Source organism: Marinomonas maritima, from assembly GCF_024435075.2.
Taxonomy (GTDB): domain Bacteria; phylum Pseudomonadota; class Gammaproteobacteria; order Pseudomonadales; family Marinomonadaceae; genus Marinomonas; species Marinomonas maritima.
This window is the reverse complement of sequence record NZ_JAMZEG020000001.1, coordinates 287,067-344,737: the sequence shown is the minus strand read 5'-3', so window position 1 is coordinate 344,737 and position 57,671 is coordinate 287,067. Positions and strand designations below refer to the sequence as shown.

The following is a 57,671-nucleotide window of genomic DNA, read 5'->3' as shown; positions in this document are numbered from 1 at the left end:
AATGAACACGCCGCGGTGCTGCATTATGAACACAAAGCCATCGAAAAAATGGCGAACGCTCGCACCTTATTGATCGATGCTGGCGCCAACGAACACGGCTATGCCAGTGACATCACTCGGACTTTTGTACGTCATGATGACGACTTTAGCGCCTTGGTGAATGACCTTGATACAATGGAACAAAAGCTTTGTCGCAGTGCGATGGCTGGTGTGTCTTTTCGAGACCTACATAAAGACACCTTAGCAGGCATTGCAACCCTACTTCACGATCATAAAATTTGTACTTTAAGCGTGGAAGAACAGTTAGCCAAACGTATCCCTCAGGTGTTCTTTCCTCATGGTTTGGGTCATTTGCTTGGCTTGCAGGTTCACGATGTGGGCGGCCATCAAGTTGATCAATCCGGTACACTAAGCTTACCAAACGACGATGCGCCTTTCTTAAGACTCACCAAAACCTTAGAAAAAGACATGGTGATCACGATTGAACCGGGGCTGTATTTCATTCCTATGTTGCTTGATAAAATGCAGGCCAACATAAAAGGTCACGGCTGCGATATGACGCGCATTCAACAATTCATGCCCTATGGTGGAATACGAATTGAAGACAATGTGGTCGTCAAAAACGATTTACCGGAAAATTTAACCCGCGACGCGTTTACCAACATAAGCTAAAACGGTTCACATTTTGATCACCCAGATTAAATAGCAGTGATGCTTACATTCGCGCCAATATTGACTCAAATGTAAGCAAAAAAATACCGAGCGGCCTATTTGTTAAATAGATCCTCGGTATTTTTTTATCTATCAATATAAAAGCGAAAATTACGCTTTTACTTTGTGCACCAAACCTTGAATACCCAATACATAACCTTGTACGCCCATGCCCACGACAATACCAGCAGCGGCAGAAGATATATAAGAATGATGACGAAACGACTCTCGCGCATGGACATTAGAAATATGAACTTCGATCACGGGCACCTCTGCGCCTTTAATCGCATCATGTAAAGCAATCGATGTATGAGTATAAGCGCCTGGATTAAAGACAACGCCCAGTACCTCCCCGGTTTTTATTCGACGACCCGCTTCATGAATTAAATCTATCAACACGCCTTCGTGATTCGATTGATGGCATTCCACATCATGACCTAACGACACCGCTGCTTCACGGCACATTACCTCCACATCCGCCAAAGTCTCGTAACCATAGGTTGCTGGCTCACGTGTCCCCAGTAAATTTAAATTCGGACCGTTTAACACCATAATGGTAGACATACACACTCCTAAATTGATCAAACTAAATATGTTATTCACGACGCCCTAAGCTATAAAACGCGGCAATAATCCTAATGTCAGAAACGATATCATAATTGTGACCAATAACGTGCTGGTACAAACACAAACACCGCATTTGTCACCTTCATCACAAACAGTGAGATAAGTACTGAACATTATCATGGCGAAAAACATCATTACCTCGTGTTTAACTCACCAATAGATCTGGGTCATTACCAATGCCTTCCATTTGAAAAATAGAAGGCATAATTTCTTAAACAACACTAAACATAGTGTTTTATAGACCTCATATCATAGGTAACAAAGAGTCCGCGTTTTATTTTTATTTATTCAGTATTCATTTTTGATATAGTTGAAAAAAACAGGAGGTCTTATGGAAATTGCTATTCCAAATTTACGGCATTTGCGTGTATTTCTTGCCGTTGCGGAGTTAAAGAGTATTACCCGCGCTTCCGAGAACATTTTTTTATCGCAGCCGGCCATCACTCAAGCCATTGCTAAACTAGAAGGGTTACTTGGCGCCCCTCTCTTTGAGCGTCATTCAGACGGCATGTATCCCACTCCATCGGGTGAGGTATGGCAAAGACGGGTGAGCAGAGCGATAGATTACATTCAGACCGCGACTCAAGAAATAGTAAAAGACAACACACAAAAAGAGCGCATTCCGAAAAATCTGGTGGCCTTGATCAGTACAACGCAGTTAAGAGCGTTTGTCGCTGTGAGCGAAGTACAAAACTTTAGTATTGCAAGCCGAAACCTAGCCGTTTCTCAGTCTGCAGTGCATCGTGCTGCGCGGGACTTAGAAAGGTTGCTAGGGGTGATGCTGTTCGAGAAAAGCAGCCTAGGCACCCGCGCAACAAAAGCGGCTCAAACGCTATCAAAGGCAACCAAGCTTGCTTTCAGCGAATTACGCCAAGGTGTTTATGAAATCAACGCCTTACAGTTTAAAGACGTCAGTACTATTACCATTGGTAGCATGCCCCTGGCTCGTATGACCATTTTGCCTAAATCCATTTTGCAGTTTAACGAGCGCCATCCTGATGTAAATATCAATGTCACCGAAGGCCCTTACGCCGATTTACTTCATCATCTTCGCCAAGGAGATATCGATATTATCTTAGGCGCGCTACGTCACCCTTCTCCTGCTGATGACGTAGTCCAAGAAGAGTTATGGGCGCCACCACTGTCCGTTGTGGCTCGTAAAGACCATCCATTAATGGCAAAAAGTGTTATTAGTGCACAAGATCTCGCCGAGTTTGCTTGGGTGGTACCGGCCACAGGTACGCCAACTCGGCGGGCTTTTGAAAGCATTTTTAACGACGCTGATGTTTCTCAGCCAACACGATTGGTTGAATCCAGCTCACAAATACTGATTCGTGAACTGTTGATAGAAAGTGACCGACTGACATTGATTTCAGCGCACCAAGTAGAGCGTGAAATCAATATTGAATTATTAACGGTTCTCCACTTTCCATTAGAGCACACACGTCGCCCAATCGGCCTTTGTGTGCGAAAAAGCTGGCTTCCAACCGTGACTCAATCCCATTTCCTTAGTCTATTAAGAGAGATTTCTGAGCGTTTCCGGTGACATATCAACATACTCTATTGCAAAAAATGAATGGCTAATGCGGTTTATGGATTATCCTCACGCTATTGTGAATGTTAGATTTGCGATCACTATAAAACTAGAAGGCACATAAGCCCTCTTACAATAAACACTCGCACTTCTAGGAGTAGATCAATGAGAATTTGTATTGCTGGTGCATCTGGCGCTTTCGGCATGAAACACATGGACGCCATTGCGGCTATTGAAGGCGCCAAGGTTGTTTCTGTCGTCGGCACTAAAATCGACGCTATTAAAGCCTTTGCTGAAGACCGAGGCGTTCTTCACTACACAACTGACCTCGCTGAAAGTCTTGCCCGTGACGATGTGGATGCGGTGATCTTAGCCACTCCGACTCAAATGCACGCGGCACAAACGATCCAATGCCTTGAAGCGGGTAAACATGTCATGTCTGAAATCCCCATGGCAGACAACATTGAAGACGCTCGTAAAGTGGTTGAAGTACAGAAGAAAACGGGTCTAGTTGCCATGGCGGGTCACACTCGCCGTTTCAACCCGTCTCATCAGTGGATTCATAACAAGATCGAAGCCGGTGAATTGACCGTTCAACAAATGGACGTACAAACGTATTTTTTCCGTCGTTCAAACAAAAACGCTCTTGGCAAAGCGCGCTCTTGGACTGACCATTTACTATGGCACCATGCTTGTCACACTGTGGACTTATTCCAGTACCAAACAGGCGAAACGGCGAGTAAAGTACAAGCATTACAAGGTCCAATTCATCCAGATCTTGGTATTGCATTAGACATGAGTATTGGCATGAAAGTGCCTAATGGTGCGATTTGCACGCTGTCTCTGTCGTTTAACAACGACGGTCCATTCGGAACCTTCTTCCGTTATATTTGCGACAATGGAACCTATACCGCACGTTATGATGATTTATATGATGGCAACGAAAATAAAATCGATCTAACGGGTGTTGCGGTTTCAAACAACGGTATTGAACTGCAAGATAGAGAGTTTATTGCAGCGATCCAAGAAGGCCGTGCGCCAAACTCTTGCGTAACTCAAGCCATTGAAGCGATGGAAACTTTACATCGCTTAGAGGAATGCCTAGAGGCATAATCTGAGTACAATAAAATTCAAACAGGGAGCCGAGGCTCCCTGTTTTCGTTACACTGTTTTGTTACGGTATCAAGCTAGTTAGATTAAATAACAAGGAGCCTTTTTTATGTCAAAACATTCACATTTAGCCAATCCAAATATCGGCCTAGGCTGCATGAATTTATCCCATGCTTATGGTTCACCCGTTGCCGAAGAACAAGCTATCAAAGCGCTTCATGCCGCCTTCGAAATTGGCTATCGTCATTTTGATACAGCCACTTTATATGGTGGTGGTAATAATGAACTCTTAGTAGGCAAAGCACTAAAAGGTCGCCGAGATGAGTTTTTCCTTGCCAGCAAATGCGGCATGGCGATGGTTAATGGAAAAAAAGAAATTAACGGTCGACCAGAAAACATTCGCCAACAATGCGAAGACAGTCTAAAACGTCTGCAAACAGACCACATCGATTTATATTATTTGCATCGCTTAGACTTCAATGTGGCAATCGAGGAAAGCGCTGGCGCGCTAGGCGAATTAGTGAAAGAAGGCAAAATTGGTGCGGTGGGGTTATCAGAAATTTCTGCTGAAACGCTAACTCGTGCGCACAAAGAATTCCCTATTACCGCGATTCAGTCCGAGTATTCTTTATGGACGCGCAACCCAGAGATTGCCGTGTTAGAAGTTTGCAAACAATTGGACATCACCTTTGTTGCTTTCAGTCCATTAGCCCGTGGATTCTTAACAGGCACATTAAAAGACATTGCCGATTTAGAAGCAAAAGACATTCGCAACAACATGCCACGCTTCAATGCGGAGCATTACCCTAACAATCTCGCCTTGTTGAATGACTATTTTTCCCTAGCAAAAGACATTGGCTGTACGCCCGCTCAACTCGCTTTGGCTTGGCTAAAAGCAAAAGATGATAATATTGTCTCTATTCCGGGCACTCGCTCAGTTAATCATATGAGAGACAATTTTGAATCAGCACAATTATCGTTGGATGCAAAACAAGTCAGCTTACTAGACGAGATGATTAATCAAAACAACGTTCATGGCACACGTTACACAGCCGCACAACAAGCGGAAATAGACACTGAAGAATTCTAACAATATTACCCTTTGTTCTAACAAAGGGTAATATTACTGCCATATAAACAGGGTATAATAGACATCTAAATAAATGAGCCCCCCTTTTTTACTCACTTAAGCTTACATTTCATTACTTTTTAAAAACACTTCAGAAACATCAAATTCTTTTTAAATGAACTAATATCTTACACATAATGTAGGAAATCCCTTACAAAATAACAATACCTTTCCTCACAAAAACACCAGAGAAAACCGAGAGCAATATATGTTTTTTACTAGAAAACCTAAGAATACAAAAAATGAACAACCAAACGTATCTGAAAGTGATGCCTTGGTTAATGCTATGAGTAATTTTTGTGCAACTATTTACTTTCTACCCGATGGCACGATTACTGATGCAAACCCGCTGTTTCTTAGCACTGTCGGTTATTCGTTAGAGGAACTTAAAGGGCAACATCACTCAATGTTATGCCCTCATGAAATTGCCTCCAGTGAAGAATATAAAAAATTCTGGCCAAAACTTGCCTCTAATCAATGCCAACAAGGCACCTTTTTACGTAAGAAAAAAGACGGAGGCGACCTTTGGCTAGAAGCCACCTATTTCCCAATAAAAGTAGATGGTGAAGTCGTAAAAATCATGAAAATCGCTTCTGATATCACCACAGTAAAACAACTTGCCGACAATCAAGAGGCGGTTTATAACGCAATAAATCGCTCCAATGCAATGATTGAATTCCAACCTGATGGCACTGTAATAACAGCCAATGACAATTTTCTATCTGCAATGAACTTTAACTCCATCAAGGAGGTTGCAGGCCAACACCATAGGAAATTTTGTAAGGATCAATTTTATGAAGATCATCCGCATTTCTGGGCTGAACTTGCTCAAGGTGAATTCAAAACAGGCCAATTTGAACGCATAAATAAACAAGGGAAAACTATTTGGTTAGAGGCCAGCTACAACCCTATTTTTAATCACGCAGGTAAAGTCGTTAAGATCATTAAGGTGGCATCAGACATTACCGATCAAGTAAACGAGCAACAAGCCATTCAGCACGCTGCCGAAGTCGCTCACTCTACTTCTGTTGAAACCGCTCAAGTGTCAGAAAATGGTTCGAAAATACTGCGTCAAACGGTAGAAACGTCCAATAAAATTGTTTCTGATATTGAAGTGTCCACCAATTTAATCGAACAGTTGAATAAACAATCTGAAAACATAGCTAAGATAGTAACGACCATCGGCTCTATTGCCGATCAGACAAACCTACTGGCGCTAAACGCCGCTATAGAAGCCGCCCGAGCAGGTGAACATGGCCGAGGCTTTGCGGTGGTTGCCGATGAAGTCAGAACGCTCGCCGCCAGAACAAGCACTTCAACCATTGAAATCGAAGAAATGGTTGCACAAAACAGCAATCTAACTCGTCAAGCAAAAGCAAGTATGATTCAAGTAAGCGAACGTTCTGGGGAAAATGCGATACTGATAGAAGAAGCATCTGGCATCATAGATGAAATATTGACGGGTGCAGACCATGTCGCCAACACCGTAAATAAACTACTGAACATCGACAAAAAATAGCTTTTATTGATAGCCATTAAAAATCCGATGTCTGATTACAGGCATCGGATTTTTTATGAGCGTTTACAAGCAAGTTTGAAAAGAACTTATTCCGCTTTCGGCATTTCATGCTCTAACAGTAAAAGCCCTGCACCGGTATTGGAGATGGGCGCGTGATAATTGCGGTGTAACTCCGTGACTTTTCCACGTAAAACCCCACGCATGGCGATCCACATATTCAGTTCAACCGTTTGTGCGCCGCCTATTTTAACCAAATCCAAATTGCTGTATTTGGTTAATTCTTCTGGGCATTCAACCAGTTTGTCCATGCATTCAAGATCAAATTTTCGGTTAAGTGTTCCTGCACCTTCGCCGTCTAGCTGATGAGATAATCCACCCGTTCCAAAGATAGCCACTTTCATATCGGAGTCATAAGACTCGATCGCTTTACCAATCGCTCGGCCTAATGCATAACAGCGCTTTGGTTGAGGCATTGGATACTGCTCGCAGTTTATGCAAACAGGAATCACTTTAACGTGACTATAATTATTACCCGGCCACATCAAGCTAAGCGGCACTGTTAAACCATGATCCACTTTCATTTCTTGGCAAATGGTCATATCAAAGCCGTCGTCAACCAGACTGTTCGCAATATGCCAAGACAATTCAGACTCTCCTGTCACAGGAGGAATAGTCGCAATTCCCCAACCTTCATCCGAATTGTGGTATTCGTCTGCGACGCCAATAGCGAAAGTCGGCTTTTTATCAATAAAAAACTCTAAACCATGGTCATTATAAAACAAGACAATGACGTCTGGTTTCTTTTCATTTAACCACTGACGAACAGGAGGATAGCCATCAAAAAAAGGTTTCCAATACGGTGTTTCTTCCGCTTTGTTTGCCATTGCGTTAGCAATTGCCGGAATATGAGACGTTGTGACTGCACCAATAATATTCGCCATTACACTTCTCCTGAGCCACGTCTAACCAGCATGGCTTTAAATTCTTCAAGGCTTTGGCCACTTTGAATGGCACCGATATCTTGCATATTCAATTTAAGAAGACCCGCAAACTTCGCCACGTAATAAATACTGCCACCTTGCTGTAATAAGCCAATAATATCGCGTTCATGAATGGCTTTAATCTGCATGTCTGTTAAGCCATATTTTGTGCAATACGCATCGGGATCTTTATTAAACTCGTCCCGGGCAGATTGCTCATTGAAAGAAAAACACATTTTATTCAGCCCGTAGCCTTTCTTGGCCATCTTACCATCGAACAAGTAAACGCCGGGTATTGGCTGGGTTGGGTCATTGGTTGTCATGAGTAATACCTCTTAGATTTGATGTCTATTGCACCACAGATTATAAAATCATGACCAATAGAGACGCATTGGGTTGTCCACCAACAATGCTTGTTGCAGCGCATCAGTAGGCGCAATCATCGGAATGACATCCACTAGATGACCATCATCAGGCACATGAGTTTTCATGTTTGGATGTGGCCAATCTGTTCCCCACAAAACACGATTCGGAAACTGCTCAACCAAGGTACGTGCAAAGGGCACAACATCAGAATAATCCGGTGCTTGCAGCGTTAAACGCTCTGGACAACTGACCTTACACCAGACATTGTCGTTGTCTGCCATGAAGTTAACAAAGCGTTTAAAATCGGGATGATCCACGCCATTGGCAACGCTTGGCGTTCCCATGTGATCCACAACGATAGTGGTATTTAATTCCTTTAAGAAAGGAATCAATTCTTCAAGTTCAGCCGCTTCAAAATACACCACAATGTGCCAACCAAACGGTCTGATCTTTTCAGCAATCGAGAAAAACACTTCTTTTGGCGTGCTGTCCACAAGACGTTTTACAAAGTTAAAACGCACACCTCGAATACCCGCCGCGTGCATTTTTTCAAGTTCAGCATGGGTAATGCTGTCATCGACAAATGCCACACCTCGAGCCAAATCCCCTGCGGTTTCTAACGCATCGATCAAAGCCGCATTATCCGTACTATGGCAGGACGCCTGAACAATCACATTACGCGAAAAACCTAAATGATCACGCAAGGCGAACAGCTGCTCTTTCGACGCATCGCAAGGCGTGTATTTACGTTTCGGATGATAAGGAAATTTATCCGCTGGGCCAAAAACGTGACAATGTGCATCCACCGCACCCGCTGGTGCCTTGTACTTTGGCTGACTTGGGGCGGGATGAAATGGGAGATAATCTTTGTCCATCATGTTCAAATACCTATTTAATAATTCGTTATGTCGTCAAGTAAGAGAACTCGTATCAAAGACCATTACTGTGAGCAAAGACCTGCCCATCAAATAACTTCCTCGCGGTACGTAAAATCGCGGCTGAGCCTATCTCGCCACTGTCTTCTTGATCCAAAATTACGGTCATAGCACCAATTGGATGTTCAACATCCAACGTCATGCGTGAATCAGACTTAAACTTAGCCACTTCATTGGCAGGTGAACCTTTTAATACCGCCGCCGTTGCGACACTCACCGCAGCCAAAACACCGATCGATGCATGACAACGATGAGGAATGAACGTACGTGTCGAAATCGCACCGCCATGGGTTGCCGCGCTCACCATGGTCATTTTAGGCACTGATTTGTCTTTCACATCGCCCAAATTCATCATCGGGCCGACTTGCAAACGGATCGACTCTAACTTTGCACGCAAGGTATCGTTGGCTTCCAACTCTTCACGAGACTCTTGCCCTGTGATGCCCATGTCAACCGCTCGCAGGATAACCACAGGCATGCCGTTATCAATACAAGTCACTTCAATACCATCAACCACATCGATCACGTTACCGGTCGGCAACAAAGCACCACAAGTTGACCCGGCTGTATCTTGAAACACAATCGGCACCGCCGCCGAAAAACCCGGCACACCATCAATACGGGCGTCGCCTTCATACTGCACTTCGCCGTCTTTAACCAAGACACGGGCGACCGCAATTTGACCGGTATTTTCCATGAAAATACGAACCGAGGTTTCACCTTCAAGACCGTTTACCAAACCACGCTCAATCGCAAACGGGGCAATGCCTGCTAAAATATTGCCGCAGTTTTGTGCGTCGGTAACAATGGCTTGATCAACAAACACCTGCAGAAACAAGTAGTCGACATCGGCATCGTCGCGGGCAGATTTTTTCACCACAGCCACTTTAGAAGTAAGAGGATCTGCGCCGCCGAGGCCATCAATTTGGCGTTCATCCGGCGAGCCCATTACGCGCAATAAAAACCGCGCGCGCGCTTCGATATCCGTCGGCAAATCCGATGCCAAAAAATAAGCCCCTTTTGAGGTGCCACCGCGCATCCACATGCACGGCGCACTTTTTAGGACGTCTGATGCGTTAGACATACTTAAGGCCTTTTTCTTTCAAACGTGGACGCATGTCATAAATGTCCAAGCCCAATTCGCCATTTGCCATGCGAATGCGTTTTGCCTCTTCATTCGCCATACGTTTACGCGCCAGTTCTAGCACTTCTGCTGCGTTTTCACGACGTACGACCACAACACCGTCATCGTCTGCGACAATCACGTCACCAGGGTTCACCAAAGCATCCGCGCACACCATCGGCACGTTGACCGAGCCAACGGTTTCTTTAATCGTACCTTCAGAAAACACAGCTTTTGACCAAACCGGAAAATTCATTTGACGAAGGTCGCGCGTATCACGAACGCCGCCGTCGATGATCAGACCCACCACACCGCGAGACTGCGCAGACGTTGCTAACAAATCACCGAAAAAACCGTGGTTAGAAGGCGATGTTGGTGCGAACACCATCACGTCACCCGCTTTACATTGCTCAATCGCCACGTGCATCATCCAGTTATCGCCCGCGGCACCAGAAATGGTGATCGCCGAACCGGCAATGGTTTTGTCCATTTGGATCGGTCGTAAGTAATGCGCAAGCAAGCCAATACGACCCTGAGATTCGTGGATCGTCGCCACGCCGCATTCTGCCAAACCATCGATTACCACTTGGTCGGCACGTTCTATATTTTGTACTACTACATTATTTCGCATGATTCTTTCCTTCCCTTTTAATTGAGAGCCTTATGCTTTCAATCGTGAAAAAACACGACGTGCATTGCCTTCAAAGATGGCTTGTTTCTGCTCAGCGGATAACACAGTGTTGTTATCTATATAACGTTTCGTATCATCAAAATAGTGACCCGTTTCTGGGTCAATACCACGTACGGCACCAATCATTTCAGACGCGAATAGGATGTTTTTCGTTGGAATAATATCCAATAACAAATCAATGCCACGCTGATGGTACACACAGGTATCAAAATAAATGTTGTTCAATACACGTTCCGCAAGATCAAAGCCTTGGTCTAGTGCCATACCGCGGAAACGTCCCCAATGGTAAGGCACCGCGCCGCCACCATGTGGAATGATGATTTTCAATTCAGGGAAGTCTTTAAACACATCCGACATCATCAATTGCTGGAAGCCAGTCGTGTCGGCACCCAGATAATGCGAACCGGTTGTGTGGAAACAGTCATTACAAGCGGCACTTACGTGAATCATTGCAGGAATGTCGTATTCACACATTTTTTCGTAGATAGGGTAAAAAGAACGATCGCCCAAAGACTTATCTTGCCAATAACCGCCGCTTGGATCTGGGTTCAAGTTGATGCCAAGGAACCCCATTTCTTCAATGGTACGGACTATTTCACCGACAGACTTAGCAGGATCAACACCAGGAGATTGAGGCAGTTGCGCAACAGGCGCAAAGTTTTCTGGGAATAAGTCACACACGCGACGAATTAAATCGTTTTGATGCTCCGTCCAATATTGGCTCGTGTATTCATTGCCAATGTGGTGTCCCATCCAACTCGCACGCGGGGAAAAGATAGTTAGGTCCGTGCCACGTTCTTGCTGTAAACGAAGCTGGTTATTGATGATGCTGTCGCGAATCTCGTCATCCGACACAATGACTTTGCCTTTTTCGCCAACAAAATAAGGGTCTTTAGCAACCTGCGCTTTTTGTTGATCGCGGTACTCACCAACACCGGGCGGTGTTGTCGTGTAATGTCCATGGCAATCTATAATCATGTGACTACTCTCTATTCTTATTTAAAGTAACAAACTGCTGTGCAATGGAATTGAGTGAAGCCATTCCATCACAATGTGTGAAGAGTATTCTTTTATGAGGACAATTTGGCTATTTCAATTTAGCCGAAAGGGTATTAAATTTTGAGATAGACAGTTTTATTTCATGTGATAATAATATTTTTTGTAGCCCTCAAAATAGAACGAGCTTTGGTTCACTAATAAATACCAAACACAAAAAAACGACGCACATGGCGTCGTTTCGTTTTTTTTGTGTCGGAATATCTACAGTTGAGATAATACGTATTCAGCAGAGCTGACTTTGTATTCGCCTGGCTCATCTAGCCATAACTGTTGCACTATGCCATTTGACACTAACATGGCGTAACGACGACTACGAATCCCCATTTTTGCCGCCGAGATATCTAATTCCATACCCATAGAGCACGTCAGCTCAGCCAGACCGTCAGAGGCCATAATAAGGTTTTCTGCGTTATTCGCTTGACCCCAGGCATGCATCACAAAGACGTCATTGACGGAAAGGCAGATAATATCGTCAATTCCTTTTTCTTTTAGGTCATCAGAATGCACAACAAAACCAGGTAAATGACTGGCACTACACGTTGGCGTGAAAGCACCCGGTACGGCAAACATCAATACAGTTTTTCCTGAGAAAAACTCAGTCACATCTATCGTTTCAGGGCCTTCTTCTCCCATAACTTGAAACGTACCATGAGGCAACATATCACCAACAAGAATCGACATAGACTTTATCTCCCGAGAATTAAGTTACACTAATACTAACGCAATCTATCTTAGAAAAACCATCAAACAATCTTAAACTGGCGAAGTAGATGTTTCTGATGAGCCGCTAACTTTGACAAGCCTTCACTGTCACTCTCGCTTTGATCCGAACCCAATGCCGCTTGTTCAGACATCTCAGATATCTCAAGCACATTCAGCTTAACTTCTTGCGAAACCGCAGACTGTTCTTCAGCCGCTGCCGCTATTTGCGTACTCAAATCACGTATCTCTGCCATGCTGCTTTGCAATTCAGCTAACGACAATCCAACTGTACGAGCCTCTTCAACACTGGCATTAGCACTCTTACGGCTTTCTTCCATACTGCCAACCGTTTTCGTCACGCCTTGTTGTAATTGAACGATAACGCGTTGTATTTCTTCGGTAGAACTGTGTGTGCGAGTTGCTAGAGTACGAACCTCATCTGCCACCACAGAAAACCCTCGACCTTGCTCACCAGCACGCGCCGCTTCGATGGCCGCATTTAATGCCAATAGATTCGTTTGCTCTGCAATGGCTTGAATCACATCCAAGATACGATCGATGTTCTTGGAATGCTCATCAAGCTGATTAACAACTTCTGTAGACTCTTCAATTTTTGCAAGAAGGAGCTCTATTTTTTGAATATTTGCATCCATCAAAGCACGATTATGATTGGCTCTTTGGTCAACCGACTGAATTTGGTGCAAAATAACCTCTGAACTTTTCGCCACTTGATCTACTGCAGAAACCATTTCAGACATAGATGATGCCACTTCCGTCGTTTTGTCATTCTGCGCTTTCATCAATCGTTTAGAGTTCGCTGCTAAGCGAACATTACTGACGGCAGATTCGGCGACATTATTAGAAACTTGATCTATTTCAGCCATCACGCTTTGTAATTTGGCAACCAGTCCATTGACCCAACCCGATAGCTCGCCAAACTCATCTTTGGTTTGGACGTTACTACGCTGAGTGAAATCACCATCTGATATTTTACCCAAGACAGTCATCACTTCTTTTAACGGTAGTCGAATACTTCGGCTAACCCACAAAGCCACCAGCACAGCAATCACAATCGATACCACAAGCACGATTCCGATAATAAGCGTCGATAACGTCGCTGCATCGCTCGCTTCAGCTTTTGCTTCCTCACCCATTTGTTTTGTCGCGGACAATAATTCCTGTACTGATGTATTCACGATCTCCATGCTGTCTGACAACTGCTTAGCCAAGGTTTCAGACTCTTGAAGTAAACGAGCACTTTCATATTGTTTCGCTACCACACCTTCATCTGATGCAACACCTATCTCAATCTCACTAACCAGATCATTGATGTTGTCATCATTTAAATACGACTCTTTATCCTTCAAGCTCGTAATGATAGATGCCATTTCATCGCGAAATGACCGCATATTTTCTAAACTACGGACATCAAAATAATCGTTTACTGACACTTGCAGGCTTTGTATTTGGCTTTGCATATAGGACGCAGCAAATTGAACTTCTGACGTATCACCATCCGTCTCTAACATGCCCAAATCTTCAGACGTAAAATTGATCGCATCTTTCAAATCCAGTTTTTCATCTGGCACTACAGCTTGTAGCTCTAGCATTTTCTTGTGATTAGAAAAGGCGATATCGGTATAACCAAAGAAACGTTCAACTTCTGCGTTGATATTTTCCAACGCCTGATTCATATCAGGAAGGCCTTGAAGCTGAACAGACAGTTGATTAGATACCTCACTAAACTCTTGTTTATGCAGTGAAAAGCGCCCAGATAAATTTTCTAACGAATCGGGTTTTTTACTCAGTAAATACTGTAACACGGCGGCATTTGCTAAGCTCAACTCGTCTTTTAAGGCATTACTCGTAGACGAAATGGTGGCCACTTTTCCCGTAACTATGTTCAGTCGATCCTCGATTTTATTAATGCCTACAAAACCCGATGCAGCAATCATCAATAAAAGCAGTAGTAGAATACTAAAACCAAATAAAATCCTTTGAATAACGGACAACGACATAATCGACCTCTAAATTAATCTCTACTCTAAGCTCTCTATGTCCCCATTCAACTGAAAGACACTCACATTTACTAAAAACTAACCAATCATACAGGAAAACCATAACACTTTATTTACAAACAATGACGCATCATCAACGTCAAATAACATGCGACGTGAATCTATAAACGTCACCTTGCTGATCCGCATAGATTTCTTTCAATCCACCAATCTGGTAGATTGACCCTCTCTTTAATGAATTCGAATTGCGCTTTATGGATTGCCCCTTATACGAAAAAATCGCCAACCAAATTGAACACCAAGTTCATGAAGGTATTTTCTTACCAGGCGCAAAAATCCCATCAGTTCGAAAGTCCAGTAAACAAATGGAAGTCAGTGTTGCCACTGTGCTACAAGCCTATAGTTTACTAGAAGACAGAGGCGTCATTAAAGCACGACCGCAAAAAGGCTATTTCGTCCAAGAAAATCAACTACAGCCAATCGAGTCAGCAAAAATTGAACCTACTCAAAATGATGGCACCATTCATGCACTTTTAAGGCGCTTACTGCACGCGTCACAAGACGACAATATCATTCAATTTGGTGCAGCCATTCCAAAAAGCCAATTCTTGCCGATACGACAACTACAGCGCTCTGTTGGTCGACTTATGCGTTTAGAGCCAGAAATCTGTGCGGCCTACGAGTTTACACCCGGTTCATTAAGCTTGCGCCGTCAGATAGCCATCCGAATGCTAGACAGCGGCTGTCAACTACAACCCGATGACATCACCATCACACTAGGCTGCCAAAATGCCTTAATGCTGTCATTACAAGCCGTTGCCAAGGCTGGCGACACTATCGCCATAGAAAGCCCTGCTTATCATGGTGTCTTACAAGCCATCGAAATACTCAACTTAAAAGCCATTGAAATTCCCTGCTCGGCTGAGGACGGAATAGATTTAGATTTATTAGAACAAGCCGCCGCAAAGTGGGGTATTAAAGCCTGCATTGTCACACCAAATAATCAAAACCCGATTGGTGCCACACTCAGCCACCAAGCAAGACAACGTATTATCGACCAATCCGTACAACATAACTTCACGCTCATTGAAGATGACGTGTATGGCGAACTCAGCTACAAGGACAAGCGCGAGCGATCTCTCAAAGCAGACGACAAGCTTAACACTGTTATTTATTGCAGCTCTTTTTCTAAAAGCATCGCACCTGGGTTTCGCGTAGGTTGGATTGTCGGCGGACGATTTCAAACACAGATTGAACATTATGCGTATGTGCAATCTTTAGCGATTCCGACCTTAACACAAACCGCCATCGCCAATTTTTTAGAAAACGGGGCATACGATCGTCATCTACGAAAAACTCGATTGGCGTACCAAGATAACTTAGCCCGCTGCCAAGCACTAATTTTAGAGCACTTTCCAACAGGCACACAAACCTCGACCCCAAAAGGGGGATTTTTACTGTGGGTCACTTTACCAAACACGGTCGATGCCATGACGCTTCATTCCCAAGCACTAGAGAGCAATATTGGCTTACTTCCAGGATTAGCGTTCAGTTTAACCGCGCAGTTTAGTCATCATTTCAGACTGAATTACGCACTAAATTGGGACAATAAAACCGATGCAGCCCTAAGAGAATTGGGCAGACTTTGTCAGCAACAGACAAACTGATCTAAGCTAATTTAATACACTAAGCAACAATGAGCGCAAAGCGAGACACAGCGCCCTTCTCCATATAAGTAGAAGTTATGATTTAGGGCTTAGACATCTTAAAATTGATCTGTACAGACAGGGTAAAAAGCGTACAATTCGCATTCTTTTTTAAACACTCTGCCTCCTTGGCCGATAACATGAATATCTGAAATAGTAGCTGGCTTGTTGCGATGGAATTTGTTTTACATCCGAGAGACCTTCCGTTAGACATTACGCTAATAGAAGATCAGCCCTTTCCTCCAATTAATGAAGGAAGAGCTGGGTTTGTCGGTATAACCTATGTTGCCCTCCGCCCATTTGACAATGGACGCTCGGTAAGGATTACACTGGAAGAAATAGACCCGAATTTCTGCGTTTCTGGCCGTGTGGTTTGGTGCAACAAAGAAAAAGACGGCTATCGTATCGCCATTGAATTCCCCACCAATGAAGAATGCTATTGTGTTCGCATGATCGAGCAACTCTCTCAGATAGAGCATTATCGACGCCAAGCAAAAATTCAGGGGCGAAGACTTAACTACAATGAAGCTGCTGCCGAATGGATACAAAAATTTGCCGCAAGCTTTCCAGCATTCAGCATTTAATAAGACCCTACAATGACAAAAAAACTTTCTCAGCGTGATATCGACATCATCACAGCACAGCTCAAACGCACACCTAACGGAATCAATTCAGTTGCTCATTATTCACCTAATGGAACACCGCAAGTCTTAGAAATGGAAACCTGGGTATTTGATCAACCCTTTCCTACGCTTTACTGGCTTTCTAGCAAAGCCATAGACAAAGCATTGGCTAAAATAGAAAGCAGTGGCGTCGTAAAAGAATTGGAACAGCGCATTAAAGAAGATGAAGAGCTAAGAGAAGCGCATCATGCCTCCCATCGCGATTACATTGCAAGACGCTGGGAAGTCATGAGTGATGAACACAAAGCCATCATTGAGGCAAAAGGCTTTACACACCTCTTTGATAAATTAGGCATTGGCGGTATAGCAAACTGGGATCAAGTGCGATGCCTACACATGCAATACGCCCACCACCTTGCTGGCAATAATGTTATTGGTCGTATCCTCGACGAAGAATATGGCGTTAGAGCCATTGCAGACGCAGAATAACATAAAAAAGGGCAACTCAATGTTGCCCTTTTTAATTACTGTTAACCGAATTTTTTATTTCAAACCCTTCAACAATACTCTCAATTCATCCGGTGATGTCGCCTTTGGCAGCACCTCACGAATTCGATTAAACGCGGCTTGTGCAACAGTTGGACGTTGCGCGTAAGTCGTTAACGCACCACCAGTCCAACCGGCCAGCTTCACCATTTCATTTTTGAAATTGTTACCACCTACACCGTGTCCACCTAACGTCATTAGCGCATCTTCAATGGCTAAGTAGCTTGGGCGTTCACCACCAAACTTCATAAAGTCGTCTTCTTGTACTTCAGTAAACTGCTTTGACATTCTCTAAACCTTTTTAAAAACGTTTACTCTTAAAGTTAGACATAATTGCCTTATCGTACAAGCTATGACATGTATCAAATCGTAAAGATTTAGTTTCGCGTGCGAACACGGTCTACTGCTTTTTGCCAACCTTGATACAATTTATCTCCTGTACCTTTTTCCATTGTCGGCTCAAAGCTTTTATCCGCTTTCCACAATCCAACAACATCATCTAAAGATTGATAAAGACCAACATGCAAACCGGCCAGAAATGCTGCCCCAAGTGCGGTTGTTTCCGTTACGCAAGGGCGCTCTACCGTAATTTCTAATAAATCACTTAAGAATTGCACCATCACATCATTTATTACCATTCCGCCATCAACACGTAAAGAACTAAATGTCGCGCCATCTTGCGCCATCGCACCAACAAGGTCTCTCGTTTGATAACACACAGAGCGCAAACCCGCACTCACAATGTCTTCGACACTTGTGTCACGAGTAAGCCCTATCATGGCGCCACGTGCATCTGGGTCCCAATACGGCGCACCCAGACCAGTAAAGGCAGGCACAAGATAAACCGAATCATCATTCAACGCTTTCTTTGCTAAGCTCTGTGTTTCTTTCGCATCGGCAAAAAGCTTCAGCCCATCACGCAACCATTGAATAGCGGCGCCAGCCACAAAAATACTGCCTTCTAATGCATAAGTGACTTTGCCATTTAAACGATAGCCAACCGTTGTCAGCAGCTTATGTTCTGATCGAATAGCCTTATCGCCCGTGTTCAGAATCAAGAAGCAGCCAGTACCATAGGTGCTTTTTACCATGCCGGGTGTAAAACACGCTTGTCCAACCAACGCCGCCTGTTGATCACCAGCAATACCATTCACCGAAATTTCAGCACCTAACCAAGAAGCATCAATAACACCAAAATCAGCACTGCAATCCATCACTTCAGGGAAAATAACATCCCCTATACCGAGAATCTGAATCAGTTCGTCATCCCACTCTTGCGTATGAATATTAAACGCCATCGTACGCGCAGCATTTGTCGCGTCGGTTTTATGAGACTTACCCTTGGTTAATCGCCACAACAAAAAGCTGTCAACCGTACCAAAAGCCAAACGACCCGCCTGCGCTTTTTCTCGAGCCCCTTCAACGTTATCTAAAATCCAACGAATTTTTGTGGCTGAGAAATAAGGATCGATTAAAAGACCTGTTTTCTCTTGAACCTTTTCACCCAACCCCTGATCACTTAAAGATTGACAGAATCCACTCGTTCGGCGGTCTTGCCACACAATCGCGTTATATACCGGCTTACCCGTCTCAGTATCCCATAGAATGGTCGTTTCACGCTGATTTGTGATACCTATGGTTGCTATCGCTTGGGCATCGATCCCTGTATCCTTAAGAACAGATCGACAAACAGCTAAGGTAGATGACCAAATATCTTCTGGATCATGCTCAACCCAACCGTCATCCGGAAAGATTTGCGGGAACTCTTGCTGAGATTGACCGACACGGGTGCCTTTTTCGTCAAATAAAATAGCTCGAGAACTGGTAGTACCTTGATCGATAGCAAGAATATAATGCGCCATAGTGAATTCTCTTTGAAGTCACAGCCACTCAAAAATCGAGCGACTTAATTGTTGTTTTGTTTTTTGAACATGAATATTCAAATACGAATATTCCATATTAAAAACCAATGTGTACACATTTAGCAAGTAGTAACCTTTTTCAGGAGAATAAAACAATATGGGTCAACTCTCTCGCCAAGACAATATTGTCGCCATAGTAAAAGAAAAGGGCTATGTCACAATTGATGAATTGGCCAGCCAATTTACCGTTACACCGCAAACCATTCGCAGAGATATCAATGAGTTGGCTAAAGCGGATAAAATACGCCGACACCATGGTGGCGCTAGTTACGATTCCAGCACCACCAACGTGGCTTATGCAACCCGACAAATATTACAACTTCCAGCAAAAGAACAAATTGCTAAAAAAATTGCCGCTGAAATCCCTAATCATGCTTCCCTGTTTATCAATATAGGCACAACAACCGAAACGGTTGCGCGAGAATTATTGAATCACCAAGGCCTACAAGTTATTACTAATAATTTAAACGTCGCCGCTATCTTGAGCGGAAAAGAAGACTTTACTGTCATCATTGCTGGTGGCACGGTTCGTTCTCGTGACGGTGGCGTTATGGGAGAGGCCACCATCGACTTCATCAATCAATTCCGAGTAGACTTTGGTATTATAGGTATCAGTGGTATAGACCCAAATGACGGTTCACTTTTGGATTACGACTATCAAGAAGTTCGCGTTGCACAAAGTATTATCAATAACTCTCGTACTGTTTTTCTTGCAGCTGACAGTGCTAAATTCGGCCGTAACGCCGTTGTCCGCTTAGGCAATATCTCACAAGTCGACAGGCTGTTTACCGACGAGCAGCCGCCAAAAGCCATCATTAACATGATGAAAGAACACAAAGTACGATTAGAGCTTTGTACGCCCAAGTAACCCTTGGGCACAGCACTACCAGCTTAATTGAGGTTTGCCACTTCCGTTTTTTCATCAAAAAGATCAAATATTCACCAAAATCTTACAAACCGATATTGTCATGAGACACATAGAGGTTTAATATCGAACTCAAATGTTCATTTTCGAACATACACATTCGTATATAAATCGTGAGGCTTTGCATGAATCACTCCCATTTTGACCTATTTGTTGTTGGCGGCGGCATTAACGGCACCGGAATCGCTGCTGACGCGGCAGGACGCGGCTTGAATGTTGGCCTTTGCGAAATGGGAGATTTGGCTCACGCCACCTCATCGTCAAGCAGTAAGTTGATTCACGGTGGCTTACGCTATTTGGAACACTACGAATTTCGTCTTGTGAAAGAAGCGTTAACAGAACGTGAAGTACTGTTAAAAATAGCACCTCACTTAGTCACCCCCATGCGCTTCCAAATGCCACATAGACCTCATTTACGCCCAGCTTGGCTAATACGCATTGGGTTATTTCTCTACGACAACTTAGGGAAACGTGACACCCTGCTAAGCTCAAAAGGCGTAAAGTACAGCGCTGACAGCCCGCTAAAAGACGATATAACACAAGGCTTTGAGTACTCAGATTGCTGGGTAGATGATGCTCGTTTAGTTGTGACCAACGCTCTTAGCGCACAACAAAACGGCGCTTCTATTTTTGCTCGCACTCGCTGTACTTCAGCAAAACGTGTCGACAATCAATGGCATATAAGCCTAGAAGATCAGATAACTAAAGAAACCCACGAGATAACCGCGAAAGCGTTAGTAAACGCCGCAGGGCCTTGGGTATCATCATTTATCGAAACTAAACTGGAGCAAAAAGCCCCATATGGCATTCGCATGATCAAGGGAAGCCATATCGTAGTACCGAAGCTATATCAGCACTCTAATGCATTTATTATGCAAAACACGGATAAGCGTATCGTTTTTGCAATTCCTTATCGTGAACACTACACGTTGCTAGGTACAACCGATGTTGAGTACAAGGGCAACCCTAACGATGTAGCGATTACCGAAGAAGAAACCCAGTACATTTTAAAAGTGGCTAACGATCACTTCAAAAAAATACTCTCTCCAGCCGATGTCGTATGGAGCTATTCCGGTGTTCGCCCTTTATTAGAAGACGAGTCCTCTGACCCGTCTGCTGTGACTCGAGATTACACACTGCATCTAGACGACAAAAATCACAAGGCACCATTGCTGAGTATTTTTGGTGGGAAAATCACGACCTATCGTAAATTGGCCTTATCAGCGATGACGAAACTGTCGCCTTATTTCGATAACCTTGGCGAGGCTTGGACAGACAGTAAACCACTACCGGGTGGTAATTTAGACATGTCATTGGATGCCTTCACCATGAAGCTTCAACAAGACTACCCTTTCATTGGCGCTAACCTTGCTCGTCGTTTTGCTAACAGCTATGGCACGCTAACCCATACTTTGCTGGATAAAGTAAACTCCGAGAGCGAGCTTGGGCAACACTTTGGCAATCAGCTTTATCAAGTAGAAGTCGATTATTTGATAAATCATGAGTGGGCATGTTCAGCAGAAGACATTCTATGGCGCCGTACTAAACTGGGGCTTGAGCTGACACCAGATCAAGTGACTACCCTTGAGGGCTATATACAAACGAAAATGTAATATCGTCGGTAACGAATTCTAACATTCCTACTCATTGGCCCATCTAAACGATTGTTTAGGTGGGCTTTTTTTGGTCTACTAAAACGCGCCCTACCTCCCTCTGTAATAGGAAACAACACGCAATGGATTTTGTATTTTTTGAGATTTCTCTTTGGATCTATCTTGCGCTCTTTGGGGCGGCATTTTTTGCCGGTATGATCGACGCGATTGCAGGCGGCGGCGGCCTAATTACCGTCCCCGTCTTATTAGCAGCAGGACTGTCTCCAGCGGAGGCACTGGCGACCAATAAATTACAAGGCTGTGCAGGTACCGTCTCCGCTTCTTATCACTTTATTAAAAAAGGACAAGTGAGACTTTCTGATATGTGGCTACCCATTGTAATGACTGCAATCGGTGCTGTCTTTGGAACACTATTAGTCTCTTATTTAGACAGTGGTTTGTTGCTAAAAGCGGTGCCTATTATCTTAATTGCCGTGGCTATTTTCTTTTTCTTTTTGCCAAAGCTTCAACCTTATATTGCCAGCAAGTTTTCTCTTACTCATGCGCAGTTTGCCGTGATTATCGGTACCAGTATAGGTTTTTATGATGGTTTAATTGGCCCTGGCACAGGCGCTTTTTTTTCAACGGCTTATCTATGCCTAATGGGATTGACGGTGGTTTCAGCAACGGCACACACGAAAGTACTCAATGCGACCAGCAACTTAGCGTCACTCGCTATGTTTGCCTTTAGCGGCCACCTTATTTGGGCGTTAGGGATTGTTATGGGAATAGGTCAATGGTTTGGCGCACAAATTGGCTCACGTCTCGTTATTACCAAAGGAGTAAAACTCATTCGCCCTATGGTGATTATTATGTGCTTGGCCATTTCAGTTAAATTGCTTTTAGATAACTAATTATAGTGAGTTCAAATCATCGGGCGTCGTCAAAGCATCTTCTGGGGAATATTGGTAGCACTGTGCTACTAACCAACTGAGCAACTGCTGAACCGGCGCTCGCTGACGCTGCATTTCAGGACAAACAAACAAATATGCATGCCCTTCGTCCAATATTTCTGAGAACGGCATCATTAATCGCCCTTGCTGAATATCATCCATTACCAAAGGCGTTCTCCCTAAGGCAACACCCTGTCCTGCAATAGCGGCCTGCACAGCAAGATCGCCTCGGTTAAAACTGATGCCACGAGAAGGCTTAATACCTTTTGCATTAGCTAGTAGCAGCCACTTTTCCCACTCTGCATAAGGGCTGGAAAAACGCCATTCAGAGTCATCATTTAACAAAGGCACTTGTGCTAATTGACTCGCTTCGCTCAAAGTCCGTTGCTGCGCAAACGCAGGACTGCAAACAGGAAACACCTTATCTTTCATCAAGGGAACAATATGTCCTTTAGAACTATGAACATGACTATGCACTATCGCCACATCAATTCTGTCACGCTGGAAGCTCACTTCTCTGTCGTTGGCTTGGATGCGAAGCTGCAAATCAGGATAGGCTTCTTGCAAGCTGCCCAGTCGAGGAATCAACCATTTGGTTGCAAACGATGGCATCACAGAAACGGTTAAAATATTGGAGGTTTCTTCTTCCTGCAGCTCTGAAACCAACTCATTGATTTCATTAAAGCTATGATTTAACTGAACCGCCAAACGTGCGCCGGCTACCGTTAACTCCAAACGCCGGTGATAACGAACAAATAAAGTCAGCCCTAACCTTTCTTCTAATTGCCGAATTTGCTGACTAATAGCACCTTGAGTTAGGTGCATTTCTTGCCCGGCTTTTGTAAAACTTAAATGGCGCGCAGCGATAGCAAACGTCCCCAGTCCAGCCAAAGGAATAGACTTCATAAAAAAACCATCATAAGACGAGCTCAGCTACTGCAAAATAAAAAAAGATAATGAAAACGCATTTTCTATATATTGAATATGCAGATAAAAATCGAACTTATCACCCTAATATGATCAATTAAAGTAAAAAAAACAGCAAATCATGAAAAATTCAAAATAACCCAGAGTAACAAGACACGCATTTAATAATATACTATTATATATTGCATTAATTCAGCTAATCCTACAAAACAATTTATATCGTTTGCAACCTTCCTCTCCGAAGCTAAAATAGCGTTATCTCTTAGGTTTAACAGCAACCTAATATTTACTGATACAGCCCTAACTGTATTATTCTAAAAGCGTGTCCCACAGTCATGTTTTGGGTGAGCAGTATCATTCCCCACAGTGTGATACTGCTAGTTACTTTTATTTAAGCCGGATTTTTATCCGGCTTTTTTTTATCCGATTTTTTCTTTCCAACATTGATGACATCCATATCAGAACAAAAAACGGCGACCTTATGGGTCGCCGTTCAAAAAAACAATGTAATGCAGTCGTTATTTATTAAGCCGCTTGCTCTTCAAGCAACTCAACACTCATAAAATTTACCTGAGCAAGTTTCTCCATCAAACGAACCACCTGACAGCTGTAACCGTACTCGTTGTCGTACCAAACATATAATGTCGCTTGATTGCCGCGAACTTTCGTTGCTAACGAATCTAAAATCCCTGCTTGTTGAGAACCGATAAAGTCAGAACTCACCGCATCCGCCTCTTCACTGTAGCCAATTTGTCCCGTTAACTCGGCGCTATTAGATGCCGATTTTAACAACTGGTTAATCTCTTCAACGGATGTCTCAGACTTCAGGTTTAGACTTAATACCGCGATAGAGACGTTAATCACAGGAACTCGGATGGCGCTGCCGCTCAATTTGCCTTCTAGAGAAGGAATCGCTTTCGAAACAGCTTTAGCCGCACCCGTTTCTGTCATCACCATGTTCATGCCTGCTGCACGGCCACGACGGTCACCCTTATGAATATTATCGATTAGATTCTGGTCATTGGTGTAAGCATGAATCGTTTCGACATGACCAGATACGATACCGAACTTGTCTTCAAGAACAGACAATATCGGTGTAATCGCGTTGGTTGTGCAAGACGCCGCAGAAACAATGCGATCGTCTTCATTGATATCGCTATCGTTTACGCCGAAAACAATGTTTTTCATTTCTTTACCTGGCGCGGTCAACACAACACGTTCAATACCGGGGCGATTCAAGTGAACACTCAAACCATCACGGTCACGCCAGCGTCCAGTGTTATCAACTAATAAAGCGTTGTCGATGCCATGTGCTTGATAATCGACTTCAGCAGGATCTGAAGCATAAATGATTTTTACTGGGGAACCATTAATAATCAATGATTGGTTCGCTTCGTCAACCTTAACTAAACCTTCGTATATGCCGTGAACCGAATCGTATTTTAACAAACTCGCACGTTTAGCAAGGTCGTTATCACAAGCCTTACGAACCACAATAGCCGCTAACGCCATACCTGGTGTTGTATGACCTAACGCACACATACGACGAGCAAGCAAACGACCAATGCGACCAAAGCCGTACAACACAACAGGGGTTTCAGAGCCATTTTGAGAATGCGCCGCCAATACAGAAGACACATCTGCTTCTGCAATAAGAGATTCAAGCTCCACAGTGGTATGTGCATTATTACTAGCAAGAACTTGCTCCAACACTTGATAGACTTGCACAAGATCTAACTCCGGATGCTGATCAAAAGCCGTCATTAATCCAGTAACAGAATCTGCCATCAAGGTGTTTCCTGCCAACTGAACTTTAATCGCTTTTTCACGACCAAGTTTACCCAAAAGAGGAATCATAGATTCTGCTTGCGAAAGTGTTTGTAACCAAGTGCTTGTCATTTTCTGCCCCCGAAAAAAGACTCTGTTGTATCAATATGGGCGCAGTTTAACGACAGAATCAGACAAAAACAAATTGTAAGAAGACTACAAAAAACCTTTTAAATCGGTAGTTTAGAGTGTTTTTTTATAGAAATAACGAAATAAAAAGGAAGGGTTAGAAACTTTACTACATAATCGCACTATCAAGCGGCACATTCGTACAAATAGTGCTGCTATGTTGTAATTTGGCAACGCAAACTGGTAGATAATTTCATGAATTATTTTATAAATGACGCTTTCTTTCCGCCAAAATCCCCAAAAAGCAAAAACAAGCAAGCAACAAAACGGGGCGATACACAAAGTCAACGCGTGTAATCCCCCAATAAACCAGCGGCTGACTCCACAAGGCTAAAAGTCCGTACCCAAACGTACACATCAAAATAAACGCCATGACTCTAGCAATGAAAACCCAAGAAGAAACTAAGCGTTTAAGAAACCCATTCACCTTATCGCCATACACTACTAAGCAGGTAGCCACCAAGGCCAAAGATATGTCCTGTAGGTGAGGTTGAATTAAGTGTGCCAAACGAAGATTAAGATCTAGAATAAACATAATAAATACTACACAGCAAAAAATACAAAACTACTGTTTTTTACGAGACAAAGCCTCAACATCAATTTGACCAGAACGCCCCATTACTCTAGGCCGCTCATCGACATACATAATATACACATCATAAGTACTATTATGAAACTCGATAAGAGTACCATCTTTAAACAGCCACTTTGAACGACCTATGCCGTTATTCAAGTAGCCCTCACTAGGAGCACCGTACTTTTTCTGTAGTAATTCACCCAGCGCTTGGCGCTTTTCAAGACTTCCTACAACGCCTGACAACAGTGCCTGCTGTACATACCTAGATGAATTCGAAAAAATGGTTGCATGAGTAACACCCAAAATACCTTCAGGCCCTAAACTGTAGCTCACTTCTCCCTCTTTATAAGAAGGGTAACTATGTAACCCCATGCTATCTAGTTTCTTCTCCAACCGAGACAAGCTCAAATCATTCAGAGGTAAACCAAACAATTCGGCTATATTAGAAAGCTGAGGGATTTCAGTCGTTTTTGCATTTACAACCGTCGCCATTCCCACTAAAACAAGAATTAACACCGCTAACACTGACGTAAATTTTCTAGACATTAACCTTTTCTCAGTAAGATGACATGTTCCAGTTTGACTGGGCAAAAAAAGACAAACCTGATATATAATACGACACTATAAACTCCTTCAACCAAAGGAGCATCAAAACTTTATTTATTGAGGTAATTCATGGCTCTTGTTATTGGCATTACAGGCGTATCCGGCAGCGGAAAAAGCCGACTATGCTCTCTATTAGCGGAAGGTCAAGGCGATAAAATCACCGTTCTTTGCCAAGACAGTTTCTATAATGGGTGTGGCAGTATTGACCCAGATGTATACAACTTTGACGACTTAAACTCGTTAGACCTTGAGAGCATAACGCTGGCCATTCATAACTGTAAAAACCGCCAGCAACCAAACGAAATCCCTGTTTATGATCACTCACAACACAAACGTACAGGGTACCGGAATCTAGATCCTACTCACATTGTATTGGTAGAAGGTCACATGATGTTTCAAGACGCTGGCATTCGTGATGCCGTTGACTACCTACTCTACGTCGACACAGATATGGACATCGCTATCGTTCGACGGCTGAAGCGTGATATCGCCGAGCGTGGTCGAGATGTGAACGAAGTAACCAGTCGCTATATGCGTCATGTACGCCAAGCCTCACTAAAGACGATAGATATTCGGAGCAAATCGGACTTTATTATTCCGAACAATAAAAGCTTCACCAATGCCGCCAATTTACTACGCAACTATATTGACTATCTACTAAAAGAAAAAGGCGCCAAATAGGCATGACAGCCACAACATGCATTATCTCATCATAACATTACCTTAAATGAACCATTGTATCCATTTCTAAAATGACATCGAAACACTTGTAAAAGAGATCTACACTTGTTGCAGTCAGCATGACTGTTGAAACCAATTTAATAGCCAAGGCAGCACGATATTCTTGTATATAAATTCATGGCATTATTTAAATAAAATGCCTATACATAATTTCTCCCAAAAAACAGTGAAGCGCTCTTTAGAAGACTTTTAAGAAAAAAACCATTAAAGGGCTTTAAAAAATAACCCCCAGTAAAATACTGGGGGTTATTGAATAACCTGAAGCTTCAAAAGCTTTTTGTCCAATGATTTAGTATGATGAATTTTAAAGCATTAATTCAGACAAACTCAACGCTGTACGCTCTTTTACAGCAGGCAAAGCCTCTTCCATTTTAAGATTCATCTGATTAGCCGTTGTTACAATGCGAGTCTCGTAGATTATCCAGTTATAGTCACTACCACGCTTTACACTACTTTTTGTCAGCGACAGATTTGCAGCATTACCAGTAGAAATTCCTTTTATGCTTTTATTTTGCGTACTGTTACTGACACTATCACCATCTAGGGCGCGCTCTCGCATTTGTACGTCCATCACAAATGTGAAGTATGCATCTTCTACTATAGCATCCGCGAAGAAACCTGCAGCTCCAGCAAAAAGCCCAGCTCTCCTATTGTCTGACCCTGAACCACCGCTAATGGTATGGACCCAGTTTCCTAGACAGTTTCTAGCTCCGTAAAATATCGTTTCTCATATTGCAGTGGCGATAATCCATTATTTGATCCATGGTGTCGCTTTGGATTATAAAAGCATTCGATATAATCAAAAATCTCTGAGCGAGCATCGCTTCTTGTTTTGTAGGTTCGATTGCGTACTCTTTCTTTTTTTAACAATGAGAAAAAGCTTTCCGCAACGGCATTATCATGGCAGTTACCACGACGACTCATACTGGCTTTCAGATTATTATCTTTTAAGAAGGTTTGCCAATCTTTCGAGGTATATTGAGCCCCTTGATCTGAGTGTACTAGTACTATTTTTGTGGGGCGTCGTCGCCAAATAGCCATGAGTAAAGCATCAATAACGGACTCCGCTGTCACCCTTGATCTCATCGACCATCCTACGATCAATCTAGAAAATAGATCAACAACGACGGTCACGTAAAGCCAGCCTTCTTTTGTCCGGATGTACGTAAAATCGGTTACCCATACTTGATCTGGTTCTGGGACAATAAACTCTCTATTTAGTGTATTGGGGGCCGTGTTACGCTCAGAACCACTATAAAAAACAGGGCGACGTTTGTAGCCTATTAGCGCTTTTAGACCCTCACGGCGCATTACCCTTAGCACTCGATTCTTCCCACAAGACTTACCTTCTCCTTTTAGGTCTTTGGTGATATTGCGGTAGCCGTAAACACAACCACTCTCAAGCCAATGCGTTTTAATGGCGATGGAAAGTTCATCATCTTCTTGCTCCCGTCGACTTTTTGGACAGCCCAGCCAAGCGTAAAAACCGCTCCTATGGACTTGCAGCGTTCGACACAAGACAACAATAGAATAGTCGTGAAGCCGTGATTTTATGAACGTGTACTTTTCTTTGACTCCCCGGCAAAGTACACGGCGGCCTCCTTTAGAATGTCCCTCTCTTCGGTCACCTGTTTAAGTTCAGCTTTAAGTCGCTGGATCTCTGACAGGGCTGAATCGTCCGCTTTTCTGTTCGCTTCAGGTTTACTATATCGGGCAATCCAATCATGCATACTTTTGTAACTAACGCCAAGTCGCTCAGCCACTTCTGCAATCTTATAGCCGCGCTCAGTGACTTGTTTAACGGCTTCAATTTTGAACTCATTGGTATAACGTTTTCCACTCATAATTCACCTCATGTTTATCTATTATTATATAGCTATGAGATGTCTATGAAACTGGGTCCATACCACTTAGAATGAGGCATTGATCTCATTTCTTCTTAAATCTTCTTTTACCATCATAGAACATAGTTTTTCCAATGTTGTACTAGGCTCCCATCCAAGGTCTTTTTTTGCTTTATTCGGATCCCCTATCAATAAATCAACTTCGGCAGGTCGGTAAAATTTAGGATTCACTTTAACAAGTACTCTTCCTGTAATTTTATTAATTGCAACTTCATGCTCTGCCTCCCCTCGAAATTCAAGTTCAATATCAATAGCTTTAAAAGCCAATCGAACAAATTCACGAACAGTCTCAGTACGGTTCGTAGCCAACACATAAGTATCTGGTCTTTTGGCTTGAAGCATAAGATACATACCTTCAACATATTCTTCAGCAAATCCCCAATCACGTTTCGCATCCATATTTCCAAGCTCCAAAACCTCAAGCTTTCCAAGCTTAATTTTAGCAACAGCATCAGTAATTTTACGAGTAACAAACTCTAAGCCGCGTAATGGAGACTCATGATTAAATAGAATTCCACTACTAGCAAATATTCCATAGGACTCACGGTAGTTAATTGTCATCCAATGCGCATAAAGTTTAGCAACCCCATATGGGCTGCGAGGATAAAATGGTGTGCTTTCTTTCTGAGGAGTTTCTTGAACCTCTCCAAACATTTCCGATGTAGACGCTTGATAAAACTTAATAGATTTATCTACTATCCGGACTGCTTCTAAAAGATGTAATACACCTATTCCAGTAATTTGGGCTGTCGCAACTGGTTGATCAAATGAAACACCTACGAAACTCTGTGCGGCAAGGTTATAAATTTCGTCTGGCCTAATTTCAGAAACCATACGTATGCTATTAGTGGCATCAGTTAAATCATATTCCACTAGTACCAGATTAGGGTGATTTTCTATTCCTAATTCTTTAATTCGCCAAAAATTAACAGAGGCAGTTCTTCTGTATGTTCCATATACTTTATAATTATAAGATAACAAAAGCTTCGCCAAATAGGCTCCATCCTGTCCACTTATACCAGTAACAATTGCTTTTTTCATAATTTTTTCTTCCAAATAGAATATTTATTTTCTACATGATTTTTAAATTCATTAATAAAACGGGACTCACTAAATCTCTCAGCATTTTCTACGCAATTTTTAGAATTGATTTCTTTCACTTGATTTTCAAATTTGTTAACAGCTGAAGCTAGAGAATCAATTGACTGCTCGTAAAAAAATACTCCTGTCGGATGATCATATTCAAGACCTATAATTGTTTCGAGAGCTCCTCCTTTAGCATAAGCTATAACAGGGGTTCCTGATGCTTGAGCCTCAAGTGGAGCAATACCAAAATCTTCTTCAGCAGCAAAAATAAAAGCTTTAGCTCTAGATAAGTAATCCTTCAAAATTGGAAAAGGTTGGTAACCCATTAACTCAACATTTTTACCAGAAAGCCTTTTAATTTTATCAAAATCAGGGCCTTCACCAATAACTATTAATTTTTTATCAGGCATTTTTCTAGTAAAAGCTTCAACGATCAAATCAATTTTTTTATACGGAACCATCCTTGAAGATGTAATATAAAACTCTTCTTTTTTATCAACGAAGTTTTTAAAATCATTTATATAAACAGGAGGATATATGACTATAGAATCACGGTTATATATTTTTTTGATCCTTCTTTTAATAAATTTAGATATAGATATGAATTCATCAACACCATTTACAGTTCTAAGGTCCCATATACGAATATTGTGTAAAAACCACTTTACTAACAATCCTTTGAGCCCATCATTTAAACCTGACTCTTTTAAATATTGATGTTGAAGGTCCCAAGCATACCGAATTGGACTATAGCACATACAGATATGGAATTGGTCAGGCCCAGTGATAACTCCTTTTGCTACAGCATGTGATGAGGAAATAACCAAATCATAGGATGATAAATCAAATTGCTCTATTGCTAACGGCATCAAAGGGAGGTAATAGCGATATTTCTTTCTTGCAAGAGGTAAGTGTTGAATAAAAGATGTATTGATTTTTTTGTTTTTGATAAAAGATCGATCAGATTCCAAAAAATCTACTAAACTATATAAATCTGCATCAGGATAACACTCAATCATTTTTTCTAAAACTCGTTCTGCACCTGCATATGTCACAAGCCAATCATGTATTATTGCAACTTTCATTGATTATCCTTTATGGTATATCTTTAATAGTATTCGTATAAAAAAAACAGGAAATACTTTTATAATATAACGCGTAAGTAGAGAGTTCTGTTTCATGAATTCATAGGTCTCTGACTTGCCCGATAAACATGCAGACTTAAGAAAATGAAAAATATTTCTTTCCCTCTTCAAAAGGGATTTTATTGATTTAGACAAAACAATATCTTCAGGAAAAAGATAATATACTATGTCAATATATCCATAATCTATTTTAATTCTATTTAAGTAACCTTTATCCAAAAAACTATCATTACCCCTTCTTGCTTGAACAATTGTATTATGAAAATAATGCATAGCTTTATCTTTTTTTATTATATTTAGTAGAATCAATGTATGGATATAATTACTACATAGGAAACGATCAAAATCCAATGACTGAATTGATAAATCCCAAGACTCCCTCTTAAACAGAATACAAGAGAGATATGAGAATAAACCTCCAATTGACTTTATACTATCAATATATCTAGGCAATTCATTTTTACTAATTATCTGTTGATTACTTGACCAAAATTCAAAGCTAATAGAGTTACCATATAAGTCAATATTCTCCCTATCCCCCAAAAAAATATCACAATTTCTATTTAGTACTTTCGATAATAAAAGAGTCAAGGCACCTTTTTTTAGTCGATCATCAGCGCCTAGTAGCCAACAATATTTTCCACTTGATATAGAAACAGCCTTAAGAAAGTTTCTATCTGCACCTAAATTACTTTCACTTCTAAAATAAACAATACTTAAGTTTTCGAATGGACTCACATAGTTCCTAAAAAAAAATAGCGTATTATCAGTTGAGCAGTTATCAGAAATGCAAATTTCAAACAATTGATCAGGAAAAGATATCACTTCACTTTCAATACTCTCTAAAAGTTCTGGAATATAAAGAATCATATTAAAAGTTGGTATGCAAAAGGATAAAACAGGTTTACTCATCGATAATATCTTTCCATTTTTTGGATATACACTCAAAAGAAAACCTCTGAGATTCCTTTACAGCATTCTTTTGATAGGAATACAGCGCTTCAGGGTTTTCTTGTAAAAATTTAATTTTATTTAAAAAAACATTTTCTTCACTATCATCTACTAAAATACCTACATCAGAGTTTATTATTTCTTCAGGTCCAATATGTTTACTTGCAATAACTGCAAGTCCACTCATCATACCTTCTATATTTACAATCCCTAAAAGCTCTTGCCATTTTTTTGTTTTTATAGATGGATTAATAAGTACATCACAATATCTTAAAACTTCTGATTTTTTTCTATCATCATAAACTTGACCATAATAAGTAACATTTTTATATAATAAAGTTTCAGATAAAAATGATTTATTCTCTCCATCACCAATAATATGAAATTTAAAACGATCATCATCAGCCAGACTTTCAACCAAGTATTTAATTATAACTAATCCTTTAGAGAAAACAAAATTGCCGATAAATGCAATATGTAAGACATCATTTTGTTTTTTATTTCTATTAGGATAGTAAATACTTTCATCAACTGCATGATAAATTTGGTATATTCTCGTAGAGCCCGAGAACAACAAAAGACTATTAAGTGAAGCTTTAGTTACACAAACCACTGAAATATTCGAATCATTTAAAGTCTTTATCCATATTGCTCTAAAAAATTTATCAAGATAACTGCCATATTTTCTAATTGATCTTTCAGAATCATTCCAGTATGGATGAGAAGTATGAATGATCAATTTATTTTTCTTCTTCAAAAAAGAGTAATAAACAACTCTAAAATCATTAGGCGCCATCCCCATAACAATAACTTTATTTTTTATGAATGGAACAGAAAGTCGAAATAGAAGATTTTTAAAAAATCTTCTAATAGAAAAGAAAATATTTTTATTTTTAAGAAAATCTCTAGCTAAAATTCTAAAAATAGAAGACTCAACAAAACGGACTCTAGAAAAATCAAGACTTTCTAAGGCTTTATAATATGGACGACCATCCAAATCGTGCAATATAATTAACTCTCTTTTTTTCGACATACTACCACCTGATTGTTAATACTCAATAGAGCTGGCATCATACAGAAAAAAGAGTAATAGCCTATTGTTCTACCAAAAATCCCACCTAAAAACCAAATAGGTAAAACAATTATTAAGTATTTAGAGAATAGATTGCTTCTTTTAAAAAGCTCTTTCCATAAGATATATTGCGCAGAAACAAAAACCAACAATGCAAGTATACCCCCCCAAAGGTATATTGTAAAAAATAAATTTTCAGTCTGAATAACTTTACCTGTAGATTTAATTAAAAAATCATTTTCACCCGACTGAGTAATTGTGTGTCCAAATATAACGTTATGTAAATCGGCATCTAAAAAATAATCATTAATAATAATCGACCAGTAATACACCCTCACTTTTGTACTAGCAGTATACAAAAAACCTTTATTTGTATACTCAAGGTCTTGAACAAAAATCATTAAAAAACAACTTAATAAAATACAAAAAAGCACAAAAAGCACAAAATACCCTTTTGAAATAAAGCGTAATTTCAAAGTAATAATTCTATCAAAAAACAAAACAAGAAAAACAAATGCAAAAGCCATCATTAAAAATGTTTTAGAATATGTCCAATAAAGAAATATAGAGCAAATTAAAAAAATTAAAAAAAACTTAAATTTATATGTTTTTTTCCAAATATAAAAACTCCATGATAGTATAAAAAATAAAAAAGATGCAAACCAAGCATGTGATAAAAAAATACCATTTAGACGAAAAATATCTCTTGATTTAGTTAAATACATCCAGTTTTGAAATTGATAAAACACTTGCGAATTATATACTTTCTGTATGGATGCAAAGAGAATAGAAATGATTCCTAAAAAAAATAATAGTTTAAAATAATAGTTTAAACTATTTTCATTTAATTTTTTATGAGATAGAAAACCTATCAAAATCGCCATAAAATAAATAAAGAAAATATCATAAAAACCGAAAATTATATAGCTTAAATGAAAAACTCCTGAATTGATATTAACAAAAACACTAAAAACCAATAACAAGAATAAAATAAAATTTATAAAAAAAACTTTATGTATTTTAAAGTTATTATTAAGTATCAATAAGAAAATAAAAAATAAAAAAATCAATAGAAAAACGACTTTTATATTTTTAGAGTCTATTCCTAGTTTATAGAAAAGTTCTTGAAATACTATCCAAACAGGGAATATCAGAAAAAACAGAGTTAACAATATGTTAATTATATATTTCTTTTTTAACTTCATTCAACACCATCTCTACTGAAATATTACGCATACATGTATTATTAATTGGACAATTATCTCTAAAACATGGACTACATTCTTCATTATGCCTCAAAGTAACACCTATATTTTCAGGAGGAAACCATTTATTAACATAATCTCTAGCACTAAAAATTGCTATTAATTTTTTATTAAGTGCATAAGACATATGTAATGGTCCACTATCTACACAAATAGCCATTCTAGATTTCTTTATAAGAGCAGCTGATTGTAGAATATCAAATTTTCCAGCGACAGATAAAAACTGATTAATACTAAATCCATCTAAAACAAGATCAATATAACCAGAATCATCGGAAGAGCCAATGAATATGCCTTTTATACCTAAAATCTGTAGCTCTCTTAATAACTCTCTCCAAAATTCAATCGGCCACATACCAGCTAATTTCTTACTACATGGTGCAAATATTAAAAATTCATTATAAATATCATAATCTAAAATTTTACTATTTTTTTCTTCAAAAAAACTCAAATCTCTAAAGAGGTAGTCTTCTATAAAATAATTATTTTCATTTCTTTCAATAGAGTCAATAGATCTTAAAAGTCGAGTAGTCTCTCTTTCAAAATTGAAATATTTCTTATAATACTTAGATAAAAAAACATTATTGCCAGGAGTAGTCTGATGGCCAGATATAGACTTAACATCACAACTTTTTAGATAAATTATTTTTTTAAAACTGTGAATAAAACCAACCCCCGATGAAGGTAGTTCTATCCAAAGATCATATTTTTCTAATTTTATTTTAGATCTCATTTCAGATGTAGAAAGGCCTGAATAGTCAAATATATATTGAAAACTTTTCGAATCAAGCAAGTCACAATAATTAATAAGTCCTTTTCTCTCAGAACGACATAAAACATGTATCTCAGCATTCGGAAAACGTTTTTTTATAACAGATAAGGCAGGCATTGCTACAATCGAGTCCCCTAGAGACCCAAACCTATATATAGCAATTTTGTTCGGAGCAAGAGATGATTTTTTTGATACTACAAACATCATCACTTTTAAAATGAAGTTACCGATTTTAGTTAACATTAAAAAAATAACTTTTTTAAAAAAAATAGGAAAGATAATACCTTCTTGGGGAAAAACATTACTATTATATATTCTTTTAAAAAGCCTGAATTTTTTAGCAATTGATAAAGACTAACAGAATCTTCTTTATTTAATTTATACTTAATTGAAAGCAAGCTTTTTAAGTTTCTTTCTTTTTTAAGTATATGAAAAATAAGCTCGTACTCTTTAGAGTCAAATCCAAAAATTTGACATGTTATCATTAAATAATAAAAATCAATATATAAACGCTTATATTCGCCTAGACTACCATGAAAAGTATTTATACCAAAATTAATTCTGCAGTCCACTATTGACTCACTGATAGATTTTAGTTGCGCACCATTTTTTATCATGTCAAGTAATTTCGCTACATGTATATAGTTTGTATTAATAAACTGATTATAGCTTTCTGAGCTATTCCATAATTTTCTTCTAAAGACAATTGAACTTATGTAAGAAAAAACACCACCTAAAGCAGTTACAGAGTTAAGATAATCATATCTTTCATTTTTTTTTGAAAGGTCGAACTCTCCTACTGCTTCAAACCATCTAGTAGATTTTAAAAACTGTCCATCAATAGATACCTCATCTCTATTGAAAAGAATGATATCAAAAGCTTTCTCATCAATTAAATCAAGAATCATCTTTATGCTATTTGATTTCACTAAATCATCACTACCAAGGAACCAACAATATTGAGCCGTAGACATTTCAATAACTCTTAGAAAATTTTTATCTGCTCCCTCATTATTTTTGCTACATGAATATTTAATATTCATTCCTTTTTCTATAAATTTATTAACGATTTGATAGGTATTATCTTCGGATGCATTATCACTAATACAAATTTCAATCAAATTCGAGTTATGGTGTGACATTAAAATACTATAAAGAGCTTGGTCAAGCTCTTTAGCTCTATTATACGTAGGAATACATATCGACAATATAAAATCTTTATTCATTTAAAATTCTCAAATTTTTGTATAATTTAATAGGTAAATACCATACCACAGTCATTAAAAATGATAATATCAAACCTAAAAATATACCTTCAACACCATATTTAGATCCAAAATAGTATTGCCCAACCAATGAACAAACAGCTTGAAATGGAACTATGAAAGCTAAATCTTTAAACCTATTCATACTTTGTAAAACAACTGCAAAGGAGTCAGACCATACTCGAACAACAATATATAAAAATGACATTATAATAATACCATTTGAAATATTGAAAACAGTACCATTAGTTAAAAAATCAAATATATCATTTTTGAAAAAAACAATAAAGAGGCTAAATATAATTGTAGAAAATAGACCTAAAAAAATATTAAAATACATTTTTTTTAATGCTTCATAACTTAAACCTTTTACAATTAACTCCCTTGCTGAAGGCCAAAAGACAGATAACAAAGTAGAATAGAAAAACAAAACAACCATAAATACTTTCATATTAATACTATATAACATTATTTCTTTTGGGCTTAAAATTTTAGACATAACTAAGTAATCAATTTTAAGAACCAAAGAAGATAAAACAGCAAAAATAAGATAAGATTTTGCTGGAACAAGAAAAACCTTTAATTTGAAAAAATTAATTTTAAAGGATACATTTTTATACGCCAAATAAAAAGACATTATAAAACAAAAAAAATACGAAGAAAAATATATAACTAAAACATACTCAAACTTTTTAATTTCGAAAAACTCAGAAACCAACAAACTAAAAAAACCAAAAAGAGAAACTAAAAATGCAAAAAAATGAGATATGTGCCCCCTACCTAATGCAAAAAAATATCTATTTGAAAAATCGATTAGCACTTGAAAAAAAGCCAAGTACATGAATAACAAATACCAAGAAAAATCTAGAGCAGGAGCTATCTTTAATATAAAAAAGCTAAAGAATACATAAGAAAAAGGAGTTATTAACACTCCTCCAAAAATCAAAGTAATTACCAGAAGAAACAATGATTGCTCTTTTAGTCTTTTTATGTTCTTATTCTTTGCTTTATAAAAAGACATTCTATTTTGTATGGCAACAGGAAAACCAAAATTAAATAAAGAAATCCAACCAAATAAAGAAAAAATAACTGCATACGCAGCGTAACCATCAATACCAAGAAGAGCTATTAGATATTTTGTACTAATAAAAGTTATTATTAAACTAGCGCCTCTAAAAAAAATACCAATGAGCGCTATAAAATGAACACTACCTATAATCCTATATAACTGCATTATAAATTAGAAATCCATTCAATCATTTTTCTAACCCCTTCATTTTTATTTATTTTTGGATACCAATCAAGGCGTCTCTGGATTTTATTAATATCAGAAACGAATACCCGCTGATCACTTTTACGAGGAGGTAGTACTTTATACTGCATTGAAATACTTAATTCTTTATTCAAAAAATCAAGTAATTCTAATAATGACGATGAATTTTCTAGACCACCGCCAATATTAAAGGAATCCCCTTTAATTAAATCGATATTCCTACCAGCACTAATATATAAAGAAACACAATCAGATGAGTACAACAAGTCTCTAACTTGTTTTCCGTTACCAGAAATAGTAAATTCATTTTTTTCATTTTTATTTTTTATATCAATGGCTTTTTGAGTGAACCAGCCGACCCAACCTTGGTCTTCAGTTGCAAATTGACGTCCGCCAAACATAGATGAATGTCTAAAAACAACCGTTTTTAGACCATATATTCTTGCAAAATCGAGCATATATTGATCAGCTGATCCCTTTGAGGTGCCGTAAGGAGAATGAAAATCTAAGCCTACAGTTTCATCAAAACCATTTGGTTTATCAATACATATGTATCGAGTATCAGTTTCTTCATAAGAAAACTGTTCTAAATCACCGTAAACCTTATTTGTAGATGAGTAAATTACGGCAGTATCAGGTGAGTATAAGCGGATTGCGTTCAGCAAATTGAAAGAACCACACACATTTACTTCAAAGTCCATTCTTGGATCAGCGATAGACGTTGTCATAGCTACTTGACCAGCTAAATGATAAACAACATCAGGCTTACAATTTTTGATGGTTCGCTCAACATCATTAGTATTACGAATATCTGAATGAACAAATTGAATATCTCCTAAGCTTTTTAACCACTCAAGATTTTGATAACTACCATATCTATACAAACTATCAAAAACAATTACTTCCTCACCTCTTTTTATTAATTCTGAAGCAATATTAGAACCTAAAAAGCCACACCCACCAGTTATTAAATATTTCATTTATTTTCTCCGAATATTTTTTTAATTCCATCAATATGAGTTACTACAGGGTTCCATCCTAAGCTTTTTAATTTTTTAGGAGAGACATGAGCAGCCATCATTTCATTTTCTCTAAAAGCTAGTTCACCAAACTTCAATTTGACATTATTAGTTTTATATAAGGATATATATTCCTTTAAAATAGCATTTAAAAAATCTCTCACAGGCATCAATTTACCAGTCGAAACATCAAAACTTTCATAACTTGCTAATCTATCAATATGATTAATTATCAATAAATATGCAGATACAATATCATCTATATAAATAAAATCTCTAAGTTGAATGCCAGAAGTTAAAGGGATTGATTCTACTTGTTTTTTTAACTGTTCAACAAACCAATGTATGAATTTATTTCTATCATCCCCCGCACCATACATATGTTCGATTCGCATATTGATGAACTTTATTTTATCTGAGTAGCACTTTCCCCACTGAGAAAATTGATATTTGCTTAAAGCATATGCATTTACATCGTTAGGTAGTGCTGAATCAGTATTGATAAACGCTTTAACTTTATGCAACGAAGAAGCTTCTAATAAAGACAAAGAAAATACAATATTTGTTTTAACTAGGTCAGATACACTTGCACCAGAACGACCATAATCACATGCTGTATGAATTACAAAATCAGGAGCTACAGAAGTTACAACTTCCTCAATATTCGAGTCTGACAGATCAAATAAAACTATTTGATCTGTCATTGTATCTAATCTTTTAAGTGAAGATGATTTTCGTTTGATTCCGTAAACTAGAAATCCAGATGAGAGCAACGCTTTAGCTAAATGACTGCCTAAGAAACCCGTAATTCCACTTATTAATACTCTTTTCATTAAAAGTTCACACCAAAGAATTCTTCTAATTGCTCTGCAACAAATTCAAAATGTTCTTCATTTAAAGCAGGATAAATTCCGATCCAAAAAGTTTGACACATAGTACGGTCTGTATTTTTTAACTCACCAACTACTCTATGCTCGACTCCCTCAAAATATGGTTGACGAGTTAGGTTTCCTGCAAACAATAATCGACTCCCAATTTTAGTTTGATCTAGAAATTTCAATAGATCTAAACGAGAAACACCTGATTCTTCTTTCACCGTTACAGGAAAACCGAACCATGAAGGTGTACTATTAAGTGTAGGTTCAGCAATTTCAATGAAATCATTCAATGTAGATAATAAACGAGTTCTTAAATAATCGTAGTTCGCATTACGCTTATCGATAAATTCCTGAGCACGATCAAGTTGAGCCAAACCACACGCAGCTTGCATATCAGATATTTTTAGGTTGTAGCCTAAATGTGCATACACATATTTATGATCATAACCTTGGGGAAGAGAGCCAAACTTCTGGCCAAAACGATTCCCACAAGTATCATCACAACCTGGAGCACAATAACAATCCCGCCCCCAATCACGGAATGACTCTGCAATCATTTTTAATTGTGGATTATTAGTAAAAACAGCACCACCTTCGCCCATAGTAATATGGTGAGCAGGATAAAAACTTAACGTAGCTATATCGCCAAAAGTACCCACCATTTTACCAGCGTACTTCGCGCCTAATGCATCACAACAATCTTCAACCAACCAAAGGTTATGTTTATCACAGATCTCTTTTACTTTTCCAACATTAAAAGGATTTCCAAGTGTATGGGCAAGCATAATGGCTTTTGTTTTTGGTGTTATTGCGGCTTCAATTAAATCCACGTCAATATTGTGTGTAGCCATATCTACATCAACAAAAACTGGAATAGCTCCAAACTGGATAATGGGGTTTACCGTTGTTGGGAAACCAGCAGCAACACCAATGATCTCATCCCCTTTTTGAATTGCTCTATTTCCAAGTTTAGGTGACGTTAAAGCACTAAATGCCACTAGGTTTGCTGAAGACCCTGAATTTACGGAAAGAACAAATTCAACCCCAATAAACTCAGCCAACTTCTTTTCAAACTGCTCATTAAAGCGCCCTGTGGTTAACCATCCATCAAGGGATGCATTTACCATATTTTCCAATTCGGCAGAGCCAATTACTTTGCCCGATGGAGGGATAACACTTTCACCAGCAACGAATTTTTTGGGTACATATACCTCCGCAGCATACTTTTTTACTAGACTATTAATCTGAGCTCGTAACTCATCTGCTTTAATTGACATTTTAATTCCTGCTTTTAATTTTAAAAATAGTATTATTGAGTGAGTTTGACTGCCATACTTCTTGGAAACTAATGGATTTTATCCATATCATTTATATAGTCATTAATTTCTTGCATACATACTAAACGCATGTCTTTTTTATTTATCCAAGCTTTGTGCCATTCAATAATTTTACTTAACGTATGATCTAAGTGCCAAGTTGGTCCCCAATACAATTTAGCTCTGGCTTTTGAAATATCTAATTTCAAAAAATTTGCCTCATGAGGCTGTGGATTTGTATCTAGCTGCCAACTTGCATTTCCGCACCACTGTTCAACCATTACATTTAAAATCCACTCAACAGGCTTTGCGTCATCATCTTTTGGGCCAAAATTCCAACCTTCTGTTACATCGTCCATTTTTTCATTGTCATAGCTATGGAATAAAGCTTCCGCCAGTATTAAATAACCGCTTAATGGTTCTAAGACGTGCTGCCAAGGCCTGGTGGCCAGTGGATTACGAACTACAACAGCATCCTCTCTTTCAAACGCTTTTAATATATCGGGTATGAGCCTATCTAACGCCCAATCTCCACCACCAATAACATTACCAGCCCGAGCAGAAGCCAGGTTCGCGGTGTCCTTTGATGAAAAAAACGATTGACGGTAGGCACTGGTGACTAGCTCTACACACCCTTTACTATTACTGTATGGATCAAAGCCTCCCATTGGCTCATCTTCTCGATATCCCCACTCCCACTCTTTATTTTCGTAACACTTATCAGTCGTTACATTAACAATTGCTTTCAAGTTGGAACACTTTCGAGCTGCCTCTAATACATGAATGGTCCCCATTACATTCGTTGCATAGGTCTCAACTGGCTCAATATAAGAAAGCCTCACAAGCGGCTGGGCTGCCATATGAATTAGAATTTCAGGGTTGAATACACACATGCTTTCCATAATCAGCTCACGATTACGAATATCACCAATATCACTTTCCATACCAACTGCCACATCTGCAACATCAAAAAGTGCTGGTGTTGTTGGTGGTTCTAAAGAAAAACCTTTAACCTCAGCCCCCATACTTTGCAACCACAGACTCAACCAACTTCCTTTAAAACCAGTATGTCCGGTTAAAAAGACACGCTTACCAGACCAAAATATTGGGTTAACAGAGGCTTTCATAATCACATCAATCCCATTTTTTCCAAGGTGCTTTACCTAAATCCCACAATTCCTCTAGATAATGTTTATCTCTAAGAGTATCCATTGGCTGCCAGAAACCTTCATGCTCATAAGCCATTAACTCCCCCCTATCAGCTAAAGTCATAAGAGGCTCCTTCTCCCATGTCGATGAATCCCCATCGATTAAATCTAAAACCTTAGGTGAGAGCACAAAAAAGCCACCATTAATCATCGCCCCATCACCTTGGGGCTTTTCTTTGAAACTACGGACCAGTCCATTTTTCATATCTAGAGCACCAAAGCGCCCTGGTGGATAAGTTGCCGTTAACGTAGCTTGCTTACCATGAGTTTTATGAAACCGAATAGTTTTCGCAATATCTATATCAGATACTCCATCACCATAAGTAAAGCAAAATGCTTCTTCGTTTTTTATATAGTCAGCAACTCGACGAAGGCGACCACCAGTCATTGAACTATCACCGGTATCGACCAAGGTCACCGTCCATGGCTCTGCACGCATCTCATGGACCGTCATTTTATTGTCCTTCATATTAAAAGTCACATCTGACATATGAAGGAAGTAATTAGCAAAGTATTCTTTGATGACATAGCCTTTGTACCCACAACATACTATAAAATCTGTAATCCCATGATTGGAATACATTTTCATAATATGCCAAAGGATAGGTTTACCACCGATTTCAACCATTGGCTTTGGTTTAGTAACCGTCTCTTCACTTAGACGCGTCCCCAAACCACCTGCTAAAATAACCGCTTTCATGAAAATTCCTTAAAGTATTTAAGATGCAACAAAGGCATCAGAGTAAAAACTATCTCTATCTAAACCTGCGTTTACTAAAGAACTCTTTGCTGAGTCAATCATCTCAATAGAGCCACACGCATACACTTCCGCATCACTGAGACTTACACTGTCTTCTAGTACACAATTTTGAACATAGCCAATGCGACCAACACAATTTTCTTCTACTTTTGAAAGACAGAACTCCACTTTAATAGAATCAAAACGCTCACTCCAATCTAAAAGAATTTGCTCGTCGTAAAAAAGATCAGACGACCGATTTCCCCAATAGATATAAATAGGTCGGTCAAGTTGCTGACCTTGAATCAGTTGACTGACCATTGCTTTAATAGGAGCAAAGCCTGTTCCTGTAGCAATAAAAATAATAGGACCTGTCTTTTTATTATGAAAAAAGAACGTTCCTTTTGGCCCTTCAACCTGCAGCAACTGATTTTCCTTAATGAGTGAAAATATTTTCTCACTCATTTGTCCACCCAAGACACGCTTAAAATGTAATTCGATAGTGTTCTCTCTATTAGGTATTGAAGCAATAGAGTAACTTCTTGTTATGCCTTGGTATTTCAAATCTAAATATTGTCCAGGAAGGAAATCAAATTTAACCCTAGGTGGAAGCCTAAGCCCTAAGGAGATAACGTTTTCATTTTTATAAAGAATAGAGTTTACTTTCGCTGGTGCAGTAAGGCATTTAATATTAGCTAATTCAGGAAAGTACTCAGCCTCTAACGTTAAACTACACGACGGCATTGTTTGACAAGTAAGTAAAACGCCTCCATCAAGTTCATTACATTCAGATGAAATCACTCTTGCTTCACATACACCACAACTTCCTGTTTTACAACTATGTTCTAATGCAATACCTGCCTCTACGGCCGAATCAAGAATAGACTTACTAGAGTCACCCTCAAATACAGTGCCTGATGGATGTAAAGTTATTGTGTATTTGGCCATTTTTTATAGCTACCTTAATTCCGAAAAAGTCAGACAATGACTAATCTCATAATTTGATTTAAAAGCAGGCCAGTCATGACATTCGCCTTTTCTTGGTCATCACTTTCAATATAACACCTAAGCTCTGGGGCATTACCAGACGGCCTTAGATGTACTATATCTCCATTATTCAACGTCATTCTCAACCCATCAGTTTCATCAATATCTATCACTTCTAAAGCTTCACCTTCTGCCGCACAACAAACTAATAGCTTTGCTCTTTTCTCTTTATTAGCCTTGATGTCTGCAATCAGTCTATAGCTAACTTCAATTGGAATGTCTTTTACTCTGTCACTCGCAGTGAAACGTGATGCAAATTCTAAACTGAGCTGACTCACAGGTATACGTTGCTCAAACGACATAGCTAATACAATTAAAGCAGGTAAAACAGAGTCTCTTGTTGGCAGCATACTCAGCACTTTGTTATTTATTTGCATATCCGAACCGATCAAAAAACCACCATTAGCTTCGTAACCAACCACATTAACCGTTACTGTTGTATTAGATGCTTCTTTAAGAAGTACTTCCATACCAGCAATGACATAAGGAGAGCCTATTTTAGTTCGTGAGCAGACTCTTGCTGGGCTCTGCTTCGAGCTTTCTATCTCTAATACTGTACTTACATTTACTGGCGCAGCGACATGGGTTGCATTGAGATAATTCGCACACAATACGCCAACGATGTCACCTCGTAGCCACTCACCTTTTTCGTTCGCTATTAGTGGTCTATCCCCATCTCCGTCAGTCGAAATAATCGCATCCAACTCATATTCTTTAGACCAATTTAGGCCTTTATGTTTATCTTCCTCTGACACTGCTTCTGTATCTATCGGCACAAATATATTGGTACGTTCTAATGAAATAACCTCAGCACCAAAGTAGGACAATAAATCTTTGATCATATCCCGTGCCACGCTTGAGTGCTCATAAACACCGATACGTTTGCCTTCCAACATATTGGTCGGAAATAAGTTCGTGTAACGCAGTTTAAATAACTTAGTAGCATCAAGTTTAGCATTAGGTAATTCGCTATTAGCCATTTGAGTTGATAAATTACTAGGAATAGCAACATTACCGGCCATAATGGCAACTTCATCTGCTTTACTAATTTCACCATCTGGACGATAAAATTTAATACCATTACGATCAAATGGGATATGACTGCCAGTGATCATTATCGCTGATATGTTGTTTTGTATGGCATAAAAAGCTAATGCGGGGGTTGGCAGAGCACCACAATAAATAGCTTTTACGCCAGATGCTTCAATGGCAGATAAACAAGCTTTGGCAATGCCTGTACTACTTGGTCTCAAATCTATACCCACCGCTACTTGAGTCACATTAGGGCAAACTTCTTGAATAAATGACGTAACTAAAGCAAAACAAAGCTCTGGTGTTAAGTCTTTTACAAGACCTCGAACGCCACTAGTGCCGAACGCCACACCTAGCTCATCAGCAAGCTGTTTTACAAAAACTTGTCTCATACGCTCTTCTTTCACAATAAAACTTTTAGATTAACGTCCATAGAGATCACTGAAGCGAACAATATCGTCCTCCCCAAGGTAACTACCCGTTTGCACTTCAACCAGCTCCAATGGAATTTTTCCAGGATTTTCTAAAGCATGAACTACACCAACCGGAATATAAGTAGATTCATTTTCCGTAAGTAAAATTTCTTTTTCTCCGTTTTGTACTTTTGCAGTGCCAGACACAACTACCCAATGCTCAGCTCTATGATGATGCATTTGCACACTCAGTTTTTCACCGGGCTTCACCATAATGCGCTTCACTTGATGGCGTTCACCTAGGTCAACCGTTTGGTAAGTTCCCCAAGGACGATGCACTGTTGTATGGTACATATGCTCCTCGCGACCTTCTGCTTGGATACGCTTAACGATTTTTTTAACGTCTTGGGCATTGTTTTTATCCATTACAAGAACTGCGTCGGCGGTTTCAACAATAACAAGACTATTCACCCCAACAGCTGCAACTAAACGTGTCTCCGAACGTATCAAGCAGTTGGAAGAACCTTCAGACATCACATCACCTAACAAAACATTTTGTTCATCATCTTTGTCGGCATAATCATAAAGCGCATCCCATGCCCCAATGTCACTCCAATCACCAGCATAAGGAACAACTTTGGCCTTCTTAGTTGGTTCCATGACAGCGTAATCAATCGATTCTGCAGGGCAATTAGAAAAAACCGCCGTATCGACTCGAACAAAATCCATGTCTTCCGTACGCTGCTCGTAAGCAAGACTAACAGCATTAAAAATATCAGCTCGATGTGTAGAAAGCTCTTCAAGATAGGTTTTGGCTTTAAATAGGAACATACCACTATTCCATAAATAATCACCTGATTCTAAATACTGTTGTGCCGTTGCTAGGTCCGGTTTTTCAACAAACTCGACAACAGTAAAATCTACACCAGCGCGGATATAGCCATAGCCTGTTTCAGAACAAGTTGGTTGTACACCAAATGTCACCAAGGCATTATTACTGGCAAGCTCAACAGCTTTTGCAATCGCAGATTCAAAAGCTTTAATATTGCGAATCACATGATCTGCAGGCAAAACTAATAACAATACATCATCTTGCTGCCTGTGCTGAGCCTCTAATGCAGCCAACGCAATAGCAGGCGCGGTATTTCGGCCATTTGGTTCAAGAACAACACTAGCGTCCTTCAGACCAATCTCTTGTAGTTGTTGAGCAATCAAAAAACGATGATCTTCGTTACAAACAATAATTGGGGCACTTACATCTAAAGCACTGGTTCGGTTAACTGTTTGCTGTAATAAACTATATTGGGTATCGGTTAGTGGAAGGCATTGTTTAGGGAAATGCTCACGAGACAATGGCCATAGACGACTTCCTACTCCACCAGACAAAATAACTGGAATGATTTTCAAAATAGATCCTTTCGTTTAAAAGTAGAGTTAATATTAATTTTATTCATATTATTAATCACTACCAAACAAATCGCGTGTATAAACTTTAACAAAGACATCATCAAGGTCACTAGTCATGCGGTTAGCAATAATTACATCTGAAATACACTTAAATTCATCCAAATCGCCATAAACTTCTGAGTGGAAAAATTCATTCTCATGTAATTCAGGCTCATAGATCACAACTTCTATGCCTTTCGCTTTTATTCGTTTCATTACTCCCTGAATAGCCGATGCTCGAAAATTGTCGCTGCCTGTTTTCATCACTAATCGGTAGACACCGACAACTTTAGGATTGCACTTAATAATAGAGTCAGCAATAAAGTCTTTGCGTGTCGAATTTGAATCAACAATTGCTCTAATTAGGTTGTTAGGGATATCCTGATAGTTTGCTAACAATTGTTTGGTATCTTTTGGCAGGCAGTAGCCACCGTAGCCAAAACTTGGATTGTTATAGTGATTGCCGATTCGAGGGTCCAGTGATACACCATCAATGATTTGCTTCGTGTCTAGACTCTGGGATTCACAATAAGTATCTAGCTCATTAAAGTAAGCAACTCGAAGGGCTAAGTAAGTATTCGAAAATAGCTTAACGGCTTCAGCTTCAGCGCTGCCTATAAACAGAATATCAATGTCGTCTTTTATTGCCCCTTGTTTAAGTAAGCCTGCAAAGACTTCCGCTCTCTGCGAGCGCTCACCTACGATGATTCGTGAGGGATACAAGTTATCATGAAGCGCCTTACCTTCTCGTAGAAACTCAGGTGAGAAAAAAATATTTGTGGTATTAAATTTTTTATTCACACTTTTCGTATAACCCACTGGCACGGTCGATTTAATCACCACTACCGCATTGGGATTAATAGCAAGAACGTCTTGAATTACGCTTTCGACCGAATCCGTATTAAAGTAATTGGTAATTGGATCGTAATCAGTCGGAGTAGCAATGATCACAAACGCCGCATCTTGATAGGCTTCTTGTTTATCCATCGTTGCTTTAAAGTAGAGCGACTTATTCGTCAAAAAATCTTCAATTTCCGCATCTACAATAGGCGATTTCTTATTGTTTAGCATTGTCACTTCTTGGGGGATAATGTCCACAGCAGTTACTTTGTTATGTTGTGCTAGCAACATGGCGTTAAACAGGCCTACGTAGCCAGTTCCTACTATAGCGATGTTATATTTCTTGATCATATTTACATTTTTCCCTGATTCAGTTGGCTCACCTCATAACGTAATTTTTCTATTTCTTCTTCAAGCACTTCATGTTCTTTCAATTTACGCTGTAGAAAACGTTGAGTTAACGATACTTTTTCTTCTATCCCTTTTGGGGTTAATAGATACAAATACCCTATTTTATGGGTACTATTTTTAAAATTCTCGGCTTTTACTAAGCCTTTTTCTATTAACGCTTTTAAGCAGAAATTAGCCTTCCCTAAGCTAATGCCTAGACGCTTCGCCAACTCTCGCTGACTAATATCTGGGTCTTGCTGAAGCTCTTTGAGAATTTTGTAATGGTATTCATCGGTTAACATGCAAGCACCTTACGTTTGATGCGTAATAACAGAGATAAAGCGTCTCTCATTTCATCTAGCCCACGGGTGTAAATGTCTTTAAGTCATGGCGTTCAACTGATGAACAATGATAATGCAGGCTGAAGAACCATGCAAACAATGTGTTTGAAATATATTTGTGGCATGACTATTTTTTAGTCATTTATAATGAAAAGGTTATGTAGATTTAGAGTGGACATATTATCTTTTTGGATCACTGGACTTCTCAGACTATACTGCTAATTTCATGGACTTTGATGAAAGGTTCATACTTACATCCAATACACCTAGTTTTTAGTCGTTTTTCATCTTTTGGATCTAGTGATCTTTCCGAATCGTTCATAATTTGGCTCCCTGTCTATCTGAGGATAGCAGGGGGCAAAAAACATCAAACTATATTATAGTCGTACAGTTCTTGTACGGCGACATTATAGTTTGATACAAAAATGACGTTTTAGAGAGCCTTAGAGAGGTAAAGTTTGATATTTTTTAACTCTAGGTCGCTAAAATTTCCGACATTATAGTTTGATATTTTTATCGCACACCAACTAGGCATCCAAAACACAATCCATCCGGTAACTTCAAACTAAAGAACTATTTGACGTTGATCTTTTATGACCCATTTAGAATCACACTCAAGCATTTCAACTATGCATTTCACAGATGGATGATTATTTGGGTCATTTGGACCATAATTCAGCCCCATCAATGTCAGAACTCCTGCATTGTAACCCAATACTTTTTTGACACACCGCATGCCTGTCTGAAAATGATGATTTGACGTCCTCACGAATGGATACCCAAAATGACTTTCAACCACTTCACACATAGCAGTTCCCCAGCTACCGGAACCATGGTTAAAGCCTACATCAGCATCCCAAAGGACTATATATCTCTTTTCATAAAATTCATCTGCATCAATACTGACTATATGAAAATCCCATGCCGTCCCTATCGATAACGCATAAGCAGAAGCCACTTCAAGAACTTTTTTTCTAGCGGGATCATCCTCACTTGAAATCAGTTTTTGATAATCTTCAAGGATATGCGTTTCAGTCTCTAGCCACTTAACCTTCCCCGCCTCTTCCAAACTCTTGAACTCTGAAGTTTTAAGTAAATAAGTCAGATAAGTCTCAAGCACCTCAACTTTCGTGCTATCACGACTAAGGTGTTTTTTTACTCGCTCTACACAGGACCTATACTCATCCTCACTAGCATCATGTTCGCTGGTATCAGTCAGATATTTTGTTGCGAATTTCGGCACACTCCAGCCAAGCTCTTTCAAAATATCTCGAATCAATTTTTGAATTTTTTTATTTTTCTCTGCCATATAATCTAAATGTCCCTATTTGTACCTATAAGCCTAGTTACTATGCAAATGCACCAAGTGCAAAATTATTCTACTAACTTAAGGACTTCGTTATGTCTAACAAAACATCACCTCAGAACAACAGTGCAAACCAACAAAACGCCAACAAAGGTTCAAATGGCACAAACACTGCCTACGATAAAACTCAAGGCAACCGCGGGACTCAACTAAACCCAAACCAGAAGAAGTAAAAGCAATACGTGTTACATTTTCTTGGCTACAGAAACTAGTTTTCTGTAGCCTCTTTACTAAGATGTCTTAAACTCGCTCAACTTCTCTTTCATGTCATCGACCCACTTTTCTTTGTACTCCTGATCAGTACGAGCTATACCCTTTTCTTTCAACAATGGATGTCTACAAGGGCTAAAAAAGTCGCAGCGCTCTTCTATAAAAGCATGGCTCCACTGAGCTCCTTTATCTGAGAAGTTCTGAAGGATTTCTTCAAAGTTCTCTGTGGCATTTTCTTTTAGGCCTAATATTAAAGTACTGGCCCCTTTAGGTTTTTCTAGATTGTTTGTATCTGCTTCTACCAGAATCAAGTTACTACCCTTAATATCTAAAATCGCCACAAAATACTTAAGTCGGTCCTCATATTGCGTTTGATAAACAACCCTGCTGTTATTAGAAGGCTCTGGAAATCTATAGCACTTAGCTTCCTGAACAAGCTTAATGCCATCAGATTCTGAAACTTCTTCAATCACTTCTGCAAACAAACTAAACTTCTGCGGTAAATCGACAGTCTCTGTGATCTCATCATCTTGATTGATTGAAGGACTAAACTCCTGTGCATAACCATCTTTTTCTGCTATGCCAATGCCTGCTTTTTCTTTTTTGGTGTCTTGACCTTCAGTAGACGGCGCACGTTTTGAATTCCCTGCTTTCTTTCCTTTAGATGATTTAACGCTTCGAATACCAGAGCAGCTAAAGGAAAAGCCTTTTAGTTGCTCGTTGTGAAGTCGTTTTCCTAAACCCGGTATATCCCCAAGATCTAGCTCAGGATCAATATCATCTGCTGGGACATGACCATTTTTCGAAGTTGCCACCTTACTTTTAGCGCTTTGATCTTTAGTTTTCGGATGATTAACTAAAACATCAGACGCGTTCTCGTTTAAAATTGCTTCTACAATCCTTTCTACACGAATTACCTCTGTAAAACTCTCTTCTGGATCAGTTAGCACAGAGACCTCGAGCTGCCAGCCTTTTAGATTGGGTGGGACAAATTTAAACCCTAATTTCCCCGCATCATTTTTAAAGGACTCAAAGACAGAAAATGCACTTTTTTTGGCTTCTCCATCAAGTAACATCCAGGCTAAATGCGTTCTCTTACTTTTTGTACCTATGAAGCTAACAGGGTATTTGGTACTTTCAGGGAAGCTGATTTCGATTGGCGACTGGTTACGGTTTACGAGTGCAAGAGCGCTTAAACCATTAGCAGTGTACGATGCTCGAACAAGATGCGGGTTGTGAAAAAATAAAGTTCTAGCTAGTTCAAATGCTGTGAACTTCATCAAACCCTTATCTGTTTTATAGTAATACTGGTAATGATCTGAGCCTTTATCGACACGCTCTAGACTAATAATATGAATTATTTGTCTCTGACACTGAGATTGCGAAACAACTTTTTTATCTTGAAATGTATAGCCAGGTGCCAAAAAACTAGCCATTTCAATAGGCAAGGATGATGTGACGCCATCTTTCCACTCAACGGCGACAAAGATATCTTTGTTTTTCAGTAAGTTTTTAGATCGAAACACCCCGTGGATTTTAACCAGTTCGGTGTCTCTTGGAAGGTAACTTAAAGCAGGGAACCATTTCGAGATTTTCTCTGATAATTCGTCGCGTAGCTTCCCGAATCCGTTTTTCGCTGAGTCCAGCAAGGCGTTCAATTTCATATGGTCTTGGAATAGGCTCGTTAAAGTTGATGGCATTAACGATAATAGCGAGAACTCGGCGAACTTGGAACTCCTCAATAGATTCTGTGTATTTGATAAAAAAACGTTGGCAAAGCGGTAACTTAGAGAGGTGCTTATCAATCCCCCAGCGCAATTTAGTTTGAGTAATAAACCATTGCTGGGTCATCCTTGGTAATGACAAGTCATCAAAACTGTTGCTGCGGATTTTTAAAAGCGTCCTAACCACTTCTAGATCTCGTTTCTTCCAATCGACAATTCGACCACGGTTGTTTTTGAACGGGATGGGAAGATGCTCTTTCAACCATACATTATCGAATCGATAAAGCCATGAGTACACTCGAACTCCTTCCCTCGTTGCTCTAATATCCTTGAGAGTTGCGTTCTCTTTTTTAAGATCATGCCAAACTGCCCGATACTCAGGCGCTCTTAAATCAGCTTGAGAAGAGCTATATACTCTCTTAGCAGACTGCACCCTAATACTTGATGCCTCGCTAAAAACATCATTCAGCTTCCAATTTGGAAATAGTGCTTGTAGGCACAGCAGGTGATGTAGATAAGAGAAGTGCTTTCGATGTTTGCGAAAAAATGTCTGAAGCCACGTTACCCCTCCCACAAGATCTAGGCCGCATTCTTTTAAGAATCTATCCCCCCAATACTGGCTAAATTGACTTTCAACCTGATGATGCTCAACACCCTTAGTGCTTTTTAATCCAACCTCTCTAAGTCTTGCATCATAAAATACCGTCCACTGATCTGGTGATATGTACGGAAAAGGCTGATGAAGCAATCGATCAATATTACTAGCCAGATCAACTAGCATTGGTTTTTCACAGACTTCATCAGCAGATGGTCTCGACATAGTTGAGAGACTCGAAGCCTCTATAAATGAGTGACGACGACTTGGTTTTAAATCAAACTCTGAGTTAACTAAGACGCATCGATGCGTTAAGCAAACTGTTACGCCTGGTAAATGAAATTGCCGTCTCCAGTAACTATAAGCATACTGCTTCATATCCTCATTGAAGCAAATTGGGCAATATCGGTAGTAAGCTGGAAATTCCAAAGAAGAAGCGTTAATTCCTGTTTTCAGCATTGAATGACTTTTAGAATCAAAAGCTAAATCAGAAAAAATGGCTGCATATCTACTAGGTTCAATAAATGACTTAAACACAGGAAGTATTGAGTGTTTTTCTAGCATTTCATCGGTAGTTGCAGGCCATAAGCGCCAGACCTGTCGAGATAAGTCAGAAAGGTGACCTTGAAGCAAAGCCGAAGGCACTATGTTTCGGCTTCCAAAAAGCAGCTCAAGTGCTACTTTATCCTCGCGTATGCCCTGCCTAGAAATGAAACGAGCTAAGACACTACCTAATAGCTCATCGTTATGTGGTACTGGAAATTGAAAAATCATCGTTCACCCTGTGGTGAAAGATGAATACAACTAAGCGCTATCGCTGCCTTTAGTGGCGAGCAGCTCTGTTATCAGATCTTTCTTACTCTTATCATCGAGCTTAGAAATTAAACATGCTAACTCAGCGCTTAAATCATCTTCACAAAAGAAATAATTCAGTGGCACATTGAGCTCCGCTGCAATCTTTCTCAGCGTCGCCACATCAGGTACATGTCTGCCTTTCTCATAGTGATTCATACGGCCACTAGCAGAACTCGCGTCCATACCTATTTTGATCCCAAGTTCTTTCTGGGAAATGCCGATGTTTTTGCGAGCTTGCTTGAGCCGCAGTGGTATTGGGTTATCTGACAAAATGGTTTCATCTTTAAAGTCTCACATACTTAGATTGTCTAAGTTTTACTTATTTCTGTATACTTAGCAATCCTAAGTTTTCAGTTTTTTGAGACATAAACATGACATCTAAACCATTTTCTTTGAATAAACCGTTCAAAGAACTCTTACAACGTGTGGAAGGAACCAGCATCAAGCGAAAGGAACTCATCCAGTTGGCCACGAGTACAACCGAATTGAACTTGGTCCAATCAACCAGATTTATCGCAAAGAACGTTAATATACTGACGACAAAAAACCTAATAACGGCCAGCGGGGAACGCAACGCTCGAACCTATCATTTCAGCGATTCACTGCTTATATTACTTGATCAAAAAACGTGTGACTCAAAACCGAATGATGTCTGCCATACTGAAAGCGAAGTCAGACAGCAAGAGACACTACTTAAAATTGAAGAAGCAAAAACGAGCACAGAATTAAAAATGATATTAGGTGAAATTGAGGCTTACAGGGATTTTCTGACTAAGTATCCGGCTAATCGTCAGATCATTCAAAAGCTATTACATCAAACAAAAGAACAGTCGACTCAACTTTATGGACGCTTAAACGCACTAAAAAAAGTGATACAAGAAACGAATATGAAGAGTGATAAGGCATGTTAAGAGAATGGCAAAAACAATGTATTGCAAAATTAATAGAACAATACCAGCACAAATCTGACGCATTAGTACTTGCTACACCAGGAGCAGGAAAAACCCTTATGGCCAGCTATGTAGCAAAACAACTGATCGACGACCGAAAGATTGATTATGTTGTCTGCTTCTCGCCTTCTAAAGTGGTCAGTCACAGTATCCGCTCAACATTTGAGCATGTGTTAGAACGCTCCTTTAATGGCCAGCTAGGAGCTCTAGGCGTATCTCGCACCTATCACTCTATGTCGAGTATCAATGAGCTAATTAGCAGCCTAAGTAAGAGCCGAGTGCTCGTAATCTTTGATGAAATTCACCATTGCGCTGGCGACGGAGACTCACCGGCCAATGCATGGGGATTGAGCCTACTTTCTACTATCCAAAACTTAGCAACTTACACACTATCGTTAACTGGTACTCCTTGGCGTACAGACACTCTCCCAATCCCACTTGCTCGATACTCTAATCCTGAAGGCCATATTCAATGTGATTTCACATACGATTTACTTGAAGCCATACAGGATAACGTTTGTCGAGCTCCACACATTACAGCGATAGATATAAATCAAGTGGTAGTGCGCAAAGGCCAGGAAAGTAATACCTATCAAAGTATTCAAGACCTTATCGAAAATGGCGATATCAGCTATCGATTGATCTTAAAACAACCAGAAGTCATTAAATACATGCTATCACTGAGCATTCAGAAGTTAAATGAGTTACGAACCACGAGCTCTAATGCAGGTGGCTTAATTGTCGCAGCGTCTTACGCACATGCCTTGCAGATACAAGCAATTCTTTCGGGACATTTTGGTAAAAGTGCAACCATTGTTTCATACAAACAAGAAGACTCTGCTGAGCTTATCGATCGCTTTCGAGAGGACTCTTGCGAGTGGATCATTAGTATTGCGATGATTAGCGAAGGCACTGACATCCCAAGACTTCAAGTCTGCTGCAACCTTACGGATGTCACAACTGAGCTCTACTTTAGACAGATACTTGGGCGTATTTTACGCATGACCGAGGAGCAAACAGCCATTGGCTATATGTTCGTATTAGCTGAACCTGATTTAGTCGAGTTTGCAGAGCGCCTTAATCAAGCTATACCTGACTCGTATCATTACGAGCAAACAGATCGACTACTTGAAGGTATAGAAAATCCCAATAATCAATCTAACAGCAATCATGGCTACCATGACTATGTTCAAGACACTTTCTCTGATATCGATGTGGATGATATTTGGGGGAATAACGTAGACGAACTCATCAATCACTCAACCTTGGCAGAGCTTTCAATGAGTTCGTTTAAGTCAAGAATCATCTCGTATTACATTTAATAGTTAGCAACACCTAGGGCAATTGATCTTGCTCTGGAATAGGATGTATAAGCCCTCTTTCACGCCATCTGTTACCATTCACGAGTCGCGAATTCAACTCTGAAGTGCACCACTCTCTAAATTCCTGGAGAGGTCCTCAAGTAGGCTATGCCTGTTAGTCAATAGCTCCTGTACCGAGTCGTAAAACCAATAATCCTCCATATCTTGACGAAGGTGCTTCAAAGTAAGTTTCTCATTGATTGGAAAAGACAGCAGATTCTCAGTCATCAAATGACATCACTCTTCTGCAGACTCGTCACGGTGAACTAAATTCGCTTTATTCGAATCATAGACATACGAGGAAATACTCCCATCCTTAATTTTTTCAACTGCGTTATCAATTGCAAAAATTGGAACTAAAAACCACTCACGAGGCTTTACTGGGTGTCCAAACCGATCGTTAATTTCGATATCTAATCGTACTGGTTCAAATATATGGTGGATCAGATTTTCCAGTTTCTTCCGGTTGATATTGTAAAGTTCATACGTAGCAACAACTTCTACATCGGCCATGAGATAGGTTGGATCTACCCGTGCGTTTGCTATACGTTTTTTAACGTCGCCACCAGTAACACCAATCTTATGAATAACATCTCGATTTTCCGAGATCACCGGTAAATCAGACTTACTCCTAAGGATGTAGATGGTGCCGCTTTCCGAATCATTCTCGTCAGCCACACCATCAAATAGAGGTCCCGCGCTGCTTTCTTTTTCGCTTATTCGTCGGCCTGTCTCATCTTCCCATAGGCGTTTCTGAAGTGAATGCATTAACTGATTGCTTTCAACTCCATTGTCAAAAATCACCCTTAGTCTATATTCATTCCGCCCGTCGGAGCCTGTGAATGCTTCACCGACTTCTGCTACGTAAGCCTTTTGCCCTGATAGAATGAAGTAGTTACCTTTTTCAATACTCCCATCCTTGCTAAACGGTAAGGTCTTTCGGGCACCTGATTTTATGTCTTCCTGGACTGATTCAAACAACGGCTTGAACTTCTCAAAGTCTTCGCAACGTTTTCGGTTACCGATTTCTTCTGCAGCTTTCCGTTTCTCTGAAGCCGATCTCACGTGCTTTAGCTGAGTGATATCATCTTCTTTTGACGCTTCAATACCTAAGTCTGCTAAAAGCTCCTCATCCGAATTGTATTCAGCTGGCGGTTCACCGACATTATACGAATTCTCTAACAGACCTTGATTATCCAAACCCTTTACTAGCTCCAAGCATTCTTCGCTCTTTCGAATTTGGTCTAAACGGGTTGCATACATACGCTCAAAGATATCTCTATCTTCGCCATGCATAGGTTCTCTATCATGCTCGTCATAAAACCGCTGGATCTCCTCAAAGCCGGCTATGATTCGCTCTTCTCGCGGTGTAAGCTTTGCTTTCTTTTCCTGCTTTACCTCAACACCAAGTTGTGCGAGCAACTCTTCATTACTGACATCAACCATTAGCTTTCTCCGCTACTTTCCGTTGTATGAAGGCAATGCCTTCAGCCATACGGCGCTCCCATGGGTCCTGAGCCGTAATATCAGGTAAACGGCCACGCTCTTTCTTGAATTGCACGGCACGCATTGCAAGCTCTCGTGCTTCTTCTTCGGAAAGGTTTACTTTTTTTGCATTAATAACCGATGC

56 protein-coding genes (2 of these 56 cut by a window edge) are annotated in these 57,671 nt (G+C 39.7%); 15 read left to right on the top strand and 41 right to left on the bottom strand.

The annotated features are described in order from the left end of the window. Window positions 1-672: the 3' portion of a Xaa-Pro dipeptidase gene (gene pepQ / locus M3I01_RS01745; RefSeq protein WP_275564886.1), read on the top strand. Its footprint begins 618 nt before the window's first position; only the last 672 of its 1,290 coding nucleotides appear in the window; the start codon falls outside the window, past its left edge; its stop codon occupies window positions 670-672. 150 nt (window positions 673-822) lie between these two features. Here pepQ and aroQ read toward each other — a convergent pair whose 3' ends face one another. After that, window positions 823-1,275, bottom strand: a complete 453-nt coding sequence (gene aroQ / locus M3I01_RS01740) for a type II 3-dehydroquinate dehydratase (RefSeq protein WP_275564885.1) — start codon at window positions 1,273-1,275, stop codon at window positions 823-825. Between the two features lie 394 nt (window positions 1,276-1,669). Here aroQ and M3I01_RS01735 point away from each other — a divergent pair, with 394 nt between their 5' ends. The 4 genes from M3I01_RS01735 to M3I01_RS01720 all read left to right on the top strand — a co-directional run bounded on the left by M3I01_RS01735 (window position 1,670) and on the right by M3I01_RS01720 (window position 6,630). After that, the gene (locus M3I01_RS01735; protein ID WP_255893839.1) at window positions 1,670-2,884 is read left to right on the top strand and encodes a LysR family transcriptional regulator; all 1,215 of its coding nucleotides are present in this window, start codon (window positions 1,670-1,672) and stop codon (window positions 2,882-2,884) included. Window positions 2,885-3,037: 153 nt separating this feature from the next. Next, window positions 3,038-3,985 carry a Gfo/Idh/MocA family oxidoreductase gene (locus M3I01_RS01730; protein ID WP_255893838.1) on the top strand — a complete coding sequence of 316 codons (948 nt, stop codon included), beginning with the start codon at window positions 3,038-3,040 and terminating at the stop codon, window positions 3,983-3,985. Window positions 3,986-4,091: 106 nt separating this feature from the next. Further along, window positions 4,092-5,072: an aldo/keto reductase gene (locus tag M3I01_RS01725; protein ID WP_255893837.1), complete on the top strand. Its 981-nt coding sequence runs from the start codon at window positions 4,092-4,094 to the stop codon at window positions 5,070-5,072. Window positions 5,073-5,397: 325 nt separating this feature from the next. Beyond that, window positions 5,398-6,630, top strand: a complete 1,233-nt coding sequence (locus tag M3I01_RS01720) for a methyl-accepting chemotaxis protein (protein ID WP_255893836.1) — start codon at window positions 5,398-5,400, stop codon at window positions 6,628-6,630. Window positions 6,631-6,716: 86 nt separating this feature from the next. On the opposite strand, the gene M3I01_RS01715 is transcribed toward M3I01_RS01720, so the two are convergent. From M3I01_RS01715 to M3I01_RS01680, 8 genes are all read right to left on the bottom strand, one after another. Beyond that, window positions 6,717-7,571, bottom strand: a complete 855-nt coding sequence (locus M3I01_RS01715; RefSeq protein WP_255893835.1) for a class III extradiol dioxygenase family protein — start codon at window positions 7,569-7,571, stop codon at window positions 6,717-6,719. Next, complete coding sequence (locus tag M3I01_RS01710; protein WP_255893833.1) at window positions 7,571-7,933, bottom strand: protocatechuate 4,5-dioxygenase subunit alpha; 363 nt, start codon at window positions 7,931-7,933, stop codon at window positions 7,571-7,573. The genes M3I01_RS01715 and M3I01_RS01710 overlap by 1 nt, the downstream gene beginning before the upstream one ends. Window positions 7,934-7,981: 48 nt before the next feature. After that, a complete protein-coding gene (locus M3I01_RS01705; RefSeq protein WP_255893832.1) occupies window positions 7,982-8,854 on the bottom strand; it encodes an amidohydrolase family protein in 873 nt (290 codons plus the stop codon). 52 nt (window positions 8,855-8,906) lie between these two features. Further along, on the bottom strand, window positions 8,907-9,995 hold the full coding sequence (locus M3I01_RS01700) for a 4-oxalomesaconate tautomerase (protein ID WP_275564884.1): 1,089 nt from the start codon (window positions 9,993-9,995) through the stop codon (window positions 8,907-8,909). Further along, on the bottom strand, window positions 9,988-10,665 hold the full coding sequence (locus M3I01_RS01695; protein WP_255893830.1) for a 4-carboxy-4-hydroxy-2-oxoadipate aldolase/oxaloacetate decarboxylase: 678 nt from the start codon (window positions 10,663-10,665) through the stop codon (window positions 9,988-9,990). Before M3I01_RS01695 ends, M3I01_RS01700 begins: the two co-directional genes overlap by 8 nt. 30 nt (window positions 10,666-10,695) lie before the next feature. Continuing rightward, on the bottom strand, window positions 10,696-11,703 hold the full coding sequence (locus M3I01_RS01690) for an amidohydrolase family protein (RefSeq protein ID WP_255893829.1): 1,008 nt from the start codon (window positions 11,701-11,703) through the stop codon (window positions 10,696-10,698). A gap of 282 nt (window positions 11,704-11,985) precedes the next feature. Beyond that, entirely contained in the window at window positions 11,986-12,465 is a 480-nt protein-coding gene (locus M3I01_RS01685) for a peroxiredoxin (RefSeq protein ID WP_255893827.1), read from the bottom strand. A gap of 62 nt (window positions 12,466-12,527) precedes the next feature. Continuing rightward, window positions 12,528-14,504, bottom strand: coding sequence for a methyl-accepting chemotaxis protein (locus tag M3I01_RS01680; protein WP_255893826.1), 1,977 nt, complete (start codon window positions 14,502-14,504; stop codon window positions 12,528-12,530). A 254-nt stretch (window positions 14,505-14,758) separates the two neighbouring features. On the opposite strand from M3I01_RS01680, the gene M3I01_RS01675 reads away from it, so the two are divergent. The 3 genes from M3I01_RS01675 to M3I01_RS01665 all read left to right on the top strand — a co-directional run bounded on the left by M3I01_RS01675 (window position 14,759) and on the right by M3I01_RS01665 (window position 17,322). Beyond that, window positions 14,759-16,171, top strand: a complete 1,413-nt coding sequence (locus M3I01_RS01675) for an aminotransferase-like domain-containing protein (RefSeq protein ID WP_275564883.1) — start codon at window positions 14,759-14,761, stop codon at window positions 16,169-16,171. Window positions 16,172-16,383: 212 nt separating this feature from the next. Beyond that, on the top strand, window positions 16,384-16,794 hold the full coding sequence (locus tag M3I01_RS01670) for a PilZ domain-containing protein (protein WP_255893823.1): 411 nt from the start codon (window positions 16,384-16,386) through the stop codon (window positions 16,792-16,794). Between the two features lie 12 nt (window positions 16,795-16,806). Further along, window positions 16,807-17,322 (top strand): DUF501 domain-containing protein, encoded by a 516-nt coding sequence (locus tag M3I01_RS01665; RefSeq protein WP_255893822.1) that lies wholly within the window; start codon window positions 16,807-16,809, stop codon window positions 17,320-17,322. 54 nt (window positions 17,323-17,376) lie between these two features. Here the strand turns inward: M3I01_RS01665 and M3I01_RS01660 are convergent, their stop codons facing one another. Beyond that, complete coding sequence (locus tag M3I01_RS01660; RefSeq protein WP_255893821.1) at window positions 17,377-17,667, bottom strand: hypothetical protein; 291 nt, start codon at window positions 17,665-17,667, stop codon at window positions 17,377-17,379. An 89-nt stretch (window positions 17,668-17,756) separates the two neighbouring features. Continuing rightward, entirely contained in the window at window positions 17,757-19,241 is a 1,485-nt protein-coding gene (gene glpK, locus M3I01_RS01655; protein WP_255893820.1) for a glycerol kinase GlpK, read from the bottom strand. Window positions 19,242-19,398: 157 nt separating this feature from the next. Here glpK and M3I01_RS01650 point away from each other — a divergent pair, with 157 nt between their 5' ends. From M3I01_RS01650 to M3I01_RS01640, 3 genes are all read left to right on the top strand, one after another. Next, window positions 19,399-20,169, top strand: coding sequence for a DeoR/GlpR family transcriptional regulator (locus M3I01_RS01650; RefSeq protein WP_112136406.1), 771 nt, complete (start codon window positions 19,399-19,401; stop codon window positions 20,167-20,169). A 182-nt stretch (window positions 20,170-20,351) separates the two neighbouring features. Continuing rightward, window positions 20,352-21,839 (top strand): glycerol-3-phosphate dehydrogenase, encoded by a 1,488-nt coding sequence (gene glpD, locus M3I01_RS01645; RefSeq protein ID WP_255893819.1) that lies wholly within the window; start codon window positions 20,352-20,354, stop codon window positions 21,837-21,839. Between the two features lie 122 nt (window positions 21,840-21,961). Continuing rightward, window positions 21,962-22,732 (top strand): TSUP family transporter, encoded by a 771-nt coding sequence (locus M3I01_RS01640; protein WP_255893818.1) that lies wholly within the window; start codon window positions 21,962-21,964, stop codon window positions 22,730-22,732. On the opposite strand, the gene gcvA is transcribed toward M3I01_RS01640, so the two are convergent. From gcvA to M3I01_RS01620, 4 genes are all read right to left on the bottom strand, one after another. After that, a complete protein-coding gene (gene gcvA / locus M3I01_RS01635) occupies window positions 22,733-23,677 on the bottom strand; it encodes a transcriptional regulator GcvA (RefSeq protein WP_255893817.1) in 945 nt (314 codons plus the stop codon). Between the two features lie 546 nt (window positions 23,678-24,223). Then, window positions 24,224-25,597 (bottom strand): glyceraldehyde-3-phosphate dehydrogenase, encoded by a 1,374-nt coding sequence (locus M3I01_RS01630; protein ID WP_275564882.1) that lies wholly within the window; start codon window positions 25,595-25,597, stop codon window positions 24,224-24,226. Window positions 25,598-25,859: 262 nt separating this feature from the next. Continuing rightward, complete coding sequence (locus M3I01_RS01625; RefSeq protein WP_255893816.1) at window positions 25,860-26,189, bottom strand: DUF3392 domain-containing protein; 330 nt, start codon at window positions 26,187-26,189, stop codon at window positions 25,860-25,862. A 30-nt stretch (window positions 26,190-26,219) separates the two neighbouring features. Next, entirely contained in the window at window positions 26,220-26,777 is a 558-nt protein-coding gene (locus M3I01_RS01620) for a uridine kinase (RefSeq protein ID WP_255893815.1), read from the bottom strand. Between the two features lie 129 nt (window positions 26,778-26,906). Between M3I01_RS01620 and M3I01_RS01615 the strand changes: the two genes are divergently transcribed. After that, window positions 26,907-27,518, top strand: coding sequence for a uridine kinase family protein (locus tag M3I01_RS01615; protein ID WP_112136394.1), 612 nt, complete (start codon window positions 26,907-26,909; stop codon window positions 27,516-27,518). Window positions 27,519-27,882: 364 nt separating this feature from the next. On the opposite strand, the gene traT is transcribed toward M3I01_RS01615, so the two are convergent. The 21 genes from traT to M3I01_RS01510 all read right to left on the bottom strand — a co-directional run bounded on the left by traT (window position 27,883) and on the right by M3I01_RS01510 (window position 50,289). Beyond that, entirely contained in the window at window positions 27,883-28,254 is a 372-nt protein-coding gene (traT, locus tag M3I01_RS01610) for a complement resistance protein TraT (protein ID WP_255894778.1), read from the bottom strand. A gap of 17 nt (window positions 28,255-28,271) precedes the next feature. Continuing rightward, window positions 28,272-29,422 (bottom strand): IS3 family transposase gene (locus M3I01_RS01605; protein WP_275564881.1). Its coding sequence is split into 2 segments (ribosomal slippage): window positions 28,272-29,185 and window positions 29,185-29,422, totalling 1,152 coding nucleotides; the frame shifts between segments, so codons are not numbered across the junction. Between the two features lie 66 nt (window positions 29,423-29,488). Continuing rightward, window positions 29,489-30,523 (bottom strand): GDP-mannose 4,6-dehydratase, encoded by a 1,035-nt coding sequence (gene gmd / locus M3I01_RS01600; protein ID WP_255893812.1) that lies wholly within the window; start codon window positions 30,521-30,523, stop codon window positions 29,489-29,491. After that, window positions 30,520-31,653 (bottom strand): glycosyltransferase family 4 protein, encoded by a 1,134-nt coding sequence (locus M3I01_RS01595; RefSeq protein ID WP_275564880.1) that lies wholly within the window; start codon window positions 31,651-31,653, stop codon window positions 30,520-30,522. The genes gmd and M3I01_RS01595 overlap by 4 nt, the downstream gene beginning before the upstream one ends. Before the next feature lie 3 nt (window positions 31,654-31,656). After that, window positions 31,657-32,625, bottom strand: coding sequence for a glycosyltransferase family 2 protein (locus M3I01_RS01590; protein WP_255893810.1), 969 nt, complete (start codon window positions 32,623-32,625; stop codon window positions 31,657-31,659). After that, on the bottom strand, window positions 32,618-33,697 hold the full coding sequence (locus M3I01_RS01585; RefSeq protein ID WP_255893809.1) for a glycosyltransferase family 4 protein: 1,080 nt from the start codon (window positions 33,695-33,697) through the stop codon (window positions 32,618-32,620). Before M3I01_RS01585 ends, M3I01_RS01590 begins: the two co-directional genes overlap by 8 nt. Further along, entirely contained in the window at window positions 33,676-34,941 is a 1,266-nt protein-coding gene (locus M3I01_RS01580; RefSeq protein ID WP_275564879.1) for a hypothetical protein, read from the bottom strand. The genes M3I01_RS01585 and M3I01_RS01580 overlap by 22 nt, the downstream gene beginning before the upstream one ends. Continuing rightward, on the bottom strand, window positions 34,913-36,016 hold the full coding sequence (locus M3I01_RS01575) for a glycosyltransferase family 9 protein (RefSeq protein ID WP_275564878.1): 1,104 nt from the start codon (window positions 36,014-36,016) through the stop codon (window positions 34,913-34,915). The genes M3I01_RS01580 and M3I01_RS01575 overlap by 29 nt, the downstream gene beginning before the upstream one ends. Further along, complete coding sequence (locus tag M3I01_RS01570) at window positions 36,016-36,999, bottom strand: glycosyltransferase family 2 protein (protein ID WP_275564877.1); 984 nt, start codon at window positions 36,997-36,999, stop codon at window positions 36,016-36,018. Before M3I01_RS01570 ends, M3I01_RS01575 begins: the two co-directional genes overlap by 1 nt. Beyond that, window positions 36,992-38,272 (bottom strand): lipopolysaccharide biosynthesis protein, encoded by a 1,281-nt coding sequence (locus M3I01_RS01565; protein ID WP_255893802.1) that lies wholly within the window; start codon window positions 38,270-38,272, stop codon window positions 36,992-36,994. Before M3I01_RS01565 ends, M3I01_RS01570 begins: the two co-directional genes overlap by 8 nt. After that, on the bottom strand, window positions 38,272-39,291 hold the full coding sequence (locus M3I01_RS01560; RefSeq protein ID WP_255893801.1) for a GDP-mannose 4,6-dehydratase: 1,020 nt from the start codon (window positions 39,289-39,291) through the stop codon (window positions 38,272-38,274). Before M3I01_RS01560 ends, M3I01_RS01565 begins: the two co-directional genes overlap by 1 nt. After that, window positions 39,288-40,163 (bottom strand): NAD-dependent epimerase/dehydratase family protein, encoded by an 876-nt coding sequence (locus M3I01_RS01555; protein WP_255893800.1) that lies wholly within the window; start codon window positions 40,161-40,163, stop codon window positions 39,288-39,290. The genes M3I01_RS01560 and M3I01_RS01555 overlap by 4 nt, the downstream gene beginning before the upstream one ends. Then, window positions 40,163-41,485 (bottom strand): lipopolysaccharide biosynthesis protein RfbH, encoded by a 1,323-nt coding sequence (rfbH, locus tag M3I01_RS01550; RefSeq protein WP_255893799.1) that lies wholly within the window; start codon window positions 41,483-41,485, stop codon window positions 40,163-40,165. Before rfbH ends, M3I01_RS01555 begins: the two co-directional genes overlap by 1 nt. A gap of 68 nt (window positions 41,486-41,553) precedes the next feature. Continuing rightward, on the bottom strand, window positions 41,554-42,651 hold the full coding sequence (gene rfbG, locus M3I01_RS01545) for a CDP-glucose 4,6-dehydratase (protein WP_275564876.1): 1,098 nt from the start codon (window positions 42,649-42,651) through the stop codon (window positions 41,554-41,556). A 7-nt stretch (window positions 42,652-42,658) separates the two neighbouring features. Next, window positions 42,659-43,432 (bottom strand): glucose-1-phosphate cytidylyltransferase, encoded by a 774-nt coding sequence (gene rfbF / locus M3I01_RS01540; RefSeq protein ID WP_275564875.1) that lies wholly within the window; start codon window positions 43,430-43,432, stop codon window positions 42,659-42,661. A gap of 18 nt (window positions 43,433-43,450) precedes the next feature. Beyond that, window positions 43,451-44,419, bottom strand: coding sequence for an FAD-binding oxidoreductase (locus tag M3I01_RS01535; protein ID WP_255893796.1), 969 nt, complete (start codon window positions 44,417-44,419; stop codon window positions 43,451-43,453). Between the two features lie 29 nt (window positions 44,420-44,448). Further along, the gene (locus M3I01_RS01530) at window positions 44,449-45,942 is read right to left on the bottom strand and encodes a phosphomannomutase (RefSeq protein WP_255893795.1); all 1,494 of its coding nucleotides are present in this window, start codon (window positions 45,940-45,942) and stop codon (window positions 44,449-44,451) included. 30 nt (window positions 45,943-45,972) lie between these two features. Further along, window positions 45,973-47,370: a mannose-1-phosphate guanylyltransferase/mannose-6-phosphate isomerase gene (locus M3I01_RS01525; RefSeq protein ID WP_275564874.1), complete on the bottom strand. Its 1,398-nt coding sequence runs from the start codon at window positions 47,368-47,370 to the stop codon at window positions 45,973-45,975. Window positions 47,371-47,421: 51 nt separating this feature from the next. Next, window positions 47,422-48,600, bottom strand: coding sequence for a nucleotide sugar dehydrogenase (locus M3I01_RS01520; RefSeq protein WP_255893794.1), 1,179 nt, complete (start codon window positions 48,598-48,600; stop codon window positions 47,422-47,424). A 2-nt stretch (window positions 48,601-48,602) separates the two neighbouring features. Then, entirely contained in the window at window positions 48,603-48,941 is a 339-nt protein-coding gene (locus tag M3I01_RS01515) for a MarR family EPS-associated transcriptional regulator (protein ID WP_255893793.1), read from the bottom strand. A 604-nt stretch (window positions 48,942-49,545) separates the two neighbouring features. Further along, the gene (locus tag M3I01_RS01510) at window positions 49,546-50,289 is read right to left on the bottom strand and encodes a hypothetical protein (protein WP_255893792.1); all 744 of its coding nucleotides are present in this window, start codon (window positions 50,287-50,289) and stop codon (window positions 49,546-49,548) included. A gap of 92 nt (window positions 50,290-50,381) precedes the next feature. Between M3I01_RS01510 and M3I01_RS01505 the strand changes: the two genes are divergently transcribed. After that, the gene (locus M3I01_RS01505) at window positions 50,382-50,519 is read left to right on the top strand and encodes a hypothetical protein (RefSeq protein ID WP_255893791.1); all 138 of its coding nucleotides are present in this window, start codon (window positions 50,382-50,384) and stop codon (window positions 50,517-50,519) included. Between the two features lie 57 nt (window positions 50,520-50,576). Here M3I01_RS01505 and M3I01_RS01500 read toward each other — a convergent pair whose 3' ends face one another. From M3I01_RS01500 to M3I01_RS01490, 3 genes are all read right to left on the bottom strand, one after another. Then, window positions 50,577-51,632 carry a Tn7-like element transposition protein TnsE gene (locus M3I01_RS01500; RefSeq protein ID WP_255894777.1) on the bottom strand — a complete coding sequence of 352 codons (1,056 nt, stop codon included), beginning with the start codon at window positions 51,630-51,632 and terminating at the stop codon, window positions 50,577-50,579. 460 nt (window positions 51,633-52,092) lie between these two features. Continuing rightward, window positions 52,093-53,649: a TnsD family Tn7-like transposition protein gene (locus M3I01_RS01495; RefSeq protein ID WP_255893790.1), complete on the bottom strand. Its 1,557-nt coding sequence runs from the start codon at window positions 53,647-53,649 to the stop codon at window positions 52,093-52,095. Window positions 53,650-53,679: 30 nt separating this feature from the next. After that, window positions 53,680-54,000 (bottom strand): helix-turn-helix domain-containing protein, encoded by a 321-nt coding sequence (locus M3I01_RS01490; RefSeq protein ID WP_255893789.1) that lies wholly within the window; start codon window positions 53,998-54,000, stop codon window positions 53,680-53,682. A 101-nt stretch (window positions 54,001-54,101) separates the two neighbouring features. Here M3I01_RS01490 and M3I01_RS01485 point away from each other — a divergent pair, with 101 nt between their 5' ends. After that, on the top strand, window positions 54,102-54,641 hold the full coding sequence (locus M3I01_RS01485; RefSeq protein WP_255893788.1) for a hypothetical protein: 540 nt from the start codon (window positions 54,102-54,104) through the stop codon (window positions 54,639-54,641). Further along, the gene (locus tag M3I01_RS01480) at window positions 54,635-56,002 is read left to right on the top strand and encodes a DEAD/DEAH box helicase (RefSeq protein WP_255893787.1); all 1,368 of its coding nucleotides are present in this window, start codon (window positions 54,635-54,637) and stop codon (window positions 56,000-56,002) included. The genes M3I01_RS01485 and M3I01_RS01480 overlap by 7 nt, the downstream gene beginning before the upstream one ends. Window positions 56,003-56,278: 276 nt before the next feature. On the opposite strand, the gene M3I01_RS01475 is transcribed toward M3I01_RS01480, so the two are convergent. Next, entirely contained in the window at window positions 56,279-57,487 is a 1,209-nt protein-coding gene (locus M3I01_RS01475; RefSeq protein WP_255893786.1) for a GIY-YIG nuclease family protein, read from the bottom strand. Further along, window positions 57,480-57,671 carry the 3' portion of a DEAD/DEAH box helicase gene (locus M3I01_RS01470; protein WP_255893785.1) on the bottom strand. Its footprint extends 1,866 nt past the window's final position, so 192 of the gene's 2,058 nt are visible here — the last part of the coding sequence; the start codon falls outside the window, past its right edge; its stop codon occupies window positions 57,480-57,482. Before M3I01_RS01470 ends, M3I01_RS01475 begins: the two co-directional genes overlap by 8 nt.

Coding starts and splice junctions, on each gene's coding strand:
- aroQ (WP_275564885.1), bottom strand. CDS start 1,275: ATGTCTACCATTATGGTGTTAAACGGTCCGAATTTAAATTTACTGGGG.
- M3I01_RS01735 (WP_255893839.1), top strand. CDS start 1,670: ATGGAAATTGCTATTCCAAATTTACGGCATTTGCGTGTATTTCTTGCC.
- M3I01_RS01730 (WP_255893838.1), top strand. CDS start 3,038: ATGAGAATTTGTATTGCTGGTGCATCTGGCGCTTTCGGCATGAAACAC.
- M3I01_RS01725 (WP_255893837.1), top strand. CDS start 4,092: ATGTCAAAACATTCACATTTAGCCAATCCAAATATCGGCCTAGGCTGC.
- M3I01_RS01720 (WP_255893836.1), top strand. CDS start 5,398: ATGAGTAATTTTTGTGCAACTATTTACTTTCTACCCGATGGCACGATT.
- M3I01_RS01715 (WP_255893835.1), bottom strand. CDS start 7,571: ATGGCGAATATTATTGGTGCAGTCACAACGTCTCATATTCCGGCAATT.
- M3I01_RS01710 (WP_255893833.1), bottom strand. CDS start 7,933: ATGACAACCAATGACCCAACCCAGCCAATACCCGGCGTTTACTTGTTC.
- M3I01_RS01705 (WP_255893832.1), bottom strand. CDS start 8,854: ATGATGGACAAAGATTATCTCCCATTTCATCCCGCCCCAAGTCAGCCA.
- M3I01_RS01700 (WP_275564884.1), bottom strand. CDS start 9,995: ATGTCTAACGCATCAGACGTCCTAAAAAGTGCGCCGTGCATGTGGATG.
- M3I01_RS01695 (WP_255893830.1), bottom strand. CDS start 10,665: ATGCGAAATAATGTAGTAGTACAAAATATAGAACGTGCCGACCAAGTG.
- M3I01_RS01690 (WP_255893829.1), bottom strand. CDS start 11,703: ATGATTATAGATTGCCATGGACATTACACGACAACACCGCCCGGTGTT.
- M3I01_RS01685 (WP_255893827.1), bottom strand. CDS start 12,465: ATGTCGATTCTTGTTGGTGATATGTTGCCTCATGGTACGTTTCAAGTT.
- M3I01_RS01680 (WP_255893826.1), bottom strand. CDS start 14,504: ATGTCGTTGTCCGTTATTCAAAGGATTTTATTTGGTTTTAGTATTCTA.
- M3I01_RS01675 (WP_275564883.1), top strand. CDS start 14,759: ATGGATTGCCCCTTATACGAAAAAATCGCCAACCAAATTGAACACCAA.
- M3I01_RS01670 (WP_255893823.1), top strand. CDS start 16,384: ATGGAATTTGTTTTACATCCGAGAGACCTTCCGTTAGACATTACGCTA.
- M3I01_RS01665 (WP_255893822.1), top strand. CDS start 16,807: ATGACAAAAAAACTTTCTCAGCGTGATATCGACATCATCACAGCACAG.
- M3I01_RS01660 (WP_255893821.1), bottom strand. CDS start 17,667: ATGTCAAAGCAGTTTACTGAAGTACAAGAAGACGACTTTATGAAGTTT.
- glpK (WP_255893820.1), bottom strand. CDS start 19,241: ATGGCGCATTATATTCTTGCTATCGATCAAGGTACTACCAGTTCTCGA.
- M3I01_RS01650 (WP_112136406.1), top strand. CDS start 19,399: ATGGGTCAACTCTCTCGCCAAGACAATATTGTCGCCATAGTAAAAGAA.
- glpD (WP_255893819.1), top strand. CDS start 20,352: ATGAATCACTCCCATTTTGACCTATTTGTTGTTGGCGGCGGCATTAAC.
- M3I01_RS01640 (WP_255893818.1), top strand. CDS start 21,962: ATGGATTTTGTATTTTTTGAGATTTCTCTTTGGATCTATCTTGCGCTC.
- gcvA (WP_255893817.1), bottom strand. CDS start 23,677: ATGAAGTCTATTCCTTTGGCTGGACTGGGGACGTTTGCTATCGCTGCG.
- M3I01_RS01630 (WP_275564882.1), bottom strand. CDS start 25,597: ATGACAAGCACTTGGTTACAAACACTTTCGCAAGCAGAATCTATGATT.
- M3I01_RS01625 (WP_255893816.1), bottom strand. CDS start 26,189: ATGTTTATTCTAGATCTTAATCTTCGTTTGGCACACTTAATTCAACCT.
- M3I01_RS01620 (WP_255893815.1), bottom strand. CDS start 26,777: ATGTCTAGAAAATTTACGTCAGTGTTAGCGGTGTTAATTCTTGTTTTA.
- M3I01_RS01615 (WP_112136394.1), top strand. CDS start 26,907: ATGGCTCTTGTTATTGGCATTACAGGCGTATCCGGCAGCGGAAAAAGC.
- gmd (WP_255893812.1), bottom strand. CDS start 30,523: ATGAAAAAAGCAATTGTTACTGGTATAAGTGGACAGGATGGAGCCTAT.
- M3I01_RS01595 (WP_275564880.1), bottom strand. CDS start 31,653: ATGAAAGTTGCAATAATACATGATTGGCTTGTGACATATGCAGGTGCA.
- M3I01_RS01590 (WP_255893810.1), bottom strand. CDS start 32,625: ATGAGTAAACCTGTTTTATCCTTTTGCATACCAACTTTTAATATGATT.
- M3I01_RS01585 (WP_255893809.1), bottom strand. CDS start 33,697: ATGTCGAAAAAAAGAGAGTTAATTATATTGCACGATTTGGATGGTCGT.
- M3I01_RS01580 (WP_275564879.1), bottom strand. CDS start 34,941: ATGAAGTTAAAAAAGAAATATATAATTAACATATTGTTAACTCTGTTT.
- M3I01_RS01575 (WP_275564878.1), bottom strand. CDS start 36,016: ATGTTAACTAAAATCGGTAACTTCATTTTAAAAGTGATGATGTTTGTA.
- M3I01_RS01570 (WP_275564877.1), bottom strand. CDS start 36,999: ATGAATAAAGATTTTATATTGTCGATATGTATTCCTACGTATAATAGA.
- M3I01_RS01565 (WP_255893802.1), bottom strand. CDS start 38,272: ATGCAGTTATATAGGATTATAGGTAGTGTTCATTTTATAGCGCTCATT.
- M3I01_RS01560 (WP_255893801.1), bottom strand. CDS start 39,291: ATGAAATATTTAATAACTGGTGGGTGTGGCTTTTTAGGTTCTAATATT.
- M3I01_RS01555 (WP_255893800.1), bottom strand. CDS start 40,163: ATGAAAAGAGTATTAATAAGTGGAATTACGGGTTTCTTAGGCAGTCAT.
- rfbH (WP_255893799.1), bottom strand. CDS start 41,485: ATGTCAATTAAAGCAGATGAGTTACGAGCTCAGATTAATAGTCTAGTA.
- rfbG (WP_275564876.1), bottom strand. CDS start 42,651: ATGAAAGCCTCTGTTAACCCAATATTTTGGTCTGGTAAGCGTGTCTTT.
- rfbF (WP_275564875.1), bottom strand. CDS start 43,432: ATGAAAGCGGTTATTTTAGCAGGTGGTTTGGGGACGCGTCTAAGTGAA.
- M3I01_RS01535 (WP_255893796.1), bottom strand. CDS start 44,419: ATGGCCAAATACACAATAACTTTACATCCATCAGGCACTGTATTTGAG.
- M3I01_RS01530 (WP_255893795.1), bottom strand. CDS start 45,942: ATGAGACAAGTTTTTGTAAAACAGCTTGCTGATGAGCTAGGTGTGGCG.
- M3I01_RS01520 (WP_255893794.1), bottom strand. CDS start 48,600: ATGATCAAGAAATATAACATCGCTATAGTAGGAACTGGCTACGTAGGC.
- M3I01_RS01515 (WP_255893793.1), bottom strand. CDS start 48,941: ATGTTAACCGATGAATACCATTACAAAATTCTCAAAGAGCTTCAGCAA.
- M3I01_RS01510 (WP_255893792.1), bottom strand. CDS start 50,289: ATGGCAGAGAAAAATAAAAAAATTCAAAAATTGATTCGAGATATTTTG.
- M3I01_RS01505 (WP_255893791.1), top strand. CDS start 50,382: ATGTCTAACAAAACATCACCTCAGAACAACAGTGCAAACCAACAAAAC.
- M3I01_RS01500 (WP_255894777.1), bottom strand. CDS start 51,632: ATGTTACTTGATGGAGAAGCCAAAAAAAGTGCATTTTCTGTCTTTGAG.
- M3I01_RS01495 (WP_255893790.1), bottom strand. CDS start 53,649: ATGATTTTTCAATTTCCAGTACCACATAACGATGAGCTATTAGGTAGT.
- M3I01_RS01485 (WP_255893788.1), top strand. CDS start 54,102: ATGACATCTAAACCATTTTCTTTGAATAAACCGTTCAAAGAACTCTTA.
- M3I01_RS01480 (WP_255893787.1), top strand. CDS start 54,635: ATGTTAAGAGAATGGCAAAAACAATGTATTGCAAAATTAATAGAACAA.
- M3I01_RS01475 (WP_255893786.1), bottom strand. CDS start 57,487: ATGGTTGATGTCAGTAATGAAGAGTTGCTCGCACAACTTGGTGTTGAG.